This window comes from Marinomonas sp. PE14-40, from assembly GCF_051623805.1.
Taxonomy (GTDB): domain Bacteria; phylum Pseudomonadota; class Gammaproteobacteria; order Pseudomonadales; family Marinomonadaceae; genus Marinomonas.
Genome location: NZ_CP130700.1, coordinates 2,645,344 through 2,701,873, shown reverse-complemented (window position 1 = coordinate 2,701,873; position 56,530 = coordinate 2,645,344). Strand labels below are relative to the sequence as shown.

General features: G+C 40.7%; 62 protein-coding genes and 1 tRNA gene (2 of these 63 running past the window's edge). 52 read left to right on the top strand and 11 right to left on the bottom strand.

Annotation, left to right across the window (positions count from 1 at the left end):
- The 7 genes from tssK to Q0A08_RS12480 all read left to right on the top strand — a co-directional run.
- On the top strand, window positions 1-1,111 hold the 3' portion of the coding sequence (gene tssK, locus Q0A08_RS12510; RefSeq protein ID WP_438461884.1) for a type VI secretion system baseplate subunit TssK. The gene continues 215 nt to the left of window position 1, outside the view; the window shows 1,111 of its 1,326 coding nt (coding positions 216-1,326); its start codon lies beyond the left edge, outside the window; it ends in the stop codon at window positions 1,109-1,111.
- Between the two features lie 7 nt (window positions 1,112-1,118).
- On the top strand, window positions 1,119-2,312 hold the full coding sequence (icmH, locus tag Q0A08_RS12505) for a type IVB secretion system protein IcmH/DotU (RefSeq protein WP_438461883.1): 1,194 nt from the start codon (window positions 1,119-1,121) through the stop codon (window positions 2,310-2,312).
- A gap of 32 nt (window positions 2,313-2,344) precedes the next feature.
- A complete protein-coding gene (locus Q0A08_RS12500) occupies window positions 2,345-5,725 on the top strand; it encodes a type VI secretion protein IcmF/TssM N-terminal domain-containing protein (RefSeq protein ID WP_438461881.1) in 3,381 nt (1,126 codons plus the stop codon).
- On the top strand, window positions 5,725-6,444 hold the full coding sequence (locus tag Q0A08_RS12495; protein ID WP_438461880.1) for a protein kinase domain-containing protein: 720 nt from the start codon (window positions 5,725-5,727) through the stop codon (window positions 6,442-6,444). The genes Q0A08_RS12500 and Q0A08_RS12495 overlap by 1 nt, the downstream gene beginning before the upstream one ends.
- A gap of 116 nt (window positions 6,445-6,560) precedes the next feature.
- Window positions 6,561-8,066, top strand: coding sequence for an ATP-binding protein (locus Q0A08_RS12490; RefSeq protein ID WP_438461879.1), 1,506 nt, complete (start codon window positions 6,561-6,563; stop codon window positions 8,064-8,066).
- The gene (locus tag Q0A08_RS12485) at window positions 8,063-8,752 is read left to right on the top strand and encodes a response regulator (RefSeq protein WP_438461878.1); all 690 of its coding nucleotides are present in this window, start codon (window positions 8,063-8,065) and stop codon (window positions 8,750-8,752) included. The genes Q0A08_RS12490 and Q0A08_RS12485 overlap by 4 nt, the downstream gene beginning before the upstream one ends.
- Before the next feature lie 134 nt (window positions 8,753-8,886).
- Entirely contained in the window at window positions 8,887-9,219 is a 333-nt protein-coding gene (locus Q0A08_RS12480) for a hypothetical protein (protein ID WP_438461877.1), read from the top strand.
- Window positions 9,220-9,369: 150 nt separating this feature from the next.
- Here the strand turns inward: Q0A08_RS12480 and Q0A08_RS12475 are convergent, their stop codons facing one another.
- Entirely contained in the window at window positions 9,370-10,095 is a 726-nt protein-coding gene (locus Q0A08_RS12475) for a S24 family peptidase (protein ID WP_438461876.1), read from the bottom strand.
- Window positions 10,096-10,305: 210 nt separating this feature from the next.
- On the opposite strand from Q0A08_RS12475, the gene Q0A08_RS12470 reads away from it, so the two are divergent.
- The 5 genes from Q0A08_RS12470 to Q0A08_RS12450 all read left to right on the top strand — a co-directional run bounded on the left by Q0A08_RS12470 (window position 10,306) and on the right by Q0A08_RS12450 (window position 14,467).
- Entirely contained in the window at window positions 10,306-10,851 is a 546-nt protein-coding gene (locus Q0A08_RS12470) for a hypothetical protein (protein ID WP_438461875.1), read from the top strand.
- Entirely contained in the window at window positions 10,844-12,598 is a 1,755-nt protein-coding gene (locus Q0A08_RS12465) for a replication endonuclease (protein WP_438461874.1), read from the top strand. The genes Q0A08_RS12470 and Q0A08_RS12465 overlap by 8 nt, the downstream gene beginning before the upstream one ends.
- 24 nt (window positions 12,599-12,622) lie before the next feature.
- Entirely contained in the window at window positions 12,623-12,883 is a 261-nt protein-coding gene (locus Q0A08_RS12460; protein ID WP_438461872.1) for an ogr/Delta-like zinc finger family protein, read from the top strand.
- Window positions 12,884-12,945: 62 nt separating this feature from the next.
- Complete coding sequence (locus Q0A08_RS12455; RefSeq protein WP_438461871.1) at window positions 12,946-13,773, top strand: alpha/beta hydrolase; 828 nt, start codon at window positions 12,946-12,948, stop codon at window positions 13,771-13,773.
- A gap of 121 nt (window positions 13,774-13,894) precedes the next feature.
- A complete protein-coding gene (locus Q0A08_RS12450) occupies window positions 13,895-14,467 on the top strand; it encodes a DUF4262 domain-containing protein (RefSeq protein ID WP_438461869.1) in 573 nt (190 codons plus the stop codon).
- Window positions 14,468-14,528: 61 nt separating this feature from the next.
- Here Q0A08_RS12450 and Q0A08_RS12445 read toward each other — a convergent pair whose 3' ends face one another.
- The gene (locus Q0A08_RS12445) at window positions 14,529-16,316 is read right to left on the bottom strand and encodes a DUF7217 family protein (protein WP_438461868.1); all 1,788 of its coding nucleotides are present in this window, start codon (window positions 16,314-16,316) and stop codon (window positions 14,529-14,531) included.
- 332 nt (window positions 16,317-16,648) lie between these two features.
- Here Q0A08_RS12445 and Q0A08_RS12440 point away from each other — a divergent pair, with 332 nt between their 5' ends.
- The 25 genes from Q0A08_RS12440 (at window position 16,649) to Q0A08_RS12320 (ending at window position 33,496) form a co-directional block, all read left to right on the top strand.
- Window positions 16,649-17,116 carry a phage tail protein gene (locus Q0A08_RS12440; protein ID WP_438461867.1) on the top strand — a complete coding sequence of 156 codons (468 nt, stop codon included), beginning with the start codon at window positions 16,649-16,651 and terminating at the stop codon, window positions 17,114-17,116.
- A 201-nt stretch (window positions 17,117-17,317) separates the two neighbouring features.
- Window positions 17,318-18,427: a DUF2586 domain-containing protein gene (locus tag Q0A08_RS12435; protein ID WP_438461866.1), complete on the top strand. Its 1,110-nt coding sequence runs from the start codon at window positions 17,318-17,320 to the stop codon at window positions 18,425-18,427.
- Window position 18,428: 1 nt separating this feature from the next.
- On the top strand, window positions 18,429-18,878 hold the full coding sequence (locus Q0A08_RS12430; RefSeq protein ID WP_046016626.1) for a phage protein: 450 nt from the start codon (window positions 18,429-18,431) through the stop codon (window positions 18,876-18,878).
- On the top strand, window positions 18,878-19,282 hold the full coding sequence (locus Q0A08_RS12425) for an N-acetylmuramoyl-L-alanine amidase (RefSeq protein ID WP_438461865.1): 405 nt from the start codon (window positions 18,878-18,880) through the stop codon (window positions 19,280-19,282). The genes Q0A08_RS12430 and Q0A08_RS12425 overlap by 1 nt, the downstream gene beginning before the upstream one ends.
- Window positions 19,283-19,708, top strand: coding sequence for a hypothetical protein (locus Q0A08_RS12420; protein ID WP_438461863.1), 426 nt, complete (start codon window positions 19,283-19,285; stop codon window positions 19,706-19,708). It abuts the gene before it with no gap.
- A gap of 10 nt (window positions 19,709-19,718) precedes the next feature.
- Window positions 19,719-19,901 carry a phage holin gene (locus Q0A08_RS12415; protein ID WP_009835684.1) on the top strand — a complete coding sequence of 61 codons (183 nt, stop codon included), beginning with the start codon at window positions 19,719-19,721 and terminating at the stop codon, window positions 19,899-19,901.
- A 2-nt stretch (window positions 19,902-19,903) separates the two neighbouring features.
- Window positions 19,904-20,230: a putative phage tail assembly chaperone gene (locus Q0A08_RS12410; RefSeq protein ID WP_063338852.1), complete on the top strand. Its 327-nt coding sequence runs from the start codon at window positions 19,904-19,906 to the stop codon at window positions 20,228-20,230.
- Window positions 20,231-20,238: 8 nt separating this feature from the next.
- On the top strand, window positions 20,239-20,370 hold the full coding sequence (locus tag Q0A08_RS12405) for a DUF6890 family protein (protein WP_438461862.1): 132 nt from the start codon (window positions 20,239-20,241) through the stop codon (window positions 20,368-20,370).
- A 21-nt stretch (window positions 20,371-20,391) separates the two neighbouring features.
- Window positions 20,392-22,035 carry a hypothetical protein gene (locus tag Q0A08_RS12400; RefSeq protein WP_438461860.1) on the top strand — a complete coding sequence of 548 codons (1,644 nt, stop codon included), beginning with the start codon at window positions 20,392-20,394 and terminating at the stop codon, window positions 22,033-22,035.
- On the top strand, window positions 22,035-22,346 hold the full coding sequence (locus Q0A08_RS12395; protein WP_438461858.1) for a DUF2590 family protein: 312 nt from the start codon (window positions 22,035-22,037) through the stop codon (window positions 22,344-22,346). Before Q0A08_RS12400 ends, Q0A08_RS12395 begins: the two co-directional genes overlap by 1 nt.
- A complete protein-coding gene (locus Q0A08_RS12390) occupies window positions 22,343-23,536 on the top strand; it encodes a baseplate J/gp47 family protein (RefSeq protein WP_438461857.1) in 1,194 nt (397 codons plus the stop codon). The genes Q0A08_RS12395 and Q0A08_RS12390 overlap by 4 nt, the downstream gene beginning before the upstream one ends.
- Before the next feature lie 2 nt (window positions 23,537-23,538).
- Window positions 23,539-24,168 (top strand): phage tail protein, encoded by a 630-nt coding sequence (locus tag Q0A08_RS12385; RefSeq protein ID WP_438461856.1) that lies wholly within the window; start codon window positions 23,539-23,541, stop codon window positions 24,166-24,168.
- 9 nt (window positions 24,169-24,177) lie between these two features.
- Window positions 24,178-24,747 carry a phage tail-collar fiber domain-containing protein gene (locus Q0A08_RS12380; RefSeq protein ID WP_438461855.1) on the top strand — a complete coding sequence of 190 codons (570 nt, stop codon included), beginning with the start codon at window positions 24,178-24,180 and terminating at the stop codon, window positions 24,745-24,747.
- Window positions 24,744-25,598, top strand: a complete 855-nt coding sequence (locus Q0A08_RS12375) for a hypothetical protein (protein WP_438461854.1) — start codon at window positions 24,744-24,746, stop codon at window positions 25,596-25,598. The genes Q0A08_RS12380 and Q0A08_RS12375 overlap by 4 nt, the downstream gene beginning before the upstream one ends.
- Before the next feature lie 9 nt (window positions 25,599-25,607).
- Entirely contained in the window at window positions 25,608-25,877 is a 270-nt protein-coding gene (locus tag Q0A08_RS12370) for a hypothetical protein (protein ID WP_438461853.1), read from the top strand.
- Window positions 25,878-25,924: 47 nt separating this feature from the next.
- Window positions 25,925-26,815 carry a hypothetical protein gene (locus Q0A08_RS12365; RefSeq protein ID WP_438461852.1) on the top strand — a complete coding sequence of 297 codons (891 nt, stop codon included), beginning with the start codon at window positions 25,925-25,927 and terminating at the stop codon, window positions 26,813-26,815.
- Between the two features lie 69 nt (window positions 26,816-26,884).
- Window positions 26,885-27,811 (top strand): hypothetical protein, encoded by a 927-nt coding sequence (locus Q0A08_RS12360; RefSeq protein WP_438461851.1) that lies wholly within the window; start codon window positions 26,885-26,887, stop codon window positions 27,809-27,811.
- On the top strand, window positions 27,811-28,323 hold the full coding sequence (locus Q0A08_RS12355; protein ID WP_438461850.1) for a hypothetical protein: 513 nt from the start codon (window positions 27,811-27,813) through the stop codon (window positions 28,321-28,323). The genes Q0A08_RS12360 and Q0A08_RS12355 overlap by 1 nt, the downstream gene beginning before the upstream one ends.
- Entirely contained in the window at window positions 28,320-28,868 is a 549-nt protein-coding gene (locus tag Q0A08_RS12350; protein ID WP_438461849.1) for a hypothetical protein, read from the top strand. The genes Q0A08_RS12355 and Q0A08_RS12350 overlap by 4 nt, the downstream gene beginning before the upstream one ends.
- On the top strand, window positions 28,858-29,544 hold the full coding sequence (locus tag Q0A08_RS12345) for a hypothetical protein (protein ID WP_438461848.1): 687 nt from the start codon (window positions 28,858-28,860) through the stop codon (window positions 29,542-29,544). Before Q0A08_RS12350 ends, Q0A08_RS12345 begins: the two co-directional genes overlap by 11 nt.
- The gene (locus Q0A08_RS12340; RefSeq protein WP_438461847.1) at window positions 29,529-30,269 is read left to right on the top strand and encodes a hypothetical protein; all 741 of its coding nucleotides are present in this window, start codon (window positions 29,529-29,531) and stop codon (window positions 30,267-30,269) included. Before Q0A08_RS12345 ends, Q0A08_RS12340 begins: the two co-directional genes overlap by 16 nt.
- A gap of 360 nt (window positions 30,270-30,629) precedes the next feature.
- The gene (locus Q0A08_RS12335; protein ID WP_438461846.1) at window positions 30,630-31,208 is read left to right on the top strand and encodes an aminodeoxychorismate/anthranilate synthase component II; all 579 of its coding nucleotides are present in this window, start codon (window positions 30,630-30,632) and stop codon (window positions 31,206-31,208) included.
- Between the two features lie 8 nt (window positions 31,209-31,216).
- Window positions 31,217-32,251, top strand: a complete 1,035-nt coding sequence (trpD, locus tag Q0A08_RS12330; protein WP_438461845.1) for an anthranilate phosphoribosyltransferase — start codon at window positions 31,217-31,219, stop codon at window positions 32,249-32,251.
- 21 nt (window positions 32,252-32,272) lie between these two features.
- Complete coding sequence (trpC, locus tag Q0A08_RS12325) at window positions 32,273-33,088, top strand: indole-3-glycerol phosphate synthase TrpC (RefSeq protein WP_438461844.1); 816 nt, start codon at window positions 32,273-32,275, stop codon at window positions 33,086-33,088.
- A gap of 3 nt (window positions 33,089-33,091) precedes the next feature.
- A complete protein-coding gene (locus Q0A08_RS12320; protein WP_438461843.1) occupies window positions 33,092-33,496 on the top strand; it encodes an OsmC family protein in 405 nt (134 codons plus the stop codon).
- Window positions 33,497-33,605: 109 nt separating this feature from the next.
- On the opposite strand, the gene Q0A08_RS12315 is transcribed toward Q0A08_RS12320, so the two are convergent.
- The 9 genes from Q0A08_RS12315 to flgA form a co-directional block, all read right to left on the bottom strand.
- On the bottom strand, window positions 33,606-34,343 hold the full coding sequence (locus Q0A08_RS12315) for an NRDE family protein (protein WP_438461842.1): 738 nt from the start codon (window positions 34,341-34,343) through the stop codon (window positions 33,606-33,608).
- Between the two features lie 15 nt (window positions 34,344-34,358).
- Window positions 34,359-34,874 (bottom strand): DinB family protein, encoded by a 516-nt coding sequence (locus Q0A08_RS12310; protein ID WP_438461841.1) that lies wholly within the window; start codon window positions 34,872-34,874, stop codon window positions 34,359-34,361.
- Between the two features lie 4 nt (window positions 34,875-34,878).
- Entirely contained in the window at window positions 34,879-36,669 is a 1,791-nt protein-coding gene (locus Q0A08_RS12305; protein ID WP_438461839.1) for a lysophospholipid acyltransferase family protein, read from the bottom strand.
- A gap of 64 nt (window positions 36,670-36,733) precedes the next feature.
- Window positions 36,734-37,858, bottom strand: coding sequence for a D-alanine--D-alanine ligase (locus tag Q0A08_RS12300; protein ID WP_438461838.1), 1,125 nt, complete (start codon window positions 37,856-37,858; stop codon window positions 36,734-36,736).
- Window positions 37,855-38,424, bottom strand: coding sequence for a DedA family protein (locus tag Q0A08_RS12295; protein WP_438461837.1), 570 nt, complete (start codon window positions 38,422-38,424; stop codon window positions 37,855-37,857). The genes Q0A08_RS12300 and Q0A08_RS12295 overlap by 4 nt, the downstream gene beginning before the upstream one ends.
- A gap of 117 nt (window positions 38,425-38,541) precedes the next feature.
- Window positions 38,542-38,617: transfer RNA gene (locus Q0A08_RS12290), tRNA-Arg, on the bottom strand.
- Window positions 38,618-38,690: 73 nt separating this feature from the next.
- The gene (gene flgN, locus Q0A08_RS12285) at window positions 38,691-39,167 is read right to left on the bottom strand and encodes a flagellar export chaperone FlgN (protein WP_438461836.1); all 477 of its coding nucleotides are present in this window, start codon (window positions 39,165-39,167) and stop codon (window positions 38,691-38,693) included.
- A 21-nt stretch (window positions 39,168-39,188) separates the two neighbouring features.
- Window positions 39,189-39,500 (bottom strand): flagellar biosynthesis anti-sigma factor FlgM, encoded by a 312-nt coding sequence (gene flgM / locus Q0A08_RS12280; protein ID WP_438461834.1) that lies wholly within the window; start codon window positions 39,498-39,500, stop codon window positions 39,189-39,191.
- Between the two features lie 127 nt (window positions 39,501-39,627).
- Window positions 39,628-40,317, bottom strand: coding sequence for a flagellar basal body P-ring formation chaperone FlgA (flgA, locus tag Q0A08_RS12275; RefSeq protein WP_438461833.1), 690 nt, complete (start codon window positions 40,315-40,317; stop codon window positions 39,628-39,630).
- A 138-nt stretch (window positions 40,318-40,455) separates the two neighbouring features.
- Here flgA and Q0A08_RS12270 point away from each other — a divergent pair, with 138 nt between their 5' ends.
- The 15 genes from Q0A08_RS12270 to Q0A08_RS12200 form a co-directional block, all read left to right on the top strand.
- Window positions 40,456-41,391, top strand: coding sequence for a chemotaxis protein CheV (locus Q0A08_RS12270; protein ID WP_438461831.1), 936 nt, complete (start codon window positions 40,456-40,458; stop codon window positions 41,389-41,391).
- Between the two features lie 63 nt (window positions 41,392-41,454).
- On the top strand, window positions 41,455-42,285 hold the full coding sequence (locus Q0A08_RS12265; RefSeq protein WP_438461830.1) for a CheR family methyltransferase: 831 nt from the start codon (window positions 41,455-41,457) through the stop codon (window positions 42,283-42,285).
- A 275-nt stretch (window positions 42,286-42,560) separates the two neighbouring features.
- A complete protein-coding gene (gene flgB, locus Q0A08_RS12260) occupies window positions 42,561-42,962 on the top strand; it encodes a flagellar basal body rod protein FlgB (protein ID WP_438461829.1) in 402 nt (133 codons plus the stop codon).
- A 2-nt stretch (window positions 42,963-42,964) separates the two neighbouring features.
- Complete coding sequence (gene flgC, locus Q0A08_RS12255; protein ID WP_438461828.1) at window positions 42,965-43,414, top strand: flagellar basal body rod protein FlgC; 450 nt, start codon at window positions 42,965-42,967, stop codon at window positions 43,412-43,414.
- Between the two features lie 9 nt (window positions 43,415-43,423).
- The gene (locus Q0A08_RS12250) at window positions 43,424-44,116 is read left to right on the top strand and encodes a flagellar hook assembly protein FlgD (protein ID WP_438461827.1); all 693 of its coding nucleotides are present in this window, start codon (window positions 43,424-43,426) and stop codon (window positions 44,114-44,116) included.
- An 11-nt stretch (window positions 44,117-44,127) separates the two neighbouring features.
- The gene (locus Q0A08_RS12245; protein WP_438461826.1) at window positions 44,128-45,825 is read left to right on the top strand and encodes a flagellar hook-basal body complex protein; all 1,698 of its coding nucleotides are present in this window, start codon (window positions 44,128-44,130) and stop codon (window positions 45,823-45,825) included.
- 117 nt (window positions 45,826-45,942) lie between these two features.
- The gene (locus Q0A08_RS12240) at window positions 45,943-46,686 is read left to right on the top strand and encodes a flagellar basal body rod protein FlgF (RefSeq protein WP_438461825.1); all 744 of its coding nucleotides are present in this window, start codon (window positions 45,943-45,945) and stop codon (window positions 46,684-46,686) included.
- 44 nt (window positions 46,687-46,730) lie between these two features.
- Window positions 46,731-47,516, top strand: a complete 786-nt coding sequence (gene flgG / locus Q0A08_RS12235; RefSeq protein ID WP_438461824.1) for a flagellar basal-body rod protein FlgG — start codon at window positions 46,731-46,733, stop codon at window positions 47,514-47,516.
- Between the two features lie 10 nt (window positions 47,517-47,526).
- On the top strand, window positions 47,527-48,369 hold the full coding sequence (locus Q0A08_RS12230) for a flagellar basal body L-ring protein FlgH (protein WP_438461823.1): 843 nt from the start codon (window positions 47,527-47,529) through the stop codon (window positions 48,367-48,369).
- 25 nt (window positions 48,370-48,394) lie between these two features.
- Window positions 48,395-49,483, top strand: coding sequence for a flagellar basal body P-ring protein FlgI (locus Q0A08_RS12225; protein WP_438461822.1), 1,089 nt, complete (start codon window positions 48,395-48,397; stop codon window positions 49,481-49,483).
- A gap of 56 nt (window positions 49,484-49,539) precedes the next feature.
- A complete protein-coding gene (flgJ, locus tag Q0A08_RS12220; RefSeq protein ID WP_438461820.1) occupies window positions 49,540-50,547 on the top strand; it encodes a flagellar assembly peptidoglycan hydrolase FlgJ in 1,008 nt (335 codons plus the stop codon).
- A 112-nt stretch (window positions 50,548-50,659) separates the two neighbouring features.
- The gene (gene flgK, locus Q0A08_RS12215) at window positions 50,660-52,639 is read left to right on the top strand and encodes a flagellar hook-associated protein FlgK (RefSeq protein ID WP_438461819.1); all 1,980 of its coding nucleotides are present in this window, start codon (window positions 50,660-50,662) and stop codon (window positions 52,637-52,639) included.
- A gap of 5 nt (window positions 52,640-52,644) precedes the next feature.
- On the top strand, window positions 52,645-53,874 hold the full coding sequence (flgL, locus tag Q0A08_RS12210; protein WP_438461818.1) for a flagellar hook-associated protein FlgL: 1,230 nt from the start codon (window positions 52,645-52,647) through the stop codon (window positions 53,872-53,874).
- Between the two features lie 17 nt (window positions 53,875-53,891).
- On the top strand, window positions 53,892-55,469 hold the full coding sequence (locus Q0A08_RS12205; protein WP_438461816.1) for an HD-GYP domain-containing protein: 1,578 nt from the start codon (window positions 53,892-53,894) through the stop codon (window positions 55,467-55,469).
- A 448-nt stretch (window positions 55,470-55,917) separates the two neighbouring features.
- A protein-coding gene (locus Q0A08_RS12200; RefSeq protein WP_438461815.1) for a flagellin crosses the window boundary here: on the top strand, window positions 55,918-56,530 show its 5' portion. The gene runs 278 nt beyond the window's last position; the window shows 613 of its 891 coding nt (coding positions 1-613); the start codon lies at window positions 55,918-55,920; its stop codon lies off the right edge, out of view.

The window sequence follows — 56,530 nt, the reverse complement described above, 5'->3', positions numbered from 1 at the left end:
TGGTACTTATTTTGAAAGCACCAGAGAGCTCTTATTAGATGTTAAGCAAGGGGCATTGGAAAAGATAATTTACCTCGCTTTACCGATGAAGATTGAAGGTGAAAACGAATACGGTCTAAGAGAAGAAAATAAACGTTATTTAAAAGAAACCGTTAACTTATTTGATGCCAGTGATTCGAGCCAGAACTCAGTAGAAACGACAGTTGCAGAGCCAAATGTCAGATTGTTATTAGAAGGCGATGAAATGACGGGAATGACTGTCATTCCAATCGCAAAAATTCTTGAAAGTCGTGAGAGTGGACAGCTGGTATTAGATCAAAGCTTTATCCCTGCTTGCTTACAATATGGTGCTTCAAGCCTATTAAAAGAAAGAGTGAAAGAGCTATTAGTGCTAACTCAAACCCGTGCTAACTCTGTTGTACAGCGTATTGGTGCAGGTCAAGATCGTAAAAGCGAACAAAGCCTGATGCGAGAGTATCTATGGTTGCAAACACTGAACCGCTGGTTACCTTGGTTGCACTTAACAGCAAATAACACCGAGCTGAGTTTAGATGAGTTTTACGATGGATTAGTACGCTTTTCTTCAGAGCTTGCCAGCTTTAAACCGAGTGTAGCCGAAGCGCCAGACTTATTAGTAAGAGATGATTTACAACACGTATTGGGTAAATTATTTACTCGCTTACGTGATCAGTTATCTATGGTGCAAAGTGACAATGTGGTTGAGTTTGCTTGGGATACCAAATTATTTGAACGTCGTCGCTTATTGAGAACCTCGGTTAAAGATATTCACCTGATGGAAAATCGACGTTTTGTCTTGGCTGTAGAGTCTAGTATAGGGACATCAGCATTAGCACAAATCTTTCCAACGGCGTGTACCTTATGTGGTTTAGGGCAAGTGGCAGAACTTGTGCGTAATGGCCTTTCAGGCATTAGTTTAAATGTGTTGCCAGTTGCACCGAATGAGCTAAAACCTAGAGCTGATATTTGTTATGTCGAAATCGATACACGCCATATTTACTGGCAAGAGATAAAGGAAAAGCGTGAAGCGTTAGCTATTCACGTCGATAGCCGTATCCCTGATTTGCACCTGCAACTCTATGTCTTAGGTTGAGTTATTTATGAATAATTATCTTGATGAAGCGACAATTGCTGTCGCTCCAGCATCTTCTGCTGCAACTGCATCTCATTTTAAAGACGCCGTATTTTTAGAAAGTGCGAGCGCATTAAAAAATCAGGCGAAAGATGCGGTTGATCTGCAAAATTATCTGCATTTTGATAATGCTATTATGAGTGCCAGTGCCGAGCTATTAGCCTTAACCGTCACTGTTGCACGTATGCAGAAGCCGGATGATCTTTTTCTATTTAAGAAAGGCATCAAGCGAATTATTTCAGACTTAAAACATAAAATAGCAGCGCTAGATTACCCGCCATCTGTGGCGGATAAAACCTGCTTCTTATTTTGTATTGTGATTGATGAGCAAATTCTACATAGCGTATGGGGCGAAGAATCCAGTTGGGAAAACCAAACTTTAGTAAGTGAGCTCTTTGGTATGCGTAACGGTGGGGAACAATTTTATACGGTAGCAGAAAGAGCTTTGTCTCAGCCTGCAATGTTAATTGATCTGCTAGAGCTGATTTACGTTTTCTTGAAAATAGGTTTTCGTGGTCAATACCGAGTGCATGGTAGTGATAAATTAGAAGAGCTACTTAAGCGTTTAGAGAAAAATATTTTTGAGAATAGAGAAAGGCCAGAATTGAGCCTTTTTAACGGCACCAATGATGTAAATGCTTCGTTTTTTCATAAGGCTAAGAAGCCGCAAAGGCCAGCTAAGTTTTGGCGCCAAGCTTTATTATGTGCCGCTTCAATAGCCTTAGTCTTTGCTGGTATCTCTTATTGGTATCAAACTACTTTACCGCAAAAAGCGAGAAGCTTTATTCAATTAAGTGAGTTTACTCAAGCCTATTTTAATGAAGTTGACGGAAAAGACATTGAGTACACTTATGTCAGTACTGATGAAGAGATGCTGAATACTGCCAAGGCTAATGTAAAAGTGAACCCTGTAATTCCTCAGACTGTGCAAACAAAAAACCAGAATACTTGGCGTTTACAGTTGGCGACCTTATCGACTGAAAAGTCTGCTCAATCCTTTATTCAAGAGTTAGCGTTTTATAAAGGCACCGCCGAAATAGTTAAATGGCGAAGTAAGTTTCGTGTAGTTATTAATTTTAGCGATAAAAATACAGCGTATGGTGCGCTGGATAAAATCCGTAAAAATGGCATTCCTGATGCCTTTATTGTCACCCTGAAATAAGTCGCTAATACGCTATAAGGTAGGTTGGTTAAATGATAAAGAATAAAAAAGCTATTTGGTCTTTTATTGGACTATTATTTTTATTCGGTACGTTACAGGCTTCATTTGCGTGGGGATTTGGTCTTTTGGCTATGACACCTTGGTGGCAGGGTGCCTTGGCTGTGGCCACGATTCTTTTCACTTCTATTGTGTCTAGCTTCATAGTCGTTAAAAGTTTGTTTAAAGTTAAAGACCCTAAAAAAGAAGAGTCGAAACTTCAGGCAAGTTTTTACCGAGCTTACCTCAAGAAAAGCTTTGATGCGCTGTGGCGTATACAGGCAAAAACATCGACAAACCCATATCACACACCATGGTATCTATATTTTAATGAAAACTATGATGATGACAGAGAACTGATTCAACAGATGGGCTATGAGCCTATAGAGTTAGAAGAAAAATATAATAACGAAAACGCACCTATTAGTTTCTGGTTAAACGAAAATAGTGTGCTTGTTTGTGTTCATCAGAAAAGCCCATCAGAGAAGCTTAAACAAGCAACAGAGTTACTGACCAAACACTTGCTTAAAAAGCGTCCAAGACAAGCCGTAAACGGCATTATTCTTGGCGTTAGTATTCGTGAGTTGTTAGCCAATGACAGCGGTGCAATTTCAAATAAAGGTAAGCAGGATAGAAACTTAATTCGCCACTTCAATCATGCCTTTGGTTTGAATTTACCTATCTACTCTATTTTCACACATATGTCTGAACTAAGGGATTTTTGCGAGATATTCTCTACCTTAGATGAGAGACAAAGAGACCAAGCTTTTGGTGCGCTAGTGCCAGAAATCACTCAATTAGAGTTTAATAAAACTTGGTTTGATGAGTCTTATGATAGTTTGCAAAAAAGTATTTCTGATAGTTTGAGTAATGCCCTGAGAAGCCAGCTTAATACAGATTATCGTGATGCGATTGTTGCCGGTACTTTCCAGTTTTCTATGCTTAAGTCGACCATAGAAAATTACTTTAACAGCCTCTTTATTGATCATCAGTTTGAAGGTAAAGCACTTTATTTTCGCGGTTACTTCTTTGTTAATGCGGGTGGTGAGGCAAGGCCAATTGACCCATTGACCATGATGCAAGCGTCCGATCTAGGTTACGAGCAGCTAGCTAAACAAGAGCTTGTTAAAAAGAACCTCAGCCTATTTGGTAAGCGTTTAATGCGTTCTATTCTTGTCAAAGAAGCGCCAATTGTTGGCGTTCAGACACGTAGAGAGTTCACCTATCGGGTAACTCGAGTTGCTGTTACCGGTGGGCTTTTGCTTATCTTTGCAGGCTTCTTATGGATTCTAAAATCAAGTTTTGATTACCAGCAAGCAATCGATCAACAAGCAATCGTGCAGTTGGATCGTTATGAGGAAAACTTAGAGTCTAACCAGTCAATTTCTGATGATTTATCATCGCCTATTTTCAGCTTGTCTGAAATTCGTGATATCTACTTGTTATACCGTGTTGAAAAGCCTTGGTTTTTGTTTTCTTGGTTGCCTGATTCAAGTATTCAAGTTGAAGTGGATAAAGCCTACTTTAGAGAGCTAGAAGAGGTACTTCTAGTACGAATGAGAGATTACCTTCTCAAAGATCTATTCGTTTATAACAAGCTAGGTGATAAGGTGAAAACCTTAGAACTCTTCAACTTACAGCAAATTTTATATAATCCAGTCAGAGAGAATAGCGAAGTTCTGGTTGAGTACTATGTCAGTGCACTTAAAGAAGAGGGCGAAGGCGATAGTGTGATTCTAGAGCGGTTCAGAGAGTTATCTCACGACCTATTAGCCACTACGGCTGTTCCGCAACAAGATAACCAGGAATTGGTTGATCTAGTGAAAACCTCACTTTCTACGGAAGATGTTAGTGAGCTTTTATATCAGCATATTTTACAAGAAGAGAGCTTGGCTCAGCGAATTGATCTAAGAGAAAAACTAGGCCAGTCCTATAAGAAAATCTTTGATTTCAAACCTGGCTTTAATCAATATGTTGTTCCTTTCATCTTTACCCGAGATGGCTTCCAAGAGTTGATGGCAAGCACAGGCTTTGAATTAGCGGATGATGCAATTAAAGGCTACGAAGGTGTGATGGGGAGAGTGAGCGAAGCAGAGCTTAACCGTATCAACCGACAATTACGCCAACGTTATATAGATGACTATATCAACTTCTGGCAAAACTTTGTGTCCAATATCGAATGGGTCGAAACAACAGGATGGACGGATACAAAGCAACAGTTAGCTATCGGTTCAGACCCTATTTTTTCACCGCTTGTTAGACTTTATAACCTGATTGGTAGTCACACTAATATCAGTGCTTTATTTAATCTTAAGGCGGCACCTAAGGAAGGTGAGGCAGAAGCGGATAACAAGCCAAGTGAAATGGTTACCAAGATTGCAAATGCTATTGAATTACCTTTTGTTAGTTATCATAAATTAATTGAATTGGATGATGCTGGTCAAAGTCGATTGGATATAGCCTTGGGGCAAATGACAAATACCCTAAGCTGGGTGCAACAATCTGATGAAAGCCAATCACGTGAAAGGTTCTTCCTAGATCAAGTCTTTAAGCTAGATACGATTAGTCCTATTGCACAAATGGACACCTTGAGTCGCAGCTATACAGATCCAATCTTACCTAATTTATTGAAAGGTGTTGCGACTACGTTTAATCAGCTCGCTCTGATTGATATAAGAGCGCTTATTAATAATGATTGGTCTCAGGTGAGTGATTTTTATCAGGCAAGATTAAGTAAAAAGTATCCTTATACAAAGACAGCATCGGATGATGTTAGCTTACAGGACTTCCAGACTTTTTATGGTCCTGAAGGGAAAGTAGCATCCTTTGTTAATGTGTATGGTAAATATTTCACGAAAGGTAATGATGGCCGCATGATGATGCGCAGTTTCCTATCGAATCGTCATTTGATTTTGAATTCTGCCTATGCAACGTCTGTCGATGATGTGTCAAATATAAGAACTGTGTTCTTTAATGATAAGGCGATTCAAATTCCTTTCTTAGTGAAAGCTCAGTCTATGACACCAACCTTAACTGAGTTTACGATTCGTGATGATGGCTTGTTATTCTCCTATCGCAATGGGCCTACCTTATGGCAAAACTTGACCTGGCCTATGTTAGATAATCAATCTTTTAATCTTGATCTACAGATAAAAAATGTTGATGGGGTCGTTAATCGTCAACGCTTCGAAGGTTTTTGGAATTGGTTTAGATTAGCAGACTCGCTTGATGGTTCTTTAATCACGGGCACGAAAGATGTTTCGCTTTTATATGCAGATAAAGACAATCAAGTGAGATTTATTTTGCGCGTCGAAAATGGTGTAAACCCTTTCACCGCAAACTTTTTTGCAGGTACTAGGGTGCCTGTCTCACTATAATGTTTGATCTTAAAGGCTGGCTTGAAAGTCAGTCTGTATATGATGAGCAAGTACAAAATTTAGGCGTAAATTTTGTACTTGTTAAGCACAAAGAGCGAGGTGTCTGGCATAAGCTTAAGTTTGCGTTTGAAGAGTCTGATCGTTATTTGGTCTCCCAAGAAGCTCTTTGGTTAAGGCGAAGTTCAGCGTGCCAACCGATTAAATGTTATGCCTCTGACACCCGTGAAAGTTATCAAATTATTATTATGGATTACCTTGTCGGAACCAGTTTATCTGATCAGATAAGAGCAGATAAAAAAGACAGAGTTTCGAATGGTGTTTTACTATCTTTATTCAATAGTATTAATAAGTTGCATGAAGAGGGTGTTATTCATAATGATATAAAACCTAACAATATTATTATCCAAGATGAGCAAGCATATTTAATCGACTTTGCAAGCTGTGGTTGGCTAAATCAAAGTTATAGCGCGAAAAAATATAAATCCTTTACTCCTGCTTATGCTCTGCCTGAGTCTCATGCTCTCGTTGAGTTTCAACCCCTTGCTGACTGGTATGCCTATCTCTTGTTGTTAGACCTTATTCTAAATGGGTCTGTTTTAACCTTGTCGAATGATAACTTGGTGGCTTTTTCTCAGCATCAAGATAATGTAATTCGCGCTTATCAATTTCCAGAAATGATTGAGACTTTTCTCGTTTCCCAGTTAGGTTTAATCAATTAACGTTTTGTTTTTGATTTGTTTAACTAATAATAAAAGCGGCTTTGCAGAAAAATGAATATTGTGGAGATGTGGTGAATTTTAATTAATATGTATCTGAATAAGTGGAGGCTAAATTTTTGAAAACATATAATGCATGGATGGCTTTAACAGTATTTCAAAAACTCATGCTTACCTTGTTGGGACTCACCGCTGTTATTTTAATAGCGACTTTAGGTCTGGCAAGATGGAGCTTCGAAAGAGGCTTTTTAGACTATGCAAATGCATTGGAACAAACTCGCCTTGAAGTTGTGTCGAATAATCTCACCGAGCTTTATTTCGAGGCGGGTGGGGATTGGAAAAAGATCCCTAAAGAGAGTTTAGAGAGTCACCTTTATTTGTTGCCTAAACGCAGTGGTAGTGATTCAGAAAAGCCTCTTCCTCCAGGTATCCATAAAAGACAGTACGACAGCGCTACCTCTTATAATAAAGATCCTTTGAATGCTGATATGGGGACTCCTCCAGCAGGACGTATTGGTATTAATAGAGATAAAGCCGCGCCCTTTACCGCGCTTTATGACGAGAATCATAGTTTTGTAGCAGGCGATTGGATGGATGATGCAGAGAATCTAAGCATTGCTATTCCCATTATTGCCATGGGTAAACAAATAGGGGAATTACACAGTATACCGCCACGCTTTTTTCAAAGCCCCCTTGAGACTGAATTCTCCAAACAGCAACTGATGCGAAGTATTGTGATAGGAACCGTGGCTTTGATCTCTGCCGCCTTGCTATCTTGGATGCTTGCAACCTTATTTTTAAATCGCCATCGTTATGTACTGAAAGCTATCAAGTCTTTATCTCGTGGAGACTACTCTCCGAAAAAGCTGCTATCAGGGCGTGATGAAGTCGGTTTGTTAATGGAAGACATTAACTATCTAGCTAAAACGCTAGAAGAGAACCGAGATTCAAGAAGGCGCTGGTTAGCAGATATTTCTCATGAATTACGTACCCCTCTGACAATTTTAACCGGTGAAATTCAATCTCTTAAAGATGGTATTAGAGAATTTGATTATGCGCAGATCTGTTCATTAGAGCAGGAAATTAATTTTATGCGTAAGTTAACTGATGATTTATATGAGCTATCTGTCTCTGATATTGGTGGTCTAAACTATGAATTCAAAAAGATTGATTTAGAAACGGTACTCACAACGACCTGTGCGAGTTATAAAAATAGAGCGTTAGCTAACGACATTAAATTTGAAGTGTCATCACAATCTCAAGTTTTTAGTGGTGACTCAGCCCGTTTGGCTCAGTTGTTTAAAAACATGTTGTCCAACTCGCTGGCTTACACAGATAGTCCTGGTGTAATAGAAATCAGAATGATGACAGAGGACAATCAGGTCACCATCATTTTTGAAGACAGTGCACCTGGTGTTAAGCCAGATGACTGCGAACGTCTATTTAATCCTCTGCATAGGCAAGATGAATCAAGAACTCGACGTCGTGATGGTTCAGGTTTAGGATTAGCGATAAGCCGCAATATTGTTGAGGCACATCGTGGAAAAATTTTAGCATCTCCTTCTAAGTTAGGAGGATTAAAAATAACAATTACTTTCCCTATTATAAATGGATATAGAAGATGAGCTCCGGGCTAATTTATATAGTTGAAGATGAAGTCAAAATTGCGCAAATCCTCGTCGATTATCTGGTTAAAGATAATTATGACGTGAAGGTTTTGTACCGTGGAGATGAAGCAGTAGAGCGCATTATGGAAAGCAAGCCAGACCTTGTTATCCTAGACGTTATGCTACCTGGTAAAAGTGGTATCAATATCTGTAAGGAACTTAGAGAGCACTCTAATGTACCTATCATGATGTTGACTGCACGAATTGATGAAATGGATCGTCTCGTCGGTTTGAAAGTTGGGGCAGACGATTATGTTTGTAAACCTTTCTTACCTAGAGAAGTGGTAGCACGAGTAAATGCAATTTTACGTCGTGTGAATCGTATTGATGATGAAGAAGAAAAGTCAACCGAGTTGGTTTATCGCTCAATCACATTGGATCTTGAGTGCTTTAAATGCCACGCCAATGGTCAATATGTCGAGTTAACACCAGTTGAATACCGCTTATTGCAGATCATGGTATCACGTCCTAAGCGTGTATTCTCTCGCGAAAGCTTGATGCAAAAGTGCTACAAGGATGACCGTATTGTCAGTGATAGAACCATTGATAGTCATGTAAAGAATTTACGTAAAAAGCTTGCGGCCGCAGATCCAAGTGAAGAAATTATTCACTCCATCTATGGGGTTGGTTACAAGGTCGAATAAGCCTTTAGCCTCAAATCTCCTCTCTTCTTTTTAGGGTCATAATTTAAGTATTATGGCCCTTTTTATCTTTTGTTAGCCTGTGATACTTATGTCATCATGACGAAAGAGCACGTTTAAATTTAGGTTGTACACTCATGTTTAACTTATTTGTAGCACTAGCGTTGGTGCCATTTATTGCCGTTTTAGGTTGGATTATTTTTACTACTTTTACGAAAAGAGGGAGTAGGTATATTTTTTATGGTGAGATATTAAAATCATACGAAGGAGCAAAAAGTAATCGACAAAAGCAGATTCATTCAATTTCAGTTCATGCGGTAAAATCTGATGATGGTCGAAAAGTCGGCTTAAAGGTGTCAGGTTCACGGTCAGGAGACCATGAAATGTTACCCTTAGTTTTAACGGTAGAAGAGACTAAAAAACTAATGTCAGATATGCAAAAGGCTATTGAATTCAAAGAAGGCTACTGAAAGTACTGAACAAAAGCCTTTAGGTGATGATTAATGTATTCACTCTGAACCAATATGAACTATTTTCTATTTTAACAAAGTACTGAAAGTATCTTTGTCAGAGCATTTGATAGCCGCTATAAGCCGCTATCAAACACTGAGAGTTATAAATTAGAGCAGAACTGAATACCAAAAAACGCGACCGATGACTCTGACGTCTAAGGCACTCTCTCCACTCAGCTCTTCATCTTGATGGTCTGGGTTAGCAGAACGAATTCTCAATCCATTAAAAGGTAAGCGGTATAGGTATTTTACCCTTAGCATGCCGCCATGCTCGATCGCATACATTTTCCCATCTTGGATCTTGATTTGGCTGGTATCTAGGCCAACAGTTGAGCCGTTAGGCAGTATCGGCTCCATGCTATCGCCATTCACTTTGCAGCAAGCCACTGTCTCGCTTGAAACGCCTGCTTTATTAAGGGTTGAGACATTAAATCTAAGTTTTTGGGTGGCAATATCTAGCACGTTGTTAAATCCGTTTCCTGCTGACAACTCAATTTCACTGAAAAAAGGTATTTCTACCTCGTTTGGGTTTAAAGGGGTATCACTGTCCCAAGCATCGATGTGTCCTAGGTTTAGGTGCTTATCTTGGTTGTTGTCCTCTTGAGTTTGAGTTGTCTGCATTTCTCCCGTGCCATATTCAAGCCACTCGGTTCTAACCCCCGTTGCCTTTGAGATAACTTGCACTTTTTCACGTCGCGGTTGAGATTCACCATTAAGCCATTTATTCGCAGCTTTAACGGTTGTGCCAGTTTGTTTTGCTAGCCAAGCCCCAGCACCGTGGCGCTGTATGCCTGCTTTTTGCAGTGCTATGAGAAGCCGATCTGAAAAAGACAAAGTGATTACCTTAAATTTATGAACCAAGAGTTCAATTATGATTCATTCTTGCGGAACTTTCAGTTCATATGTATTATGTACCAAAAGTACATAAATTGAAGTTTTAAATGTACTAATTTAGAAATGTGAATTAATAGGTGACTTTAAGTTCACATAGTTTAATCGATTAGATTTTAGACATGGCAGATACCTACTGCTGGAGTAAGGAATATGACAGCTCACGCTATTCAGGTTAATTATCCAAAAACACTCTTATTTTCTTTTACTGCAAGTGAAAGGAATCTTTTGAAGGAAGTCGCAGGTCACTGGATGAAGATGTATGCCTGTCATGAGGTTGATCGTGGCAACTTGGTTGGATTTCATTTTTTAACCGTATGGGACCCTTTAGTCACCTTAGAAAAAATTAGGCTTCAGCCTTGCTTTAAAACTGATGCAATCAGAAGAGGTGGCTATGAATTTGATATTGGTCGTCAGCGAGATGTCCCACTATGTGTCTATGAAGTACAAATGTTATGTGAAATGGTGAAAGCGGCAGTGGAATGTCGTTTAAATCGATTCTTGTTAATAGATAAAGGTTCGATGACTGATGTTGTGGGAAGGCGTTTAACTTGGTCTTGGATGAACAGTCAGGTAACCATTGCCCTATCGCAAAAGCTCGACCTATTGGATCAGGTAGCGGGCCTTTTTAATGGGCACAGTGCTTATCAATCAAGCTGTTTAGCAATTGAAAAGCTAGCAGGGGTTGAATATGCCTAAGCAAATACCTTTAACTCCATCCAAATCAAATGCGACAAATGAGTGTCTTAAGTGGCGTGGCTCCTTATTAAATTCCCTTCATCCTGATGATGCAAAATTACTTAGTGCTAGGTTAGCAGAGAAAGATCAGGCCTTTGGTTATATTACCGCTAATACTTGGCTAAGAAAGGTGATAGGTCGCTATCAGCTGTTAGCTAAGCTTTCTACCCTTAGGCCAGTGGTTGCTAAGGAAGCGAATCGTTTAGCGAACTACCTAGATGAAGCAAGTGCCTATGCGTGGTTGAAAAGTGTGGTTCAGCGTTTGCAGTATTGTGACGCCTTAATTACCGATTTAAGTGGCGATACGTTAGCGACTTGGGCTTGGCAAAAAAGTCATAGTTTTGAAGTCGAGTTGGTAAAAATTGGTACTCGATCCAATGCTGAAGCGGTGAAAGCTTATATACGGCTTTATTTACTACAGGCTGGCGTTGATTTTCATGACTGGCAAGATAACGACAAAATTGCAGGTCTGGCTGCGCGCATGATTACGGCTAAATGGTGGGTGAGACAAGCGAGAAGGCAGTGGGTCAAGGTAGAGCAGGTATTAAGAGAATGTGGTCAGGTTCATAAATATGCATCGCCTTATGTATCCCACTGGTCTCTGAAAAAAGAGCAGCAGAAGCAAGCGAATCAAATGGCCTTTTTAGATGGTTGGGAAGCCATAAACGACCAAGGCCAAGCCTACAGTTTGGCGCAACTCGCCGAGTTAGGTGTGGCTAATCCTGACAAGCGTTTTGCTGAACTTATGGTTCGAAGTCGTGGCTTGGAAGAGATCGCGCAAGAGCAGAATCATGATGCTTGGTTTATTACCCTGACTTGTCCTTCAAAATATCACCCTATTTCGCAAGGTAGGCGTAACCATAAATATCGATTGGCAAAGAGTCCAACCGTGCAAGAGGCTCATGCCTATCTAAATCATGTGTGGCAATGCTTTAGGGCTTGGTGTCATCGTCACGGCATTGCATTTTATGGTGTTAGAACCGTTGAGCCTCATCATGATGGTACCCCTCACTGGCATCTAATTGTGTACCTAGATAAAGCGCAATCGGAACGCTTTTTAGTGGCATTTAAACGTTACGCACTAGCGGAAGATGGTAAGGAAACGGGTGCTGAAAAACACAGACTCAAAGTGCTTAAAATAGTACCTGAAAAGGGAACGGCGACCGCTTATATCACAAAATACATTTCAAAAAATGTTCATGGAAAACACCTTGATACAGACCACGCGTCAGGCCGTTCTGGGGAGGATGCCGCTAAGCGTATTGTGGCTTGGGCAAGATTAAATCGAATCAAACAATTTCAATTTATCGGTGGTGCTTCTGTCACTGTATGGCGCGAATTAAGACGACTACAGATTAAGGCTGCTCCTCGTGCATTTGCGGCCATTTATCATGCGGCAAATCGAGCGGATTATGCTGCTTTTATCAAACTTATGGGCGGAGCTTTTGCTGGACGTAAACAAACGCTGGTTACGCATTATAGTGATCCAGAAGAAAACCAGTATGGCGAAATGGTGAAAAGCATTAAAGGTGTGGCAAATGGCATAGAGGTTGTTATTACGCGTCTTTATGAATGGCGAGTACAGCGTAAGCAGTTGGAGTCTATCGAAGAAACAGTCTCTGAACTTACTTGGACTAGTGTCAATAACTGTACGCCAACCCAATTACTCAAGCATGCTCACATAACTAATCAAACTCAAGCAAATTAATTTAAACAAACTAAGGAGAGTTCCATGGCATTTCGTATTGAATGTCCTAATTGCCAATCTAAGGCAGTCATTTCTAATAGTAATAATATCGCTAAAGATATTGATCAGGTCTTTATGAAAGAGCTTTACTGTCGCTGTCTGAATATAGAAAGCTGTGGCTGCACCTTTGTCGTGTCCGCCTCATTTTCTCATTACCTCAATCCACCACAACAAGATATTGTGGCCATGGCGAAGGAAATTTTAAAGAAAGAGCAACAGCTTAAGCTGGATGGAGGGAGGTGTTAAACTCTCATTTAATTTGATGTGAATCGGTTACGTTTCTTGAATAAGCATGAGAACTAGATTTAATGGCAAACTTTGATAAAGCGTTTAATTTACGAAAGCGGCATCCAACAGGCATGCTGCACATGCTTGCCAACGAAGTACAGAGCAGGTTTACCCGCTTAACTTATCGTGCCAGCTTAGATGTGAGCTATGGGTCAAGTCCTGGTGAAAAATTGGATATCTTTCCTGCGGCGAAGGCGAATGCTCCTGTGTTTATTTTTATTCATGGTGGTTACTTTAGGGCATTAGACAAAGCGCAATATAGTTATCTGGCGCAGGCTTTTGTGAAGGCTGGCTGCACCTTGGTGTTGGTGAATTATGATTTAGCGCCAAAAGTGACGGTTAAAGAAATTGTTGAGCAAAATATTAAAGCCTTTGCTTGGGTGTATGAGAATATACACAAGTGGCAAGGAAACCCTGGACACCTTGTTGTTGGTGGTCATTCTGTGGGTGGTTTTTTAACGGCTAAAATCCTTGCTCATGATTGGCCACAAGCTATAAAACAGAGTATCAAAGGGGCTGTTATGCTAAGTGGGCTTTATGACCTTAAACAGATGCAGCAGTCCTTTTTAAATAAAGTGTTAAACCTGAGTGATCAGGAGGTGGCTGAATTAAGCCCTATCTTGGAAACAGGTGTATTTAATTTTGTTCCTCATATCATTATGGCAGTGGGAAATGATGAAACGAACGAGTTCACTCGACAAACCCAGGTTTATAGTGAGAAGCTGAAAAAAGAGAATTGTCGTTTGGACTGTTTGTTTTTAGAGGGTAAAAATCACTACACAGTGTCGCGCTTATTAAGTCATAAAGAGAATACCTTAATGGAAAAAATATTCACTTTGTTGGTTTGATCCCAAGTTATTCACTCAGTGTTTTTTGAAGATGGATTGCAAAAAGGATGTTGATATTTTGAAGTTGGTTTTATCTATTTTACTGCTTTGTTCTTCGCTACAAATACAAGGGAAAGAAGCTATGTCTCAGGAAAACGTGCCTCAGGAAAAGGTGTCTAAGGAAAGCGGCTTAAAAGCAGCCGTATTCATGGAGAGTATGCCAACGGGCTTTGTTGCTCCACCTGCAGAAACACAGCAAGATAGTTTGATATTAGAGCAAATTAAAAAAGTGGGTTGGTACAACCTGCATATAGGGCAAGAGGATGATCAAGCTGCTTTCTCATTTAGCATTGGTCACTTTCAACAACATAATCACCCTGAGTTAATCCTAGTTGGCTTGCCTGCCGAAGTCGCAAATCAGTTATTAAATATTGCGGTTGTTAAAATTGTCGGTGCAAAAGAAAGGCTTGAGCCTTATAAAAAATATGATGACTTTACTGAAGGTCTTGCTGTTGCTTTTATTCCTGTTGAATTAGATTTCTATCGAGATTATCTAGGCTACGCAAACTGGTATTATGGTGACTTACCAAAACCTTACCCTGTCTTGCAAATGGTGTGGCCTGACCGAGAGGGCTACTTTCCTTGGGAGGCAAAATTTGATACGAGTTTTAAACAAGCTCAGCCTCTATTAGGTTTTGGGCCAAACAAACCCTAATTAAATTAGGATTAGTCTTTATGAGGACTAATCCTATAGTTTCTTCTTATTCTCTTTCTACCTAATTATTCAGCGTATTAGCTGCTTCTTCTAAGTTAGATCCTAGTATGTCAGTATTTGAATCTATCGTTTGAGCTAACGCTTCTAATGCCTGATTAAGCTCTGTTATTGCGGTATTAATATCTCTTTTAAATCCTGTCATAGCTGCTTTTGTTTCCTGCTCAAAGCTAATCGCAGTGTTCTCAATACTTGTTACAAGTACAAGCTTGTTGCTTAAATCATTTGATAGGCTTTTTAATAAGCTATCAATTGTTGTTGATAAACTATTTACTTGTCCCTCTAGCTGATTACTTAAGTCATGAATAGCGTTTTCAGATTGATTTGAAAAAATTGTTGCTTGATATTTAACTTGGTCGATTAGCTCATCGTATTCAGAAATAAAGTCATCTATGTCTGATTCCACGCCTTCAAAGGCATGATTAATATCTTCCTGAATGGCGTCTTTTTCTGCTTCGTAGTCATTGATGACATCTTCTGTATCTATGCCCTCTTCAAGAACTTGAACAAGATCATCTCCTAGTAAGTTTTCGACATTGCGCTCTATGGCAAACTTAAGTTTGTCATCGGCAAATTGACTGATAAGCGAGCCAACACATTCATCCTTAATTAAGCTTTGCAAACTAAAGGACGTTGCCATCTGCTTATGGGCTAAATACATTTGGCTTAAATTGTCTACTTCGGTGCTGACTGTGTTTGTTAGATAAACCACTTGTTCATCTAATACGCTTTCTAAACTTTTTAATTGGCTACTAAAGCCAGTGGCAAACTGTGTGAGATCATCAGTAATGGGAAGCAAGATAAGGTTTTTAATTTCAGTAAGCTTAGTTTCATAGTCATTAAACTTAGTTGTCAGACTCGTTTGATAGGCTAGTAGCTGAGTTTCTGTACTGCTTATGTTTTCCATAAGGTTTTCTTGATACTCATCTAGACTCGTTTTATAGCTTGCTAGACTTAAATCGAGTTCTTCTTCATATTTGGCTGTGCTAACGGCAATGCTGGCTTCATATGCATTCACTTCATCTTGATAGTTGTCTAAACGGCTATCTAGATTTTCCAAATATTCATCTTTACTTTTTTCGACCTGCGTTTGGAAATCTTCTAAGCTTTTTACCTGGTTTTCCTGATAGCTAGTTAAGCTTTCTTCTACCGTTTTCTCGAACTGAGTTAAATCATTCTTAACTGTATCGAGTGTCTTCTCAACATCTTCAATCTCTTGTTCAAGTCTGCTTAACTCGGTTTCCAGTGTTTTAAGATCACCTTTTAGCTCATTAACCTCTCCATTTAGGCCATCTTCTAGATGAGTTAGTTCGGCTTCAAGGCTATCTATATTTTGCTCTAAAAAATCTAAGCCTTGTTCGAAATTAATCATAAGGTCATAAGTGGCATTTAAGTTTGAATCTGCAACCCCTGCTAAGGTGCCAGCCAGGCTATTAATGTTAGTGCAGGATGCTGGCAGTTCAGTGAGATAAGAGTCGACTTCTTTAATCGCTGCTGCAACTTGCATATCTTCTAGAAAGCTTGAGATTCTAGCCTCGAGATGAAGCTGCAGTGTGACAACACCTGTTTGATAGCTTTTTAAACTTAATTTAGCCTTACCTAAATCACCTGAATAACTTGTAAATAGGTTAGGCTGCAAGGCTTGTGAAAACTTGCCTAATACATTTTGTATTTTTGTTTCTACTTGTTCTGCCTTTTCTTTTACTTTGGCACTAATCGCCGTGGTACTACTTTTAAAATTAGCCCCTTGTTCAAAGGCGTTAAAAATATCCTTATTAAAATTAAGACCCATGTCTTTTTCCTTTTTTATGAATGTGTTGCCAGCTGCAAGGTTACTTATTTAGCCATGCTTTATGCGCTGGCAAGGGCATATTACCTATCAAAAACCGCATAAATAACGCTTTTTAGGACAGTGTTTTGTGATACCTGAAAAATCGCAATTTAGCGGATTTTAGCCGCTGGAAGCCTGTCTCTGGCTGGCTTATTCTGCACCTATCGACAAGGCAAGGATGTCTTAAGGGGCCAATAGGATGGCCCAGGGAAGCAAGGATCTTCTCGTCGATCACTCTTAGGAGTAAGAGGGCAAAAGCCCAATCTATAAAGCAGTAAAAGAGAAGCGAGTTTATGGAAAAGCTTGAAGCACTAAAAAGTTACTTGATTGCGAAATCAAACTTGTCGGCAGGCGCTATCAGTGCACAAGTGCAAAGCATGGTGCTTAAGCCAAAAGGTGTGGATGAAGGGAATCAAGTCTTGCTGCATAACCTGGGCTACCGCGCTGTCATTAATCTGATTGGCTTCCCTTATCAGGCGCAAGAGATTGCTAGCTTTAATGCTCACCTGATGACCTGGCTGGCAGACAATGATGACAGGGAAGAGTTGGAAGATGCTTACCCAAGTATCTCAATCGACCTGCAAGATGCTCAAACGGCTAATTTAGAAGTGAGTTTAGCGTTTGAAGAGCCGGTTTATATCTCTTCAAGTCTTGATGGTGAGATTGAGTTAGCTGATCAAACTTGGGTCTTGGGTAGCGCGGAAATAGATTGGGCTTTGAGTGCTGAGGTAACAGGGAATCTAGTGAACTTGGCAAATTAAGGGAATAAGAGGTTAGGTCAGGAAGACCAATATCCAGAATGTTATCTGCTTATTTAAGGATAAATACACAGAGGCAATGTGGATTGAAGGAGAAATGATAGGGCCCAAGGATGATGGCCTGACATTTCTAAAGCGTCAGCGCTAGGGCAGGAGTAGCCCTAGCGTTATGACTAAAAAGTTAAAACAAAACAGGAAGTTAAAATGGCTTTAGGACAAGTTAGCGTAAGTGACGTGGATTCAGGGCAGGGAGACTTTTCCTCTCCAGAGCGTCAGTTCTTATTTATTGGTAAGGCAAGCGCGAATCTAGATAGCATTTTGTATTTAGATCAAAGCTCAGATTTAGATGCACTTTTGGGCGCTTCGGTAAGTGGCTTGAAAACAAGCTTGGCGGCCGCTAAGGCAAATGCTTCAGCAAATTGGACCGCCGTTGTGATGCCAAGAACCAATGAAGGTGAGTGGCAAACAGCATTTGATATTGCCATGGGGCAAAACATTGTATGTGAAGCCGTTGTGGTGGCTGATGCGATTACGGCTCAAAGTGAGCTAGATCTTATTGCGACTGCGATTGCGGATACTGAAAACAGCTATGGTCGCTCTCTTTTCTTTGTTGCAGCAACAGCAGCGGCTGCTACTTCAGACAAATGGGATGCTTTCATTAGTGCCTTTGATACTTTGCAAGATGGTGTGGCGTCAACTGGCATTATGCTGATTCCAGAAGTGTTTGCGGGTTGGATGGGGACAGTCTGTGGCCGTCTATGTAATGAGGCTGTGACTATTGCTGATACACCTATGCGTACTCAAACTGGTGCCATTGTTGGCTTATCAACACTTCCCTCTGATGTGGATGGTACGGTTTTTAATATGGCTCATGCCAAAGCGCTGAATGATGCCAGAGGGACAGTGCCGCAAGTTTATCCTGATTATGACGGCATTTATTGCAGTGACGGTATGACACTTGCGCCAGAGGCTAGTGATTATGCTGTGATTGAAAACCTGCGTGTCGTGAATAAGGCCAAGCGACAAGTACGTATTTTGGGCATTAAAAAAGTCGGTAACCGTGAGCTAAACAGCACACCTTTGTCGATTGCCGCCCATGAAACTTACTTTATGCGTCCGATCATCAATATGAGTAAGAGCTTAACCTCCAATGGCATTTATAAGCCAGGTGAAGTGAAACCACCTCTAGATGGGGATATCACAATTAGTTGGGCCTCACGAACCAAGGTGCAAATCGCGCTTTTAGTTCGCCCTTATAACTGCCCTAAAGCGATTCAAGCTTATATCGCCCTTAATCTAACTAGCGAGGTTTAGCATGCAACATATTTCGGGATCAGATATCAATATTTCCATTGGTACTCAGATTATTAACGTTAAGCAATACACCCTAAATGTGGAAGACGGCATTAAGCCAACTACGACTCGCGGTGTACCTGATGGCTTTGTTCGTGGTGCTGTCTCTGCCAGTGGTGAAATTACATTGGATACTCAAAGCTATAACAAGCTGGTGGAAGCGGCGAGAACAGCAGGTTCATGGCAGCAACTTGGCGTGTTCGACATTGTTGGTTTGGGTAAAACCCTAGATCAAGAGTTTAAAACGGCGGCTTATGGTTGCAAGTTGCGCCTGAGCAAGGTGCTAGATGCCAGTGGTGAAGGCGGTGACAAGCTGGAACATACTATTGCTTATGATGTGACAGATAGCCGTTTTATCGAAATCAATGGCGTGCCTTATTTGGATAAAAGTTTCATTGAGACCCTAGGTTAATGGAGCAAATAGATTACCTAGTGGTGCATTGCTCAGATACACCTAATGGCCGAGAAACTCATGCTCAAGACATCCATAGATGGCATTTAGAACAGGGCTGGGACGGCATAGGTTATCACGCAGTAATCACCTTAAAAGGCGAGGTGCAATGGGGCCGACCAAGGTATTGGCAAGGCGCTCATGCTGACCCTTTTAATGCTAGGTCTTTAGGTATCTGTCTTATCGGAAGGGATGAGTTTACTAACGCACAGATGAGAGCGCTAGAGGGCCTTTTACTGTCGCTTAAGTTGGATTATCCCAAGGCAAATGTGGTGGGGCATAGGGATTTAAACTCTCATAAAACCTGTCCGAATTTTGATGTCAAAACCTGGTGGTTAGATGTTGAGCATAAAGGGATAGATTAAATGCTGGGATTAATCACTGGTCTGCAAAGCCTTTTGGGTGCCTTAGCGGCACCCATTTCTAAGGCTTATCAGGCAAAGCAGACAAGGAAAGCCGCGGCAGAGTCTGCACAAGCCAAACTTAAGCTGGTGGGCCAAGAAAAACGCTTTGATTTGGATTTAAAGGAAGCCGAATGGGAAGCGTTGGCCAAACGGCAAGAGTCTGCTTCTTGGAAAGATGAATACGTGACTCTGATTATTACTTCGCCTTTCGTGCTGCTCTTTCTTGCCGCTATGGCCAGTGCTTATAGCGGGGACATGCGCTATCTAGATGCAGTCAACCTGGGTTTAGAAAGTTTGAAGTCCTTGGGGGTTGAGCTAGGTGAGTTATTAAAAATAGTCGTACTGGCGGCTGTCAGTATTAAGGGCATGGGATTGTTAAGGAAATAGGGAGGCACACATGGAGAAATCCACCGTAGCCACCGCATATGGGGCGTCGATAACCACGACGCTTGCAGGTTTTTCAATGAATGAATGGGTTGCCATGGGTGGCTTGATCATTGGTATCGCAACATTTTTAACCAATTTTTGGTTTAAACGAGAGCACTTAAAATTGGCTCAGAAACAAGTACAAGGAGAGTAAAGATGGCACAGCTAATTGAAATCACCATAGGTGATACAGATTTTGAATTTAAGGTAACAGACAAAGAATACAACAAGTTTGTTGATGCCATGGCGAAAGGCCAAACGGTTTTGCCTGCTTATAACCTTTTGTCGTCAACGGTTAAAAGTGAGCAGCATGCAAGCTTGAAAGCCTTGATGGTGAATGAAGATTCACAGCCAAAAGCCAAATTGGTCATGGATGTGATGGGTATTCTAACCGACGAATTCTCCAGTGATCTGCCTACGGTGGTAAAGCTGCGCAGGCGTTCCGGGACAGCATCGACAAAAATGGCTTCGAGCAACTCGTAACCTTGAGGATGCGCTGGCTTCCTCATGAAGATGATGAACCGGAAAGCCTAGGACGGGCGCTTTGGTTAGAAGAGCGAGAAATGAAGAGGGAAACGGCAGCCATTGCCAATGGTATTGCCAAGGCCTTTGCAGGCAAATAGGGAAGTAGCTAGGGGTAAAACATGGAAGCTCTTGAAAAATTACAGCTAAGCCTTGGCAAGCTAAATCAGTTTCCGAGCTCTCTTGAGGGAGTTCAAAACGGGATTCAAGTGTTAGTGAAGCAAATGCAAACTGTCTTTGAGGCACCTTATCAAGCGGTTTTAAGCCTAACCGCAGGTTTAGATACCTTAACGCTAGAAGTACAGAACTTGATAACTAGCATGGGCGTGTCTGATGCGACAAAAAATGCTGCCGGTCAAGTCGATCTCTCCAGCGGTGTGACAACAAATTCGGTTATTGCTTCTGTTGATATCGCGGGCGAATCAAGCTCCAAACTACAGATTTTACATGACAGTTTAGGGCAGATTAAAGGGCAGGTTGCCAGCCTTAAAACCTTAAGTGGTGACAATATTATGGGCCGTGTATTCGGAGAATCGAATATCTCGGCTTACACGGATTCTTTTTCTACATTGAAGCAAGGCTTGAATGAGCAACTGGCGCTTTGGCCAGCATTGGATACTAAAGTTCAGGCGCTTTCTGGCAACTTGATGACACAGCTTTCTCCCATGTTAAGTCCTTATATTGATGAGGTAAAAGCCATGGGGAAAAGCCTTGATGGCTGGGCTGACAAGTATCCAAGTCTTGCGCAAGGGGTAAATACAGCAGAGCAGGCATTGGGCTCCATGATGGAAGTGATTAATATGGTGGGGGTCGCTCAGGAAATGCTCAATTTAGCTAAAAGCCATGCCATAACGCTGTCGCAAAATTGGTTAGTCAAGAATCTGGTTATTACGCCTCTGCTTAAATTACAAGCCGCCGGTGTTTGGATTCTTAATGGTGCTATGAAAGCAATGGTGGCGACTGGGCCTTTGTTGATGGGGTTATTTACCTCTCTAAAAGCCGGTGTACTCACAAGCTTGCCGGCTATTTGGAGTTTTACCGCTGCTTTATTGGCGAATCCGATTACTTGGATTGTGGTGGGTATCACAGCCTTGATCGCTGCGCTAGTCGCCATGGTGGTTTACTGGGATGAGGTGAGTGCTGCCATAGGGCGTTTTACGGATTGGGTTTTCTCTGCGTTAAGCCAAGGTTTTAGCTTTATTAAAGGGCTATTTAGTGACAATGAATGGCTTAAATTAGCCTTCTTTCCTCTCTATGCCGTGATTGAAATCGTTGATCTTTTGATAGGCGTATTTGATCGAATTCCGCAATGGTGGGGAGAGTTTCAAGTCTGGCTGGGTGAGTTATCTCTGATGCCTGACATGAGTTTTGATTTTGCCTTTATAGAAACCATCAAAGGTGCTTGGAGTGAGCTAAAAAATTGGCTTACTAGTTTGAATCCTTTTGGCTTTATCGGAGAGTCGGCTGACTGGATTAAAAATAAGTTCAGTTGGTTACCGGGTGTGGATGCTAGCCCTGATATACAAGCAAATCAGGGCTTGTCACAAAAAGTTGCCGAGCAAGGTATGGCACAAGGTGCAAACCTAACCTTACCAGGGGCAGAGTCATCTCAGACGGGTGAGCAAGGCGGCTTATTTCAATCTTTCAGCAACCTATTTGCCAGTACCAGTAAGCAAAGCCATGTGGAAAAAATTGAAGTGAATAATTATGGCCAAGGGGTACGTGGTGATGAATTGGCCCATGAAATGGAAATGCAGGTGGGCTAATGGACAGCATAGATTTAAGCATCATAGATGATGACTTGGTACTAAACCTATTGGGAGAACCTGAGCTTAGGGCAGAGGCAGTTTGTATAGCACAAGACCTAAGACACATGCTTAGAGAAAAAGGTTATGCCTTTAGCATGATAGGTGAGAGAAGCCAGGTAAAACTGGCCACTCTCACCACTCAGGTAGAAATTGAAATGGAAAACGATACACGTATTTACCCAGGGACGGCCAAGGTGGCGTTAATAGGGGAAGCACTTAACTGTAGTGCACGTACGTTAAATAACGAAGCGATAGAGGTAACCCTATGAAGGAATTTGAAAGCCTATTAAAGGATGAAGGTGTACCCATTACCGAAGCTGAGATTAAGGCGGCGTTTAAGCAAACCGTGACCGACTCTGGCTCTAAAATCAGTAATGATTCTGCCTATAGCCCTTTTTGGCGCTTGATCTCAGCGGTCGCGATTCAGCCTGTGATCTGGCTAGTGAATGCTTTGGTTCAAACTGTGATGCCACAATTTTTTTTAAAGACAGTTGGAGAGGGTTTTATTGACCTGTGGGGTAACAATTATGGGGTGGAGCGAAAAAAAGCTCAACGGCTAGAGGGTCGGTTGCAATTTACTCGAGCAGGACAAGAGGGAGATATTGAGATTCCGCTTGGTACACGGATTCGTACCGAGCCCTTGAATGACATTGTTTATGAACTGGAAACAACTTATCCAATCGTGCTGGGTAAAGATGATAACTCGATTAGTGTGCCAGTTCGCGCTGTAGCAGAAGGCAAGGCGTATAACTTGGAAACTGGCCAGTATGTGAACTGTGATATCCAAGGTGTCACTGTGACGAACCCTGATAGTTGGATTCAAGTGGTAGGAGATGATGATGAAGATATTGAAGCATATCGCTTACGCATTCGTAATGCTTTTAACTCCTTAAGTCATTATCACACGGATGGGGTATATCGACATTTGATTGCGAAGTTTGCTGGTGTTTCCACTGACATGATTTGGTTTGAACATGGTGTGAAAAGAGGTGGAACTAGCGTGGTACCAGGAGCGGCTGACGCTTATGTTTTGTTCGAACTTGATGCACCTGCTGACAGTTATCTAGAGATTATTAATCGCATGATAAGAGATGAAGGCTATCACGGTCATGGTGATGATTTAGAGGTTAAGAAAGTACCTGATTTGTTAGTAGACCTTGGTGTCACTGTTTACTTTCCTGTGGCATTAACGGCGGAAGAAAAGGCAGCTAGTTTGACTGGTATTGAGCAGGCGATTGAAGCGGCTTTTAGGTCAAATTCGGCTTATGTAATGACTCAAACTCAGCCTTATTCACGATTTTCTTTTACTCGCTTAGCCAGTGAGGTTTATCAAAACTTCCCTGAGATAGAAAGTATTGATTTTAAGGCCATTACTGATGGGGAAGAAGTGATTGGAAGCCACATAAGCGCTGAACTTGAAATCCCACGTTTGGCCTCACTCAGTGTGCAAGAGGGTTAGTTATGGTTGCTAAATTTGAATTGCCTGTATGGATTCGAGAAGGCAAAGAAATTAACAAGCTAGCGGATGCTTTTGTGACCTTTTGGGATAAAACGGAAGACTGGATAAAGACGCCACTCAATCAGCTCGATGCCGAGACCTGCCATGTGTATGTGCTTAAGCTTTTGGCGTATCAAAATGATATTGACCGATTTGCTGATGAACCAGATGAGCTCTTTCGTAAACGTGTAAAACACGGGGTGAAAAATGCCATAGATGCGGGCAGTAAAGGAGGCTTTAAAGAGGTTCTTGCTCGCTTTGATGTGCCTTTATATGGACAAATTGAAAGAGACAGTGAAAGTGACTGGGATGTCATTACTCTTTGGTTGGCTGACTCTAGCTTGACCCAAAATCCAGAGCTTGCTCATCACATTATCCGCCAATATGGCCGAACCTGTCGCCGTTATGAATTTTTGATGGTGGATGCTATTGAATCCATAGCCGTAGAGGGATTTAGCTTTGGTATTGATAGAGGGGTAGAGCAAATAAGTGGACGAACGGAATATGTATTTGCTGATACGACAGAGCCTGCTAAGGCAAGTATCGCTCAGCACTTTATTGAACGAAGCGAAGATAGGATAAATGCAATTTAAGGACGAATGATGACAGATATAGTAAGTGGAACAGTAACAGATGCAGGGGCACGCTACATTGCCCAAAAAGCCGCGAGTTTAGAACCTGTGGTGGTCACCCACTTTATCTTGGCTAATGTACCAGGTGTGGATGAAACCACACCAGCAGATGCTGCGGCTGGTATTCCAGATAATAGTTATTTAGTGGGTGGCAATATCCTTGTTCAAGACCCTCATTATAACGATGACAATGCGGTGACTTACTCACTGGTACTAGACAGTAGTGTGGGTGATTATGACTTCAATTATTACGGCATAGTCACTGACTCAGGTGAGTTATTAGCCTATTCCTATATTCCGCTGAATAAGAAGCGAAAAGATATAGGGCAGGTGATTAACCGCAATTTAGTCGTGCCCTTTAGCAATGCGAAGCAGTTGACGGGTGCAGATCTGCCACTGGAATCTTGGCAGTTTGATTACGAAGCAGAAATGCTCGCTATGCAAACCAGCATAATGCAAAACAGCGCAGCGACCATATCCGCTTTATCAAGCGCCATTAAAAATCATGAAAGATTATTAACCTTGGAAGGGAAGCTATGAGTGAACTAAGCACAGCGACAGCAGCGTTAACGCTAGCTGCGTCTGAAATGAAGGAAGCGAAAGAGCTTTTTGAAGATATTCGAGCAGATGTTGACTCATCTGCGACTGAATTGGCTAATTTCGTAAGCCAGCTATCTCAAGATGTAAATGAGGTAATTAGCTCTGTGATGGACGTGACGCTTTATGTATCGCATAACGGAGACGATTTAAATTCAGGTTTAAGTTCATCAAGCCCACTTAAAACACTTGATAAGGCATTTAATTTGATACCTGAAGGTGCTTTGGGAGCAATAAAGTTAATGCTCATTACGGATGATAATGGGGGCCCTTTATTATATCCAGTTGATACTGGCCTTGAGGCTACATCAAAAAATATTATTTTATTTTCAAATGATGGTGCTGGTAATGGTTTAAAAGTATTTGATGGTGGTGGCTTTATTGTGAGGAGCGGTGGCTCTATAAAATTTGCTAATCCGTATGATTTTAACATTTACATTGAATCTTCACGAACTAATGACTCATTAGTTTATGGCTATGGAGGGAGTGTCCAGTTCGGTGGCTATTATCCAGTTAATATTTTTAATGATTCACCTAGTTTAAAATCGATTGTTAAGGCCGCTTATCATACTGGTGATCACAAAATTGGCTCAACCTTCAGTTTTGTCGGTATGACAAAGCTAAATACGTCAGAATCTATACAAAATAACTTCTCTTTAATAGATGGAAATTTATCTTGTTTTGTTATTTTGAATACCTATTCGTGTGTTTTAGATGCAGAAACAAGCTTGTTTTCCAGTGACTTAAAGCCACTACAAATTCCTGGAAGTGGTGCATATTTACTATCAATATAGGTGATTTTTATGACAGGAAAAATAAATGTGAATGTTGGTGGAAAACAGTTTATAGGCTGGCTGGAGGAAGATTTAAATAAAACTGGAATTAATAATAATGCTCTTCTTATAGGTTTTAATGAAAAACAGAAGGCTTTTAGGTTCGCCGCTTATAAATCAGAATCAGACCTTCTCTATATGGAATGGCAGTTCGATCATACACCAGAAGCTGAGCAAACATGGCGTAACAAGGTTGCAGAAATAAAAGCGAGATATCCGCTAACTGATAACGAGTTATAAATACAGCTTAAAAAAGTTGAAAGCTGAAAGTTAAAAGGAATTTAAAAATGAGTGATTTTACATACTCTTTAGTGGCAATGAAGGATGCAACAGAAGAGCTAGTACAAGCAAAAGAAGTATTTGAATCCATCTATGATGGCTATCAAGGCGCCTTAGCTGAGTCGATTCAAACGCTACGTAACTTGGAACGTTATGCACAAGCGCTTGGTAAAAATACATTGACTGTGACGTCAACGGCCATTGTTTCTGATTTAGCAGCGGGTGATGAAATAAGCCTCATCATATCAAATACAAATGATGAGGCCTTGGTATCACTTGATGTGAATGCTCAAGGGGCAAAAAGTATTGTTAATGTGACCGCTGCTAGTCAGCTCTTTGCGGAGGCTTTAGTCAAAGTGCGTTATGACGGCACTGCTTTTTATGTGATTGAACAGATTAACGCTAAGACAGGTAATGCTGTTGCAGATATTGGCAAGCTAGTTACCGATACCACGGATCTGCTTAGCATAGGGGAGGTGGCATTAAATGGTGCAGAGCTTAATCGAGCTGAGTTCGCGATTGCTTGGGCCAAAATCAAAAACACCTCAAACCTCATTGATCAAGCCACCAAAGATGCTGACCCTATTACCTATGGTGGTTTTTGGGGTGAAGGGGATGGTTCGACCACCTTTACCTTGCCCATAGTCGGTGGTGAATTTATCCGTATGTTTGATGATGGGCGCGGTGTTGATACTGATCGTGTCTTTGGAAGCTGGCAAGAAGATGAGTTCGAATCTCATTCACACACATTGCATGCCTATAACGATGTAGGTGGAGCTCATAATTATCAGATGTATTGGGGGGGAGGTACTGCACAAGGTTCTTCTGAATCAGGCTCTGATGGTGGATATGAGACTCGACCTCGTTCTATCGCGTATTACGGAAAAACTCGTTTATAAAATTTTATAAGTAGCTAATAAACAAACCTAGGCTTCTTTAAGCCTAGGTTAATTCAAGGATGAATTATTATGAGTGAAATACTCGATGCCATTAATGCATTAGGTGATGCGACTGCGGATATGACCCTGGCTAAAGAGTCATTTGAAACTGTGCGCCAAGATGCTGAGCAGGCCATTTCAGATCATTTATCTGAAGCAGATGCCCACACCCAATATGTTAAAACCGACACCTTTGAGCAAGTTAAAAAACTGCCTATTTACCCTGAAGTTATGTCAGATGATAGCAGGTTAGCAATGACGTTAGACAGCTCGGTGTTAACTATCGAAGCGAATCAAATCATCAGGCTTTATGGCTGGTTAGAAATCAATACTTCTGATTATGCAGTCCGCACCTTTTCGATCAATGATACCAAAACTTACCATTTGCGATTTAATCTAACAGATGGTTTTTATCTTAAAGATTTGTCGGATGTTGAATATAACCCTGATTCATTGGAAGACTTTGAAACCGCCTTTGATACAAGTTATGACGATCTACTTCTTGCTGAATTTAAAAGTGGTGTTTTGAAAGTTTATAAAAACGTATCTGATATTCCTAAAGGAGAATTTGCAGCTATTGAGACTATGGATTCTTATTTGATTAGCGGCACACAAGATTTGATGTCTTTAGAAATAGATCACGGTTTTGCTCGAAGAGTTAATATTCGTGTTAAAACACAATTTCTTAATTCGTCTACAAGTGTTGGACATGGATACGCAATACTTAGTTTGGATGAAGAGCTTTTATACTCTTCTGAGCGCTTTCATGTTGGAAAGGATAGTGGGGGTTACCAATATAAAACAGCGAACGTAGCTGAGAAGGGCGCCATTATGAAGCGAGAAAAACGAACAGCAGTTCTTAGCTCTACTAATGAATCTGGCAATGTTTATTTTAACTGCCAATGGCATTGGACTCATATTGATTTTGTTTCATACATCAAAGCGGAGATTGTCTAATGTTTGCAATTTTAAATAATGACCTAGTTATAGGCCGTACCACTCAAGTTCAAACCCATAATATTGAATTGGAAAGTTCTGTTGATATTACTAAACTACGTTTTGATGGTGTGAAGTGCCTTGATATGACAATAGAAGAAAGGACGTCTTTCTTTATTGATGAATACAGCAGAAAGCATATTGTGTCGAATAAAAACTGGCAGGCGTTAGAATGCCACTTCAACGATACTTTGGTTAAAGATAATGATGTTTGGCGTGTTCGAAATGCTGAAGATGATTACCAAGATGCTTATCAAGCTGTTGATGATGCAAGACAAGCGGCTTATACCGCTAGAGTGCGCCAGCTTCTTGAAGAGGCAGAGATTAAAGCTCACCTTGGTGAGAGTGATGAATATGCTCGTTTGATGGATCTGGCCGTGGAGGAGCGTGCGAGTATTCAAGCTCAAAACCCTTGGCCTGCAGCTTTGAATGATGAGGTTGAAGTTGTCGCTAGTATGGATGAAACCCCATGATTACCCTTATTCTCAACGATACTAAAATCTCAGGCTATGGGGTGAAGGTGACGTGTGAATTAGCTTTGCCAGAGGAGGACTTGTCTGGTCAAAGCTCTTCTTCGGCTACGGCTGAGAAGGGATTTAAGCCTAAACGTCTTCGTGTGGCGATGAAGGTGAAATATGACGATGCGTCTGAGCTTGCCAATATTGTGAGTTTAAGTACGGCCTTGGATGAAGATAAAGGTACCCGTTTGGTTTACAACATAGAAAACCAAACGGCGAGAGCTTTTTCTGTTCGACAAGTACGCTTTAGCGACAAGGTGTCGGCGCAAGAGCTGGATGATGATCAAGCCTGGTCTGTGTCTTTTGTCTTGGTCGAACACCTCTCTATCCCTGAAAAAGTGGAAGCCATGAAGCTTACGCAAAATGAGCCTAAGATGGCGACAGCGGATACCAGTGTTGCCTCAGAAGCTGAGAACAGCGAAACCAGTAATTGGCTGGAGAATGTGCTCAAGTACTTGGATTCTGCCCTAGCCGATGAGGGGACAAGGAATGAAATATAACTTTGTGCTCAAGGTTAATGGCAAGCGAGTGAATTTGGTTTCTCATGATGTTGCATTGGATGCGATGGCCGCTGGCCGTGCATCCTTTGTGGTGCAGTCTGAGAAAGCCTTAACAGGGTCTGTCTATTTCAGTTTTGGGATTAATAACGGACAAGAGCATGGCCATTTTTATGGTTATATTGAGCGCTCGACGCCTGCTTCAAATCAGTCTCAAACCCTATTTTGTCGAGAAAAGTCTAATGTGTTGAGCATGCGTGTGCCTTTGGCATTACGCAATAAAACACTCAAGGATTTACTGACAGAGGTGAAAGCGATAACGGGTTGTGGCTTTAGCTTACCTCAGTCCAGTTATGCTTCTACCCCTGTGCCTTATTTTGTTAATACGGGTTCTGGCTTTCATCTGCTAAATAAAATCGCCCAAGTATTTGGCATAGAGGATTTTACTTGGCAGCAAAAGCGAGATGGTCTTATTTATATTGGTGCTTGGTCTGATAGTCATTGGATCGATGCTCCCGTAGAGGTGCCAACAGCTGTACTGGATAAACAGTTATCAACTCAAAGCGCTGAATTAATGGCGATTCCGGGTTTAAGGCCGGGTTACCTGCTTAATGGGAATCGTCTTTATAGCGTGAGATTGCAGGAAGCAAAAATGGTGGTGTCATGGAAAAAGCCTTAACGCGATTAATGCAAAAGAAATATCCTGAGTTAGCCTCAGGTTGGCATTTGCCTATGTGGGCGAAAGTAACGGATATTTTAACCCCTTTGGCAGGTGAGGTTGTGACAGAAGAAGCTCCTGTTTATTCTGTTTCAGTACAGCTTTTAGATGTAAATGGTGAGGAAGACACTGAGTTGCCGATTCTGGAAGATGTGCTTTTACCTGTGAATGCAGGTGGAGAACAGAGAGGTTTCTGGTCAAAGCCAAGTCTTGGTACCTTGGTTGAAATTGCCTTTATGTATGGCTCCCCCGCCCATCCTTTTGTACGCTCTGTTTTCCCCCATGGTTTGAAACTGCCTAATATGGCGGAGACAGATCAAAGGTGGCAGCAGTCTGAGCAGGCGTATATTCAAGTTAATCAAGATAATGAATGGGAAGTGAAAGGCAAAAGTAGCAAGCTCACCATAGAGGATGACTTAACCGAGCAAATTGGCAAACTACGTGAAATTATTGCGACCAAGCATCATGTGGGAGATGAGTCGACGAATATCTATCGTCTGCTGCATGATTTAATGAATACCGTGGCTGACCTTGCGAATGTGGCAAGCTCTCATAACCATTCGTATTCATGGAGTGATCCAGGTGGTGCAGGGACAACTTCCCCGCCGATGCAATCTTCAAGTTACAGCCAAGCAAGTACTCAAGCCAGTGAGCAAGCGGGTAAACTCGCTCCGCTGCTAAAATAGGCTTTTTTCAAAGATAAATGGTTGGTATTTAGTTATATCAGCCTTATATCTTCCTCATATTATCCTTTAAATTTATCCCTTCTTTGTTTAGTCATTCTTAAGCTGTTGAAAGCTCTGCTATACAGGCATGGCTGGATTTTTTGATAAATGAATGTCGTTTTAAAAGAGGGAGTTAATTTTAGGCTTTGCAGCTATATTGAAATACAAATCTAGTGTTAGAGTTACGATGATAAATAAGATAAAATCCGCGCCAATACGTCATTATTTATCTGTATTCAAGTGTTTGAAAGGGGTGATAATAGGGGTAACTCAAACATGTTATTTAAACAAAACCTTTAGTTTCAATGGCTTGAACTATTTATGTTATTAATGATCGATAATTACGACTCCTTTACATATAACCTAGTACAATACTTTAGGGAACTAGGTGCTGAGGTAGAAGTCTATCGTAATGATGAAATTACCCTAGAGAAAATTGAAGCACTGAACCCCTCCCATTTAGTTATTTCTCCCGGACCTTGTACACCGAATGAAGCGGGTGTGTCATTGGCTGCGATTGAGTATTTTGCTGGAAAAATACCTATTTTAGGTATTTGTTTAGGGCATCAGAGTATTGGGCAGGTGTTTGGTGGTAAAGTGGTTCGTGCCAAACAAGTAATGCATGGAAAAACATCATCGGTACATCACACGGATTCGTCATTGTTCCAATCGTTACCTAATCCTCAACTTGTTACTCGTTACCACTCATTGGTGGTAGAGCAAGCCTCATTGCCTGCGTGTTTAGAAGTAACGGCATGGACTGAAGGATGTACGGGCGAGTTAGATGAAATAATGGGACTCAAACATAAAACCCTTCCGATTGAAGGGGTGCAATTTCATCCAGAATCAATATTAACGGAAGCAGGACATGATCTGCTTGCTAATTTTTTAAAGCGATAGGAGACATAATGGATATCCAAAGCGCCATTGCCACTGTCATCGAACAGCAGCATTTAAGTGCAGAAGAAATGCATGAAGTCATGCATGCAATTATGACTGGAGAAGCGACACCGTCACAAATTGGTGGCTTTCTAGTCGGCCTTCGCATGAAAGGTGAGACAGTTGCTGAAATTGCCGCTGCTGCAAGTGTGATGCGTGAGTTGTCTTCTAAAGTCGAATTGTCAAATATTGATAATATTATCGATACCTGTGGTACGGGTGGAGATGGTGGCAAGTTGTTTAATGTCTCTACAGCATCGTCTTTTGTTGTGGCGGCAGCTGGTGGCAAGGTTGCCAAACATGGTAACCGTTCAGTGTCATCAAAATCAGGTAGTGCTGACTTATTGGAAAAGGCTGGTGTAAACCTAGCATTGTCTGCTGAGCAGGTGAAAACCTGTGTTGAAGAAGTGGGTTTAGGCTTTATGTTCGCGCCTAATCACCACTCTGCAATGAAGCACGCTATAGTACCTCGTAAGGAAATGGCTGTTCGCACCATTTTTAACTTACTTGGACCACTAACAAACCCTGCTGGCACTAAACGCCAAGTCATGGGCGTGTTTGATAAAAAGTGGGTTCGTCCTATGGCCGAAGTACTTCAGCGTTTAGGCAGTGAGCATGTGATGGTTGTTCACTCTCAAGATGGGCTAGATGAGATTAGTTTAGCTGCACCGACTTTTGTTGCTGAACTTAAAGACAATGAAATTCGTGAATACAGTATTCAGCCAGAAGATTTTAATATTGAAACTCAATCTATCATGCCTTTACAAGCTGAGAATGTTGATGAGAGTTTAGAGTTGGTGCAAAGCGCATTAGAAGGTAAAGGTGTGGTTAATCCTGCTCGTGATATTGTCGCTCTAAATGCCGGTGCTGCTATTTATGTAGCGGGTATTGCAGATGATCTAGCTGAAGGTGTTGCTATCGCAGAAGATGTTATTGGCGGTGGCTTAGCGCGAGTGAAACTAACTGAACTAGCAGCATTTACACAATGCTATCTAGATAACTAAATTTTAGGAATTGTGGTTAATATGCAAATTGAAACGCCAACAATATTAAAGAAAATTGTTGCTAGAAAGTATGAAGAAATTGCTGAGCGAAAAAATCATACACCCTTAGATAAATTAAAAGTGGCTGTCACTGCAGCGAATTCACATAATCGTGTTCGTGGTTTTGCTGCTTCTTTAAAAGCGAAAGTTGCTCAAGGTGATTCAGGCGTTATTGCTGAGATAAAAAAGGCATCACCGAGTAAAGGTGTGTTGAGAGAGATTTTTGTTCCGGCCGAAATTGCTAAGTCTTATGAGAAAGGTGGGGCAGCTTGCCTGTCTGTTTTAACCGATAGAGATTTTTTCCAAGGCCATGAGGACTATTTGGAAGAAGCTAGAAATGCCTGCTCCTTACCTGTGATTCGCAAAGATTTTATTGTGGATGAATATCAGGTTTATGAAGCAAGAGCGATTGGTGCCGATTGCATTCTTTTAATTGCTGCTTGTTTGTCTGGTGAAAAGCTGAGAGCGCTTGACCAACTAGCTCGTGAATTAGGTATGGACGTATTGGTTGAAGTACACAATAAAGCTGAGTTAGACCTTGCTTTAGAATTTACTGAAACTGAGTTGTTGGGTATTAACAACCGTGATTTACATACGTTTGAATTGAGCTTAGAGAATACTTTTGAATTATTGCCTTACATTCCTGCAGATCGCTTTATTGTGACTGAAAGTGGAATCCACACTAGTGATGATGTGGCGGCAATGAGAGAAAAAGATATTAATGCCTTTTTGGTCGGGGAAGCCTTTATGAAGGCTAACGAACCTGGGGCAAAATTAGCAGAATTATTTGAAGGGTAGACAATGAAAACGACAGTTGAATGGAACCAAGACGTACATTTTACAGCTAAGACTGGCTCGGGTTTTTCTATTGAGATGGACGGTAGCCAAGAAAAAGGTTCGAGACCAATGGAGCTATTGTTGGCAGGCCTTGGCGGTTGTACCTCTTATGACGTAGTGAATATTCTTAAAAAAGCCCGTCAGGATGTCGTATCTTGTGTCGCTGAAATTGATGCAGATAGAGCTGACACTGTGCCATCTGTTTTCACTGAAATCCGCGTTAAATTTATAGTAACAGGCAGCAAGTTAAAAGAATCTGCTGTGGCAAAAGCGGTAAAACTGTCTGCTGAGCAATATTGTTCTGCTTCTTTAATGCTAGAAAAAGGCGGCGTTAAGATAGTACATAGTTTTGAAATTAAAGAAGCTTAATTAGCCGCTTTATTCGCAAGCTTACTAGCTAATAAAAAAAGGCCTTATGGCCTTTTTTTGTGTCTTAAATTTATTCTGTAATCTTGCTTCTAATCGCTTGCTTTTAGCATCAGGCTGTTTCTGACATCAGACTAATTCTGTCCAAACTAATAGAGGATCTTGTTGCATTGTGCTGGCAGGGTGAGCCATCAATATAATCAAAGGTGCTGCTAAACTCTTGAATAGACATATGGCTAAAACTCACTGTGCAGGCATCTTCTCGATGCATACAGACAGACCATTTTGATTTTTCAGGATAATGGGACGCATGATAAGCCTTCAGATGTTCGATACAGGCTTCTCTGTCTTGGAAGTATTGTCTAAAAGTCTCTTGCCTTGCTTGTGAAACTTGAGGGAACTCCACACCAGATGAGGTATATGGCGATTCAATAATAAGGTCTGTTAATTGAATGCCATCCCAGCAAACGCTAATAGGATGAGCTTGATCAGGCACAAATATGACTAAGGTAAAAGGCGCATAATGCTGGCAGTTGAGGTGCTTAATATGGTTTAGTACCTTGTCAGCCTTGCTAAGGCTCAGAAGATCCTTTACGAGTAGTCCACGGCTAATTAAATCAGCCTCAGGGGTTATACCTTGGTAGAAGTTTAATAAGCATATACCAACTCCAGAATCGGTAACACCTATCCAGCTACCACCTGAATTAAGGTCTGTTGGCATAATATACTCGTTACCTGTTGCGGTTTTATAGCGCTCAGGTAAAGAAGCAATTAATCGTGTTCTTTGTTCATCACGATTAAAAAATACTTCATATCCAGTATTGGTCTTAAGCCAGCTAAGAGTGCACATTTAAATATCCTGAAACTATTGATCTTGTTGACGTAAAAAAGTTGCCGTTGCGGGAGCGAGTCCATAATGCTCTGGCACGTCTATTTCTTGTAAACGCATATTCATGCTAATAATGGCAATATGGTGAATGCTATGACTCGCCACAAAGATAAGCTCTCTATGTAAGTTAGATCGAGCAAAATCTGACTGAGTTTCTGCCAAGCAAACTTCTGAGACTAGGCTGAGTTGCTGCTCAATATCGTTTTCATTTAAGTTAGTTAGCCAATGACTTAATTCTTCTAGCTCAGCAAGAGCTGTTTGTCTTGATTGCTCTACTTGGGCGCCTCTACGACGCCAATTATAGTCAATGTGGCTATTCTCTAAACCTTGAATCAAAGTAAAGTAGTTATCAATAATATGTCTTAAGTGTTGGCCAATGCTGCTTTGCAAATAGGGAGTATACACTTGGGTATAGGCGCTATCAGATAAGCGTTCAACGATTTCTTTGGCTTGTTTAAGGCCTTCTAGATTACCTTTAATAACTGGAAGCATCGATTTACTCGCTTTTCTCATAATGACATAAATAACTTTTTGCTTGTTCACTGCCCATGTATTTACCCAGCATGCGCTCTGGTACGTCCGGTAAATTTACAAGAATTAAACCATCAACCGTTTGATTAAAGTCTGGGTCAACATTAAAACTGACAAATCTTCCTTTTAGAGCAAGGTATTGCCTGATTAGTACTGGTAAGCCTTTACCTTTTTCTAAACGAGACACCAAATTGGATAGCAATTGCAAATCCCCCAAACCGCTTAGCAAGCTTAGAGACCAAAAAGGTTTTTTACTGGGTAACAGAGGGTTAGTTGCCTTGACCAAGTTTGCTGACTCAGAGTCGTAATAATGGGCGGTTAAACATTGCACTATGAGTTGATGCGTAAGTGTTTGGTATTCACCACTAATGCTAACTGGGCCAAATAGGGTTTGGTAACTTGGGTTTCTGGCAACAAAGGTGCCTATACCTTTCCATAAGAGTAATAAGGCCGACAGGCTGCGTTGATAAGGAGCATCAATGACTGATCGTCCCATCTCAATTGATTTACCTTGTAGGTTCAGGAAGTTGTCATCAAAGTCGAATAAAGTACGGCTATAAAGTCCTTTAATCCCTTTTTTAGCTAGAATTTGATCAACTAAGCCTAAGCGATAAGCGCCAGCGATCACTTTCTTATCTGTATCCCAAATAAAGAGGTGCATGTAATCTTGATCGAATTCATCAAGGTCAATCGATTTACCTGTGCCTTCTCCCACTACACGGAAATTACGCTCACGCATAATACCGATTTGTTGCAGTATTGGGCCCATATGCTCTGCAGCACTGATGAAAACGCTGAATTGCTTTTGTTCTAGTAACAAACTCTCCTCAGGTAGTGCCGTAATGGCCTCTTGTAATACGCCAGCATCAATATCTGCTTCGATTTCCGATGGATTCTCAAGTGCGTTAAGTGGACTATTTTCACTAAGATTACTTTGTTCAATAACATAAGTGTTCAGACGTAAATAGTTGGTAATGTCATCCACATTGTTGAGTTTTGAAAACTCAGAATTAGGGATAAGGTTGCCCCCATAAATAGGGATCTCCTTGCCTTTTTTATTGAGGAGCTCTCGGCCTAAAAGTAAAGTACGAAGGCGTGGGTGGACTTTTCCTGCTAGGTAAAATGTTTTGGAGTTTTGGCCTCCAATAAATACGGGAAGACAAGCCGCTTTATGCTTTTGTGCTAACTTACCGACAAGCCTATTCCATTCTTTATCTTGCAGTTGATTAGTTTCATTATCATAAGTAGATACTTCACCTGCTGGGAATATTAACAGTGCACCTTGATTCGCAAGATGTTTATGAGCCTGCTTTATGGCTTTTAAGTTGGCTTTCATCGCTTCTGGGCCTTCGAATACATCAACGCCAATAAACAAGGAAGAAAGCTCTGGAATACGCTTTAAAAAGTGATTAGCCATTACCAGAAGGTCTGATCGATAAGCGAGTAAGATCTTTGCAAGAATAACCCCTTCAACACCACCAAGAGGGTGGTTGGCCACAATTAATAGCGGGCCTGTTTCTGGGATGTTTTCTTGATCAAGTCTGTGTGTCTGATAGCTGATACCTAGTGCATCTAAAGTATGTGTTAAAAAAGACTCTGTGCTGGCATTTGATGGGCGAGCCAAATAGTGCTTATGTAAGCTCTTTAAGCCTGTCATGCTTTCTATCGCAGGGGCAAACCACTTTAAAGTTTTTGACCTAGGTAACAGAAAAGGGCTTGTTTCAATTTCAGTATTTATTTCGTTGCTAGTTGCCATACATGTGTCTCAAATTAATTATGCAGCTAAGTATCTTTGTTATTACTTGTTTGCTTTCATTGGGCTAGTCGGTTGAAGGATAGTCTTTAACCCAACGTTTTTCTTCTTGCCAAGCTTTATAAAGTTCTAAAAGAGAAGGGGGCTTATGACCTTCTTTACGTTGCAAATAACCGATTTTAAATAAAATTTGGTACTGTTTTAATAAAGTTTGGAATGCTTCTCTGAGGCTAGTTCGGCTATCCCAAATGTGAGTAGCTTCACTACTTGCTCCATTCATCTCTAAAATTTGGTAGTTCTTACCTGCCATAAGATCATCAATGTTTTTAAATTTGAGATCTAAGCGACCAAAGTGATAACCAGGAACACCATCAAAGAAAGTGTCTAACGATTGTGTCAAAGCATCGGTTATATATTCGTTGCCATTGCGAAATATACTGCCGCGGCTATGGCTACCTGCAAAAGCGAGGCGGAAGGCTTCATCTTTGGCTAATACTGTCTCTAGTTTGTCTGCATGACGATCTAGATAGATGTGAGATAGCTTTCCTGCTCTTTTATCTGCCATGATTAATTGCTTTAAGGTACTTACGCCATCACCGATTACCCAAGGCGTATATTTCAAGGTGATAGAAATGATCTTGCCTTGCCTTTGACCTGGGTAACGAATATAAAAAATACCCGCTTCAGCTTGGTATTGTGATCTCTCTTGTAAGAGTAGCTTAGCACCCAGTGGAAAAGCCTTAAGATAATCCACTAGTTGTTCTTCTTGATTAATTAGCCTGACACCTGCCCCACGACAGCCTAAGTCTGGTTTGGCAACCAGAGGAAGGGAAAGGCCTTTTTGATAGTATTTCTCTAAAGCTTGACTCGCATCAGCTTCAGCCGTGTTCGCCTCGCCTCTATGGTAAGTGGTGAATTGGCAGATTGATTTTGACGACGCCTCTGATGCTAAGTCTAGAATGTCAGATTTAGATTCACCAACCATGCCAGATAGTGGAATGCTTGGATTAGCAATAAGTGGGAGGCTCAGGCTTCTGTATCTTGCACTTAATAATAACCACTGAATGATGACGGGTGTGTACATGGCCCATGCTGGCCAAAACTCAAAAAATGAGGTGATGTTATCGCTCACCTCAAGAGGAGGCATACCTTCATTAATACCTTTTGGTAATGGGATGCTGTGTGTTTTCAAACTGAAGGCTCCTTAGTGATGGCCTGGCTAACTTGTCTATTAGCAAAATAAATAATCAAAAGTAGAACTGGGGCAAGTGCCCAACGCCAAGCTGAATCAGTTAGCCAAAGGGCATCACCAATGAAGAAAATAGCGCTGTAGATAAAGATACACCATAGCGCAGTGGCGCTCATGACAGAAAGGAAAAAGACTCTGAGGTCGACTTTTAATGCGCCACAGGCTAAGTAGCTAATACTTCTTAAACCTGGAATGAAGCGAATAATAAAAATTGACCAAAATGCAGTCCTTTGTAGGCGTTTACTAATTTCTATGCCTGTCTTTGATTCTAGTCTCTTTTTTGCCCACTGAACCTTGTGGCTGGATTTGCCTAAGTAGTAAAGAATTAAATCACCACTGGCGATTCCAATGAAAATAGATATCAAGCCTGCAGTGTATGAAAGACTACCTTCTACACCTAAAAGAGCGGCACTTATGATGGCGGCATCTTCTAGTAGGTATGACATAAGAATGATGCCAATAAAGAGTAAGGCTGGGTTTTGAGTCCAGTTAATGAGCATTTCTATCATTAGCTTATCCAGAGAAATTTAATAACTTCAGTTAGGACATTCTGGTATATAAAAAGTTCAGTGAATTGTAAAGAAAGTGAAAAGGTTGGGTTTAATTGGGGAGAAATAAATTAGAGATGGTGTCCTCACCAGGACTCGAACCTGGAATAGCCGCTTAGGAGGCGGCAGGTATATCCTGTTTACCTATGAGGACTTCGTATATGGGATATTTTATACCTTAAATTTGTGTTTATTTCAATTATTAGTCATTGATTATAAACACTTAATTAGGCGCTTCCAATGATATGTTTGCTGCTGATAGGTCGGCTATCACCTGTTGCAGTATAGACTCTGTGTTTCTTGTTTTGGCCTTTAAGGATTTCAAGCATGGCTTGATTACGACGACGTACAGAACTTAATACTCTTTCGTTGGCAAAGTTTTTGCCTTTACATTGGACAAGTAGTTCTTCGCATTCTTCAACTAGAAGGCGGGTTTCATCATCGGGAGACTGTTGAGATAACCAGTTTTTAAATGTACCTGGTTCAGGTTTCCTTGGGTTAATGACCCCAAATTTACAGAGGATCTTGTGCTGTTTTTCTCCAAGTGAATCTAATTCGTCAATGGCAGACTGTTTAGCTTCAGATATTTCTTGGATGCGAGCTGTATTTAAAGAGCCGAAAGCAATTCTTTCTTGTGTCAAAAGATCGAGAAGAATATTTAATAATTCTAAATTTCGTTTAAGTACAGGGATGAGAGGCAGCATGGTAATTAGTTTGTCTTAGCTCTAAAACATTGAGTCCATGGCAACCATATTGCTCGCCAACTTCTCTGAATCAACTTTATATTGACCTGAGGAGATCGCTAGTTTAATTTGCTCGACCTTAGCCATGTCCATATCTGGCATACTATTAATTTTAGTTTGATGACTTTGCATTGATTGTGCTGCACCACTTAGTTTCACTGTATCATCAGTGAGTGTGCCGCTTTTCTCTGCTTGAACAGATTTGCTTGATTCTTGTTCGTCGTTAGATTTTTGTAATCTATCATTCTTTGTTACGCTGGGTTGATTGCCATACCCATTGATATTAAATGCCATTTTGTTTCGCCTCTAAGTTTTTGCCTAAAACTTTTTACCTGCCTAACATTTTAATCGGCATATTGACCTATAACTTTAGGTATTTAATGAATAAATACAAAGTTATTTTAATCTCTTCACTGATTTCCTAATAGTTTACTCGAATCTCGCCTTCAGAGACAACTTTACCGTACACAAAACGACCAGAACTTACGTTTTTAACTTTTATTTGTTGTCCTAAGGTACCGTTTTCAGCAGCAACGCCATTCATTTTGACATTAATTAATCCACTTTGAGCCGAAATAAGTACGTTTTGACCTCGTTTAACAATAATAGGGAGCTCTGTTAATTCTTTGGTTATAAAGGTATTTATATTTATGTTACGTTTTGCAATGAGGCCGTAAGGTGGTTTTTCTGGTGAATAAACCTGACCTCTAACTTGCGTTAAATCAACTTTACCTAAGACAGTATTGCTTGCGTCAATTGTTTGCTTTCTTCTTATTGGTGCGATTGCTTTGATCGCTTCTACCAGGATTTTTTGTGATACTGGGATAAATGACTTCCATTCTGGATTTTGACAGGAAATGGCGTAAGTTGTTCTTTTTTTTGAGTTTATTCTTTGGTTTTCAACTGATATTGCTTGGTCACACGCGGGAAGGTAATTTAACCCGCCTCTGTTTTCTAAGTTAATAATGATTTCTGCATTCGGGTAGCTAGACGCTAATCTAGGTAACTCGATATTTTTTATAAAATAGTTAATTTGTTCTTCTGTTGTTGCGGCAAAAACATTACTACACAGCAACGCGAATATGATTGAAATTAACTTGTATTGCTTCATAGAGCAGTTATTTCCATAAAAATTTAAAAGTGGGTGTTAAAGGGATTAGTAAAATAACAGAATTCACTCTATCATTGGACGATATATTCTATTTAAGAGTTTAATCTCAAATCGTGTCATCACAAGTAGGAGGCATTTATGGCCGGAGTTCTCGAAAGCGTTAATCAGCGTACCCAGTTAGTTGGGGAGAACCGCCTTGAGTTATTGCTATTTCGCTTGAATGGAAAGCAAGTGTATGGAATCAATGTTTTTAAAGTAAAGGAAGTTCTTCAGTGTCCTAAGTTGACCAGCATGCCTCACAGTAGCCCAGTTGTTCGTGGTGTAGCGCACATTCGAGGTGGAACTATTCCCATTCTTGATCTTGGTTTGGCGACTGGAGACAGCCCGATTGAAAATATTGATCAATGCTTTGTCATTATTACTGAATATAATCGCAGAATTCAGGGCTTTTTGGTTAAAGGTGTTGAGCGTATTGTTAACATGAACTGGAGTGATATTCAGCCGCCACCAAAAGGACTATCCAACGATAACTACCTAACGGCTGTTTGCCAGGTAGAAAAAGAAATGGTTGAAATTATTGATGTTGAGCAAATTCTTTCTGAAGTTGCCCCAACAAAACAAAATATTTCAACGGGTATTGTTAGTGAAGAATTCCAAACAGAAGCTGTAAAACATCATATCTTAATTGTTGACGACTCAAGTGTTGCACGTAAACAAATTAAGCGTTGTATGGAAGATGTTGGCTTTGCTACAACCGTTTTGTGTGATGGTCGAGAAGCAATCGACTTCCTAAGAAATATGGCAGACGACGGTGGTGATGTTACTAAAGAATTCTCCATGATTATTTCTGATATTGAGATGCCTGAAATGGATGGCTATACCCTCACAACTGAAATCAGAAATGATAGTCGACTGAAAGAACTTTTCATTCTATTACATACTTCATTAAGTGGTGTATTTAATGAAGCGATGGTTAAGAAAGTGGGCGCAGATGGATTCTTAGCAAAATTCCAGCCGGATGAATTAGCTAAAATTGCGATTGAAGCAATTGAGAAGCAAATTGAAGCAAATTAATGGCTAAAGGAATAATCTTTAGTGCTATTAATTTTATTGGAAGGACATGGTGTCGGGGGCTAGATGCTGAGTAGTACAAATGCCATAACTCCTCAGGGGTATGAACATTTTCGCAATTACCTAGAACAAGCCTGTGGCATTTTGCTTAGTGATAATAAGCAATATCTTGTCGCGAGCCGTTTGGGGAAATTGTTGGAGCGAGAGGGCTTTACTAAGCTCGAACAATTGGTTGAGGCATTAAAGAGATTCGGTAGTGCTAAGTTAAAAGAAGAAGTAATAAATGCAATGACGACAAATGAAACTTTGTGGTTTCGTGACGCTCATCCATTTAATATTTTAAAAGACCGAATACTTCCCGAAAAGGGAAAGTCAGCGTTGAGAATCTGGTCGGCGGCGGCATCAACAGGCCAAGAAGCTTATTCTATCAGTATGGTTATTGATGAGTTTAAAGCTTCTAATCCTGGTGTGTTAAGGTCTGGTGAGAAAATTATAGCGACAGATATATGTACGAATATATTGGCTCACGCTAAGCAGGCTGAATATGATCACCTTGCTATTGCTCGTGGGCTCGCTGTTGATAGACAAAAGAAATACTTTGATAAGCAAGAAAATGGTTCTTGGAAAATCAAATCTGCAATAAGTAGTCGTGTTGACTTTAGATATTTAAATTTAATTGAGAGCTATACCGCTTTAGGTAAATTTGATGTGATCTTTTGTCGAAACGTATTGATCTATTTTTCTGCTGATTTGAAATTAGATATTCTGACAAGAATGCATAAAGCCCTTAATCCTGGTGGCTACCTTTTCTTGGGTGGTTCAGAGGCGTTAAGTGGTTTGTCTGATATGTTTGAAATAGTTCAGTGTCATCCAGGGATTGTTTATCGGGTTAAATAGTAAAAGCCTGAGTTAGCTTGGTGTTGAAAATTTGAAAGCCAGTTATTTCGATAACTGGCTTTTTTTATGCCTATTTTTTATGAAAAAGGGTCGAATCGCTTTATAGGCTTGCTTGCCGCATTTCGTCCTCCACTTTGTTGCCGCTTTTTGCCGTTCAAACTAAAAAGTAATAGAAGTGTAAGCGTTTCTATTGGGTTTGAGTGTCTTTCTGAATTGGCATCATAATTGCTTTATCAAGAGACTCTATGAATTGAATGAATAAAAGAGGCTCATAAATGGCGATTTCGTTTGATAGTGCTTTTGCAGGTCATGATAAATTTTTGAAATTTCGAAGTGATCGTGCAGCTGTTCTTGCGAATAATATTGCTAACGCAGATACCCCTAATTTTAAGGCACGTGATATTAGCTTTTCATCAGCTATGTCTCGAGTTCAGGGTGATGCTATGAAAATGCGATCAACTAATTCTAAGCATTTTGATTTGGCCTCAAGTTCGATTCGTGAAGACGAAGATTTATCGTACCGTGTAGCGTCTCAACCTTCTTTGGATGGGAATACCGTGGACTTGCAACGAGAGCAAGCTGAATTTGCTCAGAACTCTTTGCAGTTTGATACCAGTTTTATGTTCCTTGATCGAAAAATTAGTTCGATGAAGAAAGCCCTTAATGGAGGCTTATAAGAATGTCACTTAATAATATCTTTGCGATTTCTGGCTCGGCAATGAGTGCTCAAACCATTCGTTTAAATACGGTAGCGAGTAACATTGCCAATGCTGAAACGGTTTCAAGTTCGGAAGATCAAACCTATCGAGCACGTAAACCTGTTTTTTCAACCATGATGCAAGAATCTATGCGTGGTTATGGTTGGAATGAAGTTTCAAATGATGAGTTTGGAGCAGGTGTTGGGGTTGAGGTAAAAGGGATTGTTGAATCTGATGCTCCTTTGCAGCCGAGATATGAACCTGACCATCCAATGGCAAATGAGACTGGCTATGTCTACTATTCTAATGTGAACCCAGTAGAAGAAATGGCTGATATGATGTCCGCGTCTAGGTCATTTCAGACTAACGTTGAAGTGATGAATTCTGCTAAGAGTATGATGCAGAAAATGCTAACTCTTGGGCAGGCGTAGAGGTAGTTTATGGCAGATTTTGATGCTAGCTTAAGTGGACTGATTTCCCAGTACGGTACAGATAACGCCAAAGTTAAGGCGGGTGTCGATGTTGAGGCGAAGGAAGATTCTAAAGCGTTAACTGACACAGATGTTTTTATGACGCTCTATATTGAGCAATTAAAAGCACAAGACCCCACGGCACCACAAGATACTAACAAAATGGTATCTCAGATTGCCGAAATGAGCTCGCTTGAAGAGCTATCAACTATTTCGACTCAATTAGAATCTATGACAAGTGCATTAACCTCTAGTCAGGCTATTTCTGCATCGACGCTAGTGGGTCAAAAAATCATGGCGAATACAAACGTCGCTACCTTGGATGAAGGTGGTGATGTGCCAGTGAAAATGAATATTCCTGAGGTGTCATTGTCGACGACATTGGAAATCCGAAATGCAGAGGGTGACATAGTGCGTGATATGAGTGTGCATGAAGAGTCATTTGTTTGGGATGGAAAAGATAATGAAGGAAATGCGTTAGCAGCAGGAGAATATAATTTTAAAGCGCTCTCTATTGATGGAGAGGGTGTAAAAACATCTTTAATGACTCGGCTTCCAGCCAAGATTGAGGGTGTAACAATTAGTGGCCCGAATGGTACGGAATTGAATGTATCAGGGGTAGGTAAAATTGGATTAACTGAAGAGCTTGATATAGTTGGCTAAGTGAGAGGGTTATGGGTTTCAATACAGCATTATCTGGTATTAAAGCGTCTGCCGATGCGTTAAGTGTCACCGGTGACAATATTGCCAACTCGGATACAACGGGTTTTAAGCAGTCTCGAATAGAATTTGGTGACTTGTACAATACCAGTGTTGTAGGTGCAGGTAGTAATAACACAATTGGCTCTGGTGTGAGTGTTAATAACATCGCACAGGCTTTCTCTGCTGGTAACATTGCTTACACAGATAACAACTTGGATTTGGCTGTTGATGGTACAGGGTTCTTTGTCTTGAACCTGGGTGGTACTCAGGCATATACCAGAGCTGGTGATTTCAAGCTTGATGCAGAGGGTTATCTTGTTACTAATGATGGTGCCAATGTAGAAGGTTACAATGCTGTTGATGGTATTGTTGGCGGTAATTTAGAAAACCTTCAAGTACCAACAGATAGGATTGCACCTCAAGCGACTAGTAATGTTGAAATTCAGGTTAACCTTGACTCTGAGTCAAAGGATGTTCCTCCTTATATTGAGGCTGATTTTGACCCGAATGATCCTGAGACATACGATTTTACTCAGACTCAGACAATAACGGATGCTGCTGGCGCCAACCATATTATTACTTATTATTATGCTAAGTCTGAATTGCCTAATACTTATCAGGTGCATGCAAGCGTTGATGGGGCTGCAACTGATGATACGGGTGCAGCTTGGATGGTAGATCAATATGCTACTTTCAATGGCCCGGAAGAAGGTAAAGACCTTAACCTTGATGGTATTAATGAAGATCCATTTCAGCTTCTATATATGGGGGCAGGTCAGCCGGATACGGCGAGTGTAACAAGCTTGGCGCAAACACCTTTTGCCATTACAGGTACGCTTAATGGTGTAGCTATAGCGGATACCATGTTAGCAGCTAACGTGGTTCAGCCGATCAGTGTTGCGCGTGAAGCTTTTGATCCATCAGATCCTTCTACTTATACCTATGGTAATACCAAAACGTTATATGATGGTTTAGGTGAAGAGCATACTCTTGGTTATTACTTCATTAAACAAGGTGAAAATAACACCTATGAGATGGTGGTAACCGTTGATGGTAAAACACAATATGAAGATCCAGTAACAGGGGATCTCACTTCATATATTCCAGATGATGTTGTGGTGACTTTTGATACGGCAGGTAATATCTCTGGGGTGGCGCAAGGTTTTCCGCCTTTTGCCGTGACTCAGCCAATTACATTAGAGATTTCTGGATTTGACCCAACAAACCGAGCGGCGACTATTCCCCTTGATTTGAATGGGTCTACTCAGTTTGCATTAAATAGTAGTGATGTTTTTGTGCAAGATGGTTTTACCGCAGGTGAGTTACAGGGTGTTTCTTTTGATGAAGAGGGGTATTTGATTGCGACTTATACTAACCAACAAACTTCTATATTAGGTCAGATTGCATTGGCAACTTTTGATAATACTGATGGATTGACGCCGTCGGGTGATACTTCTTGGGTGGCAAGTTCTGACTCGGGCCAAGCTAACGTAGGTAAGCCAAATACGGGGACCTTGGGTAGTATTCAAGGTGGCGCCTTAGAGGAATCTAACGTCGATCTAACCTCTGAATTAGTTGCCTTGATTGAAGCGCAGCGAAACTATCAAGCAAACTCTAAAACCTTAGAAACTGAAAATACGGTGACTCAGACGATCATTAATCTGAGGTAATCTAGTGAATAAAGTTATCTGATACCCTCTGTCAGATAATGACCAAATAAAGGGGCAGGCTATACTTGGCATGATGTTTGAATGCTAAGTGTAGTCTTTTTATTTGGAGTGCATAGAATGGATAGAGCCCTATATCTAGCAATGAGTGGTGGTAAGCAGATTATGCAAGCCCAGACCATTCGTGCCAATAACCTTGCAAATGTAAATACAACCGGATTTCGAGCTGACTTTGAGCAAGCTCGTGCTATGCCTGTGTATGGTGATCACTATGCAAGTCGTGTCTATTCTATGACAGAAAATCCAGCCACTCGTTATGAGTCCGGTGCTTTAATTCAAACTGATAGATCTCTTGATGTTGCTATGAAAAATAGCGGCTTTATTGCTGTGCTTGATGCGCAAGGCGGTGAGGCTTATACGCGTTCAGGAGATTTACAAATTACCGCTAATGGGCAGTTAGTTAATGGCAGCGGTTTGCCTATCATGGGAGCGAGAGGGCCGATCTTTTTGCCGCCTATCGATAAAATATCTATCGGTGAAGATGGCACTATTTCTATTATTCCTGAAGGTGGAACTGCTGCAGAAGTTGCGACTATTGGGCAGATTAAATTGGTTAACCCAGATACTCAACTTATTGAAAAAGGCCCTGATGGTTTATTGAGAGCGAGAAGTGGTGCGCCACTGGAGCAAGATTTTAATACCGAACTTAAATCTGGCTTTTTAGAAAGTAGCAATGTGAGTGCGGTTGAAGAACTGACTAAGATTATGGGGCTTTCTCGTCAATTTGAAATGAATATCAAGGTAATGGATACGGTGCGTAACAACGGTAATGCATCGGCGCGTATTTTGCAGCGAAACGCATAATTGTATTTTTATAATAAGTATCGAATTTTTTAAGAGAGTTTAATATGCATCCAGCATTATGGGTAAGTAAAACAGGTCTTTCTGCAATGGATAAGCAGTTGTCTGTTATTTCAAACAACTTAGCAAACGTCTCTACAACAGGCTTCAAGAAAGATAGAGCAGTATTTGAAGATTTGCTTTATCACACAGTACAACAGCCAGGTGGCTTACAATCTCAAAATACACAATTGCCTTCTGGCCTGCAAATGGGTGCTGGTGTTAGGGTTTCGGCAACTCAAAAGAATTTCGCTGAAGGTGATTACAATGTCACAGACAGAGATTTAGATGTTGCTATTCAAGGGCAAGGTTTTTTCCAAATTTTAATGCCAGATGGCAACATGGGGTATACCCGAGATGGCCAATTTCAATTGAATTCAGAAGGTAGTTTGGTAACATCTTCTGGTTTCTTGGTTGAGCCTCAAGTAACCATTCCACAAGATGCTTCCTCAGTTACCATAGGTGACGACGGTACTGTGTCTATTGTCAGACAAGGTTCTGCAGACAGTGAGGGTGTCGGTCAACTAACTTTAGCTGGCTTCATTAACCCTGAAGGTTTGTCTTCAATTGGTCAAAACTTGTTTGTTGAAACGGCGGCCAGTGGTGCACCTATTGTTGATGTGCCTGGTACCTCAGCCTTGGGTAATGTTAGACAAAATATGGTGGAAACATCGAACGTCAATTCAGTAGAAGAATTGGTTAATTTGATTACCGCTCAACGTGGTTATGAAATGAACTCGAAAGTTGTCTCAGCAGCAGATGGCATGATGAGTTTCGTTATTCAGCAGCTTTAGGTTTATTGATATGGCTATGGTCCGGTTTACGCTTTTATTAGTCCTTTTTCTTACAGGTTGTGCCTCTTGGGAGCCAGAAGAAACGGCAGAAGAAGTAGTTGAAGAACCCGTTGCAGAAGAGGTTGCTACTGAAGAGAGTGCTCCTGTAGAAGAAGTGATTGAAGAGGAGTCGGAAAAAGTCTTCGAGCCTGCACCTGAGCATGCTTATGTGCCTGAAGAGAGTGATCCATTTAATGCGCCTGATATGAACTATGGACCAAGATCTGATGATCCCTATTATGCGCCTGTCATTAAATATGAAGCCCAGCCTTCGCAAAATGTAAATGGCGGTATTTATAAAGTGGGTATGGGAGATGTCTTCTTCGGGAGTCAAACGGCTACTCGAGTGGGTGATATTTTAACCATTAATTTAAGTGAGACGACCAGTTCAAGTAAATCGAATGATGCATCTTTAACTAAGTCATCATCAGCACAAGTGCAAAACCCAAGAGTAGTTGGTACAGAGGTGAATATTGACTCAGTATTGCCAGACGGTGGTACTAACTTTGCTGGTAGTGCTGGAGCGAATCAGAGTAATAGTTTGAATGGTACTATTACTGTGACTGTGTATGATGTCTATCCTAATGGCATTTTGGCTGTACGTGGTGAAAAGTGGGTAACACTAAATCGTGGTGATGAGTATATACGCTTGACCGGTATTATTCGTAAGCAAGATATTAAGCCGAATAACACAATAGACTCATCGCGTGTTGCTGATGCTCGTATTACTTATTCAGGTTCTGGTGAAATTGCATCTGGTAGTGAGCAGGGTTGGGTAACTCGCCTCTTGAATCGTGGTGTCGTACCGAATTAATTTAGAACTTGTTGGATTATTAACAATGAAATATTGCTTATTAATATGTGCTTTTTTTATTTCGATAGCGGCTAATGCTGATCGACTAAAAGATATTTCATCTGTTGAAGGGGTGCGTGATAACCAACTGTTTGGCTATGGTTTGGTTATTGGTCTTAATGGAACGGGTGACAATAGTAACTTTACGGATCAAAGTTTCACTGGCATGTTAGCTCAGTTTGGTATTGTTATGCCTGAGGGAGTTAACGCTAACTCTCAGAATGTCGCTGCAGTGTCTTTGACGGCAACTTTGCCGCCTTTTTCTAAGCCCGGCCAAAAAATTGATATCACAGCCTCCTCTATTGGTAGTGCCAGTAGTCTTCAGGGCGGAACCTTATTGTTATCGACTCTTAAAGGTGCTGATGGGCAAGTTTATGCGATAGCACAAGGGAACTTGGTCGTTGGTGGTTTGGGTAGTCAAGGTAATGACGGTTCCAGAACCTCTTTAAATATTCCAACCGTTGGTCGTATTCCTAATGGTGCCAGTGTCGAGAGAACGGTACCTAATAGCTTTAATCGTGGAGATACTCTGACGTTTAATTTGAATCGTCCTGACTTCACGACTGCAAAACAAGTGTCTGACAGCATTAATGCTTTACTTGGGCCTGGCGTCGCTAAGACTTTAGATGCTACGTCAATCAGAGTATCAGCTCCAAGAGATCCTAGCCAAAGAGTAACCTTTTTATCCATATTGGAAAATCTAGAAGTAGAGCTTGGTGAGGAGCGGGCTAAGATAGTGATTAACTCCCGCACCGGCACCATTATTATTGGTCAGCATGTTAAAGTTTCTCCGGCTGCAGTTACTCATGGTAGCCTCACCGTGACAATTAAGGCGCAAGCGGCTCAACCCGTTCAAGGAGAACCTCTTACTGGAGGTGAAACGATTTATGCCCCTAGAGAAGAGATTGCTGTAAATGAAGGTAGCGGACATATGTTTTTATTTGGCCCTGGCGCCTCGTTGAACGATATTGTTCGTGCTGTTAATCAGGTAGGTGCAGCTCCCGGTGATGTGATGGCAATTCTCGAGGGCCTAAAGCAAGCTGGTGCAATTAATGCTGATTTGGTGGTTATCTAAGAGTGAAAATTTATTTATGATAGGGTCATAATTATGCTGTTTGCTTGGATCTTGATATGAATAAAGTTAATTCGAATGAGTTTTATGCCGATTTTACTGCCTTGGCAAAGTTAAAAACGAGTGCGAAACAAGATCCAGAAGCGGCATTAAAGAAAGTTGCGCAAGAGTTTGAGTCTATCTTTATTAATATGATGCTCAAGAATATGCGTCAAGCGAATGAAACCATTGGTTCTGATTTATTCTCTAGTAATGAATCAAAGCAATATCAAGAAATGCTAGATTCTCAAATGGCTCAGTCCATGTCTAAAGCTGGTGGAATGGGGATTGCGGATGCCCTTATTCGACAGTTTCAAGGGCAAGGGGCTGCAACCGGTGCTAGGCCTGGTTCTGAAACCGCTTTCCTAAATCAAGTGGCAACCCAAGATCTAGCTCGTATTCAAGTACTTGCTAAAAATGCTTCTCAAGATCTTATTTCACAAGCGCAAGCTGCCGCTAGCGATGAAGATATCGATCTCGCCAAAATTGTTAAAACCTTACAACTGGATTTAAATAGCAATCAAGTAGGCCAAGCAAGCCAAACGGCTGAACAGGTTACTTTTAAGTCTCCTCAAGAATTTATAAAAACGCTTTGGCCACATGCACAAGCTGCGGCTGAAAAGTTAGGAGTGAATCCAAAGGCTATTTTAGCGCAAGCAGCATTGGAAACAGGCTGGGGGAAATACCCCATTGCTAAGCAAGACGGTGGCGCCAGCTATAACCTTTTTGGTATTAAAGCTGATGCGAGGTGGCAAGGTGAAAGAGCTGTGGTGACAACCTTAGAGTATGAAGATGGCGTTGCAAAAAAACAGGTCGCTCCTTTTAGGGCTTATCAATCATTCGCTCATAGCTTTGATGATTATGCTGACTTTCTCACCACAAGTGATAGGTATAAAGGTGCCCTTTCTGCCGGAGATGATGTGGCAAGCTTTGCCGCAAATTTGCAGCAAGGAGGTTATGCTACCGACCCTAACTACAGTGAAAAAATTCAAGGTATCGCTAAAAGCGAGTGGTTAGAGTCTCTCTAGCGGTTTTTTTCTCATATCCTCAAATTTGGTCAAGTTTTTGCATCCTAAGTCGATATATTAAATAAATGAAAGCTGTTTAGTTTTCGTATTGTTCTGACTTAGGGGTATTAAAATGGCTGGCGACCTATATTCGATTGGCTTATCTGGTGTGTTGGCAAGCTCTGCCCAGATTGTGACAACCGGTCAAAACACTGCCAACGTCAATACAGAAGGTTATAACCGACAAACCACGAGTTTATCGACGCAACAAAATGGTGGTGTTGAAGTTGGTTCGACCAAGCGTGTTGTTGATGAGTTTGTTAATACCCAATTAAGAAGTGATACCTCAAATTACAATTATTTTGATAGCTACTATCAGCAAGGCGCAATTGCCGATGAAATTTTTTCTGATAAGGCGACCTCTCTAAATACTTACCTGAATAATACTTTTGATTCTTTACAATCGGTGAACAGTGACCCTACAAATACGGGGACTCGAAAAATCGCCTATACCGATTTGAAGAACCTAGTGAGTCATTTCAATGAGCTTGCAAGCTTTTCTCAAGATCAAACCTCATTAGTGAATGAGCAGTTAACCTCGAATATTGATATTATCAATGAATACGCCAATCAGATTGCTGATCTTAATGGCAAGATCCTTGTTCAAGAAACGGTTGGTGGTTCAAAGGCAAACGAGCTTAGGGATACTCAAGAGGATATAGCACGACAAATCAGTGAATATCTCGATATCAAAATTAGCTTTGATGAAAATGATTTGATGGAATTGCAGCTTGGAGGTGGACAGCCTTTAGTACTGCAAACTAGCGTCAATAAACTTAGTCTCTCCCCTAGTGAGTATGACTCCACAACTTATGAATTGGTTTTGGATTTTGAAGATTACGAACTAGGAATAGATACAACTGATTTAGGTGGCTCGATTGGTGGCTTAATGAATTATCGAGCTGATTTTTTAGAAGAGCTTGATAGGCAGTTAGGGCAACAGGCCATTGTCATTTCCGATAGTGTTAATCAGCAGAACCGTTTAGGTCTTGATGCCAATGGCGATTACGGTAAACGTATTTTTGACCTTGCTGACATTACAGTTAGTCAAAGTGGTAAAAACTCAAGTCTAATTCATGAAGTTGATGTTCGAGTTGAAGAAGGTAAGGCCTCAGAGCTTTCAACCGATACCTATGAGCTCATCATGACATCAAATAATGCTTTTGAATTGAGAAGCTATGATGTTTCGGGTGCTTCTACATCGCCCGCAAAGTTTTTTGATTTAGACCAAATGGAGAAAACGTCAGATGGCTATTTTTCAATACCTGGTGTGGGCTTACAGCTGAGATTACAAGAAGATGTGAAAGTTGGTTTTAGGCCAGGTGATACTTTTCAATTTGCGCCTACGAGTTTGGCTGCAGCGAATATTTCTTTAGCATCAACTAGTGGTGATGATTTAGCGATGAATGCGCCAATACAAGTAGAGCGAAGTGCTGATAATTTATCTGACGCTAAGATTTCTATTTCATCTGTTTTTAATACGGATGCCGATACGTCTGCTTTTAGTGCTGATGGCGAGCTTTATCGATTTGCACCTCAAGGTATTCGATTTACCAGTGAAACAAGTTTTGATGTATTAGATCAAGACGGTTTGATTCTGGCTCAGGTAACGGATGCAGAAAACTATACAGACTTATTGGCTCAGGCTGGGTTAGATGAGTCGGGTTATGATGTCTCTTTATCCACTAAACCTGCTGCAGGTGATGTCTTTACTATTTCTTTCAATCAGTCTGGTCGACATGATAACTACAATGGTCGTGCCATAGCAGATTTGCAAAATAAGGCTTTAGTAGGTGGCGCTCAAAGTTTTGCTGATGCCTATACTTCAACCGTGGCAAGAGTCGGTAATTTAACCAATACGGCTAAAACAAATATGGAATCAAGCGAAGTCATGATGGAGCAGAGTGTTGCTCGTCGTGATGAGGTGTCAGCAGTGAGTTTGGATGAGGAGGCAGTTAACTTGATACGTTATCAAAATTCATATGCTGCTTCATCTCAAGTAATTTCTGCTGCTGAAAAAAGCTTCCAAACCCTTTTAAATTCGATTAGGTAAATGATATGCGAGTTTCAAATAATTTTATCTATAACCAATCGTTAACCGACTTAACTAAGTCGAATGAAAGGTATTTGCAGACCCAAAGACGTATTTCTGAAAATACCGACATTATGACAGCCAGCGATGACCCTGTTGGTGCGGCTCAAGTGATGCGCTATGAAGCGGTGAACTTATTACTAGATCAGTACTCTGAAAATGCAGTGATGGCAAAAAATAGCCTTGAATATGAAGAGGTTGTGCTGGATGGCCTTACAGATCTATTTAATAGAGCGAACATACTGCTGATTCAAGCTGAGAATGGTGCATACGGAGATCAAGATTTAGGCGCTATTTCTGAAGAGTTGCAAATGCTGACTTTAGCGGCGGCAGATTTGATGAACTCAACAGACTCTGATGGTAACCATATCTTTTCTGGACACGAATCAACACGCTCTGCTTTTGAGTTAAAGCCAGATGGCCGTTATGAATTTGAAGGTGATGAGGGTCGTAAAAAGTTACAAATATCAGATAATGTCACAGTAACAGGCGCAGATTCAGGGAAAACAGTTTTCGAAGATGTTTGGACTCGTAATAATTTTACCTATACACAATTAGCGGGTGAAGCGAGTGTACGAACAGAAATAAAAGATCAAACTGTTTATGATGACTTTTTACAGAAAAACTACAGTGCGGTCGATTCGACTCAAAATGTTTTTGTTTTTGCTACTGTACCGGGCGCCGGAGCAGGTATTGGAGATACTTTTACTTTAACTAACTCTGTTGGCGAAGTGGTGGCTAGTGGTGGGTTTGAATCAGGACGACCTATTAACTTATTTGGTATGCAGCTAACACTTGAAGGTGCTGCTGGTACGACTGGTGTTGTCACTTTTGATAAGCCAGAGCGTGACAATATACTTAATGAGATGAATAAAACGCTCAAGGTATTGTTAGACTCAGAGACAGATTTCTATGAGAGAAAAAGTGCCTTGCGCGATGCAACCGTAAGTTTGCGAAACACCATGAACTCTGTTGACACTGCTCGCTCTGAAGTCGGTGCTAACCTGAATACTATCACTCAAGTTGGTTCTTATGGCGAGATGAAGTCAATTTCTAACCGTGTGGCCCAAGATGAGATAGCGGGTTTGGATATCGCAGAAGCGGCTTCTGAGTTAGCGCAAGAAGAGGCAGCGATTAGTTCTTCTCAAAAACTCTTTAATCGATTATCTAATTTATCTTTGTTTGATACCATGTAAGAAAGAAATAGTGCCTTATGAAAAAATTTGATGTTGAGTATTTATTTGGCGTAGATATTAGCTTTAGCTACTTTGATATCGATAAAATTATCGAAATTTTAGGGCTTAAAACTGAAGTAAGCTACTCATCAAAAGTCAAAAAAATTGCCAAGCAACAGGGAAGTAAACACAGAATAGTTGCTATTGTAAAAAGACAGATGGTTTTAGATTTTGTTAAACCTGCTCTTGCTTCGGGTCTGCTTTCTTATGATCCGTATTTCTACGATAAGAATATTATCGCCAACCCAAAAGATCGACTTTATGATGCTCAAGAGAGGTTGTTGGAAGTTTGCTTATCTGTCGCGGTTGGCAAATCTGTAAAAAGTTTACGTAAGCTTGATGGGCGCTATGATTCCCGTGATGTCAGAACCCGTTATGAAAAAGGTCAAAGCGCTTTTAAATACTTCCGAAATATTCTTAATGACTACACCCGCGATTATATCTTAGATTTTAAAGAAGGGCGTTTAAAAGAAAATGGTGAAGAGCATGATGCTAAGCCAATTAAAGAAGTGGATGTAGTTACTCGCTCAGATGAGCTAGAAGCACCCGTTAAAAAAGCAGAAGCAACACTTTCATTAAGGCAAAGGTCATTAATAGCAAGAGCTGTTAAAAAAACAAAGGCAGTCAATGTTGCCGATGAAATAAAAGATGCTTTGCCGTTATATGATGAGGCTATGGCCATTGTCTTATCTCAAGAGATGCCTTTTAAGCAAGGTAAGGCATTTGAGGAAGAGGTTTTGGTTGAGCTGATTGATCGACTCATTGCGTCTTACGATAGAAACCCTAGTGCACTTTTGTGTGTTAGATTTGTACGCTCACCTGATACTTATCTAGTAAAGCATCTTATTGGTTGTAGTGTTCTGGCAATACACTTTGCAAAAAGCTTAAAAATGTCTGAAGCTTATGTCAAAGCAATTGCTCTTGGGGGGTTGTTGTTTGATTTTGGCCGCTTCAAGTTACCTGGGCCTATGGTAAACAAGGCTGGAAAGCTATCCGAGTCAGAATTTGAGATGTTTAAAAAGCATATTAGTTTTGGTTTACGGGCTGTGAAGGCGTCTGACTGGCTGGTGAAAATTGTGTATCAAATGCTTGAGGATCATCATGAGAAAATTGATGGTACTGGTTATCCTGAAGGAAAAATTGGCGAGGAAATCTCAGTTTATGGCAAAATGGCCGCCATTATTGACGCTTATGATGCGATGACTTCGACTCAGTCACATAAGAGCCCTATGAGTCCTGCGCAAGCTTGTAAGATAATAACGGATGAGGCCGGCCTTGCGTTTGATGCGGATTTAACTAAGCGCTTTGTGCAGTGTGTTGGTCGAATTCCAATTGGTACCTGCGTTGAATTGTCGAACGGACGTATTGGTTTTGTATTAACTTTAAGTAAAGCATTAACCCCAAAACTTATTCGACAGATTTATTTAGCTAAGCAAAAAACAAGTATGGCACCACAAGATATTGATTTAGAAGTCACCGCAGGTGATGTCTCTATTAAAAGAATTGTTGATGCACAATTAATTGATATAAAAATGGAAGATTATTTATTTGTATAATCTTCTCTAATTCTCTAATTCTCTAATTCTCTAATTCTCTAATTCTCTAATTCTCTAATTCTCTAATTCTCTAATTCTCTAATTCTCTAATTTGTTAATTCAATTCTTTATTTTCTTATTTAAATAAGTAGTTGTTAATATAATTTTTAATTCTTTTTTTATTATGGTTTGGAGTCGTTTTGTAAAATAAATTAAAGCCCAAATCATTGATTTTATTGAGTTTATTTACTTTTTTTTAAAAAAAATCAAATAAAAAGCTAAAGGTTTTATATATTCGATCGATAAGTTATATCTTCAAAATAAATTAAAAAATCAAAGTAAAAAAAGTTATAAAAAAAATTAAAGTAAGTTTTCATGACGTCGATAACTATTGTATCAAGCAAGCAACCAAATAATTAAATAACACTAATGGTTGTTGAGTGAAAATCTTGTTTTAGGAGAGAAAACAATGGCACTTTATGTAAATACTAATACAACGTCATTATACGCTCAGCGTCAATTAGGTAATTCTGGTGACGTGTTAGATAAATCTTTCGAGCGTTTGGCTTCTGGTCAACGAATCAACAGCGCAGCAGATGATGCCGCGGGTCTTCAAATCTCGAACCGTTTAACATCTCAGACAAATGGTCTAAACCAGGCGATGCGAAATGCAAACGATGGTATTTCCTTGGCGCAAACTGCTGAAGGTGCGATGGACGAAACAACTAACATGTTGCAACGTATGCGTACCTTGGCAATTCAGTCTGCCAACGGTTCCAACACTGATGATGATCGTTTGGCTATTCAGCAAGAGATTGCTCAGCTAGCGACAGAGATTGACCGTGTTGCTGATACGACAACCTTCGGTGGACAAAACTTGCTTGATGGTAGCTATGCTTCTGGTAGTTTCCAAGTCGGTGCTGACGCAAGCCAAACAATTAGCTTCTCACTTGCAAGTGGAGGTACTAACAACAGTGTTGATATTTCTGCTGCGGGTGGTTTTAACGTACAGGGCTTATCGACTGCTGCAGGTACAACCATTATTTCATCTCTAACAGCTTCTGTATCTTCTGTTGCCAACG

Excerpts from the sequence above, each read along its gene's own strand:
- icmH (WP_438461883.1), top strand. The coding sequence starts at position 1,119 with ATGAATAATTATCTTGATGAAGCGACAATTGCTGTCGCTCCAGCATCT.
- Q0A08_RS12500 (WP_438461881.1), top strand. The coding sequence starts at position 2,345 with ATGATAAAGAATAAAAAAGCTATTTGGTCTTTTATTGGACTATTATTT.
- Q0A08_RS12495 (WP_438461880.1), top strand. The coding sequence starts at position 5,725 with ATGTTTGATCTTAAAGGCTGGCTTGAAAGTCAGTCTGTATATGATGAG.
- Q0A08_RS12485 (WP_438461878.1), top strand. The coding sequence starts at position 8,063 with ATGAGCTCCGGGCTAATTTATATAGTTGAAGATGAAGTCAAAATTGCG.
- Q0A08_RS12480 (WP_438461877.1), top strand. The coding sequence starts at position 8,887 with ATGTTTAACTTATTTGTAGCACTAGCGTTGGTGCCATTTATTGCCGTT.
- Q0A08_RS12470 (WP_438461875.1), top strand. The coding sequence starts at position 10,306 with ATGACAGCTCACGCTATTCAGGTTAATTATCCAAAAACACTCTTATTT.
- Q0A08_RS12465 (WP_438461874.1), top strand. The coding sequence starts at position 10,844 with ATGCCTAAGCAAATACCTTTAACTCCATCCAAATCAAATGCGACAAAT.
- Q0A08_RS12460 (WP_438461872.1), top strand. The coding sequence starts at position 12,623 with ATGGCATTTCGTATTGAATGTCCTAATTGCCAATCTAAGGCAGTCATT.
- Q0A08_RS12455 (WP_438461871.1), top strand. The coding sequence starts at position 12,946 with ATGGCAAACTTTGATAAAGCGTTTAATTTACGAAAGCGGCATCCAACA.
- Q0A08_RS12450 (WP_438461869.1), top strand. The coding sequence starts at position 13,895 with ATGTCTCAGGAAAACGTGCCTCAGGAAAAGGTGTCTAAGGAAAGCGGC.
- Q0A08_RS12445 (WP_438461868.1), bottom strand. The coding sequence starts at position 16,316 with ATGGGTCTTAATTTTAATAAGGATATTTTTAACGCCTTTGAACAAGGG.
- Q0A08_RS12440 (WP_438461867.1), top strand. The coding sequence starts at position 16,649 with ATGGAAAAGCTTGAAGCACTAAAAAGTTACTTGATTGCGAAATCAAAC.
- Q0A08_RS12435 (WP_438461866.1), top strand. The coding sequence starts at position 17,318 with ATGGCTTTAGGACAAGTTAGCGTAAGTGACGTGGATTCAGGGCAGGGA.
- Q0A08_RS12430 (WP_046016626.1), top strand. The coding sequence starts at position 18,429 with ATGCAACATATTTCGGGATCAGATATCAATATTTCCATTGGTACTCAG.
- Q0A08_RS12425 (WP_438461865.1), top strand. The coding sequence starts at position 18,878 with ATGGAGCAAATAGATTACCTAGTGGTGCATTGCTCAGATACACCTAAT.
- Q0A08_RS12420 (WP_438461863.1), top strand. The coding sequence starts at position 19,283 with ATGCTGGGATTAATCACTGGTCTGCAAAGCCTTTTGGGTGCCTTAGCG.
- Q0A08_RS12415 (WP_009835684.1), top strand. The coding sequence starts at position 19,719 with ATGGAGAAATCCACCGTAGCCACCGCATATGGGGCGTCGATAACCACG.
- Q0A08_RS12410 (WP_063338852.1), top strand. The coding sequence starts at position 19,904 with ATGGCACAGCTAATTGAAATCACCATAGGTGATACAGATTTTGAATTT.
- Q0A08_RS12405 (WP_438461862.1), top strand. The coding sequence starts at position 20,239 with ATGCGCTGGCTTCCTCATGAAGATGATGAACCGGAAAGCCTAGGACGG.
- Q0A08_RS12400 (WP_438461860.1), top strand. The coding sequence starts at position 20,392 with ATGGAAGCTCTTGAAAAATTACAGCTAAGCCTTGGCAAGCTAAATCAG.
- Q0A08_RS12395 (WP_438461858.1), top strand. The coding sequence starts at position 22,035 with ATGGACAGCATAGATTTAAGCATCATAGATGATGACTTGGTACTAAAC.
- Q0A08_RS12390 (WP_438461857.1), top strand. The coding sequence starts at position 22,343 with ATGAAGGAATTTGAAAGCCTATTAAAGGATGAAGGTGTACCCATTACC.
- Q0A08_RS12385 (WP_438461856.1), top strand. The coding sequence starts at position 23,539 with ATGGTTGCTAAATTTGAATTGCCTGTATGGATTCGAGAAGGCAAAGAA.
- Q0A08_RS12380 (WP_438461855.1), top strand. The coding sequence starts at position 24,178 with ATGACAGATATAGTAAGTGGAACAGTAACAGATGCAGGGGCACGCTAC.
- Q0A08_RS12375 (WP_438461854.1), top strand. The coding sequence starts at position 24,744 with ATGAGTGAACTAAGCACAGCGACAGCAGCGTTAACGCTAGCTGCGTCT.
- Q0A08_RS12370 (WP_438461853.1), top strand. The coding sequence starts at position 25,608 with ATGACAGGAAAAATAAATGTGAATGTTGGTGGAAAACAGTTTATAGGC.
- Q0A08_RS12365 (WP_438461852.1), top strand. The coding sequence starts at position 25,925 with ATGAGTGATTTTACATACTCTTTAGTGGCAATGAAGGATGCAACAGAA.
- Q0A08_RS12360 (WP_438461851.1), top strand. The coding sequence starts at position 26,885 with ATGAGTGAAATACTCGATGCCATTAATGCATTAGGTGATGCGACTGCG.
- Q0A08_RS12355 (WP_438461850.1), top strand. The coding sequence starts at position 27,811 with ATGTTTGCAATTTTAAATAATGACCTAGTTATAGGCCGTACCACTCAA.
- Q0A08_RS12350 (WP_438461849.1), top strand. The coding sequence starts at position 28,320 with ATGATTACCCTTATTCTCAACGATACTAAAATCTCAGGCTATGGGGTG.
- Q0A08_RS12345 (WP_438461848.1), top strand. The coding sequence starts at position 28,858 with ATGAAATATAACTTTGTGCTCAAGGTTAATGGCAAGCGAGTGAATTTG.
- Q0A08_RS12340 (WP_438461847.1), top strand. The coding sequence starts at position 29,529 with ATGGAAAAAGCCTTAACGCGATTAATGCAAAAGAAATATCCTGAGTTA.
- Q0A08_RS12335 (WP_438461846.1), top strand. The coding sequence starts at position 30,630 with ATGTTATTAATGATCGATAATTACGACTCCTTTACATATAACCTAGTA.
- trpD (WP_438461845.1), top strand. The coding sequence starts at position 31,217 with ATGGATATCCAAAGCGCCATTGCCACTGTCATCGAACAGCAGCATTTA.
- trpC (WP_438461844.1), top strand. The coding sequence starts at position 32,273 with ATGCAAATTGAAACGCCAACAATATTAAAGAAAATTGTTGCTAGAAAG.
- Q0A08_RS12320 (WP_438461843.1), top strand. The coding sequence starts at position 33,092 with ATGAAAACGACAGTTGAATGGAACCAAGACGTACATTTTACAGCTAAG.
- Q0A08_RS12315 (WP_438461842.1), bottom strand. The coding sequence starts at position 34,343 with ATGTGCACTCTTAGCTGGCTTAAGACCAATACTGGATATGAAGTATTT.
- Q0A08_RS12310 (WP_438461841.1), bottom strand. The coding sequence starts at position 34,874 with ATGCTTCCAGTTATTAAAGGTAATCTAGAAGGCCTTAAACAAGCCAAA.
- Q0A08_RS12305 (WP_438461839.1), bottom strand. The coding sequence starts at position 36,669 with ATGGCAACTAGCAACGAAATAAATACTGAAATTGAAACAAGCCCTTTT.
- Q0A08_RS12295 (WP_438461837.1), bottom strand. The coding sequence starts at position 38,424 with ATGATAGAAATGCTCATTAACTGGACTCAAAACCCAGCCTTACTCTTT.
- flgN (WP_438461836.1), bottom strand. The coding sequence starts at position 39,167 with ATGCTGCCTCTCATCCCTGTACTTAAACGAAATTTAGAATTATTAAAT.
- flgM (WP_438461834.1), bottom strand. The coding sequence starts at position 39,500 with ATGGCATTTAATATCAATGGGTATGGCAATCAACCCAGCGTAACAAAG.
- flgA (WP_438461833.1), bottom strand. The coding sequence starts at position 40,317 with ATGAAGCAATACAAGTTAATTTCAATCATATTCGCGTTGCTGTGTAGT.
- Q0A08_RS12270 (WP_438461831.1), top strand. The coding sequence starts at position 40,456 with ATGGCCGGAGTTCTCGAAAGCGTTAATCAGCGTACCCAGTTAGTTGGG.
- Q0A08_RS12265 (WP_438461830.1), top strand. The coding sequence starts at position 41,455 with ATGCTGAGTAGTACAAATGCCATAACTCCTCAGGGGTATGAACATTTT.
- flgB (WP_438461829.1), top strand. The coding sequence starts at position 42,561 with ATGGCGATTTCGTTTGATAGTGCTTTTGCAGGTCATGATAAATTTTTG.
- flgC (WP_438461828.1), top strand. The coding sequence starts at position 42,965 with ATGTCACTTAATAATATCTTTGCGATTTCTGGCTCGGCAATGAGTGCT.
- Q0A08_RS12250 (WP_438461827.1), top strand. The coding sequence starts at position 43,424 with ATGGCAGATTTTGATGCTAGCTTAAGTGGACTGATTTCCCAGTACGGT.
- Q0A08_RS12245 (WP_438461826.1), top strand. The coding sequence starts at position 44,128 with ATGGGTTTCAATACAGCATTATCTGGTATTAAAGCGTCTGCCGATGCG.
- Q0A08_RS12240 (WP_438461825.1), top strand. The coding sequence starts at position 45,943 with ATGGATAGAGCCCTATATCTAGCAATGAGTGGTGGTAAGCAGATTATG.
- flgG (WP_438461824.1), top strand. The coding sequence starts at position 46,731 with ATGCATCCAGCATTATGGGTAAGTAAAACAGGTCTTTCTGCAATGGAT.
- Q0A08_RS12230 (WP_438461823.1), top strand. The coding sequence starts at position 47,527 with ATGGCTATGGTCCGGTTTACGCTTTTATTAGTCCTTTTTCTTACAGGT.
- Q0A08_RS12225 (WP_438461822.1), top strand. The coding sequence starts at position 48,395 with ATGAAATATTGCTTATTAATATGTGCTTTTTTTATTTCGATAGCGGCT.
- flgJ (WP_438461820.1), top strand. The coding sequence starts at position 49,540 with ATGAATAAAGTTAATTCGAATGAGTTTTATGCCGATTTTACTGCCTTG.
- flgK (WP_438461819.1), top strand. The coding sequence starts at position 50,660 with ATGGCTGGCGACCTATATTCGATTGGCTTATCTGGTGTGTTGGCAAGC.
- flgL (WP_438461818.1), top strand. The coding sequence starts at position 52,645 with ATGCGAGTTTCAAATAATTTTATCTATAACCAATCGTTAACCGACTTA.
- Q0A08_RS12205 (WP_438461816.1), top strand. The coding sequence starts at position 53,892 with ATGAAAAAATTTGATGTTGAGTATTTATTTGGCGTAGATATTAGCTTT.